General features: G+C 71.0%; 54 protein-coding genes (2 of these 54 only partly in view). 25 read left to right on the forward strand and 29 right to left on the reverse strand.

The window, feature by feature from the left end; genetic code table 11:
- On the reverse strand, positions 1–222 hold the 5' portion of the coding sequence (locus tag FHX78_RS17210) for a hypothetical protein (protein WP_145868333.1). It extends 93 nt beyond the left edge of the window; 222 of the gene's 315 nt are visible here — the first part of the coding sequence; the start codon lies at positions 220–222; its stop codon lies beyond the left edge, outside the window.
- Positions 223–536: 314 nt separating this feature from the next.
- Here FHX78_RS17210 and rpsF point away from each other — a divergent pair, with 314 nt between their 5' ends.
- From rpsF to rplI, 4 genes are all read left to right on the forward strand, one after another.
- Entirely contained in the window at positions 537–827 is a 291-nt protein-coding gene (rpsF, locus tag FHX78_RS17215; RefSeq protein WP_004985983.1) for a 30S ribosomal protein S6, read from the forward strand.
- A 78-nt stretch (positions 828–905) separates the two neighbouring features.
- Positions 906–1,505: a single-stranded DNA-binding protein gene (locus FHX78_RS17220; protein WP_145868334.1), complete on the forward strand. Its 600-nt coding sequence runs from the start codon at positions 906–908 to the stop codon at positions 1,503–1,505.
- A gap of 43 nt (positions 1,506–1,548) precedes the next feature.
- Complete coding sequence (gene rpsR, locus FHX78_RS17225) at positions 1,549–1,785, forward strand: 30S ribosomal protein S18 (RefSeq protein ID WP_003949403.1); 237 nt, start codon at positions 1,549–1,551, stop codon at positions 1,783–1,785.
- A gap of 18 nt (positions 1,786–1,803) precedes the next feature.
- On the forward strand, positions 1,804–2,250 hold the full coding sequence (rplI, locus tag FHX78_RS17230) for a 50S ribosomal protein L9 (RefSeq protein ID WP_145868335.1): 447 nt from the start codon (positions 1,804–1,806) through the stop codon (positions 2,248–2,250).
- Between the two features lie 82 nt (positions 2,251–2,332).
- Here rplI and FHX78_RS17235 read toward each other — a convergent pair whose 3' ends face one another.
- The gene (locus FHX78_RS17235; protein ID WP_145868336.1) at positions 2,333–3,670 is read right to left on the reverse strand and encodes an MATE family efflux transporter; all 1,338 of its coding nucleotides are present in this window, start codon (positions 3,668–3,670) and stop codon (positions 2,333–2,335) included.
- Between the two features lie 460 nt (positions 3,671–4,130).
- Between FHX78_RS17235 and dnaB the strand changes: the two genes are divergently transcribed.
- Both dnaB and FHX78_RS17245 read left to right on the forward strand, forming a co-directional pair.
- Positions 4,131–5,609, forward strand: coding sequence for a replicative DNA helicase (gene dnaB, locus FHX78_RS17240; protein WP_145868337.1), 1,479 nt, complete (start codon positions 4,131–4,133; stop codon positions 5,607–5,609).
- A gap of 19 nt (positions 5,610–5,628) precedes the next feature.
- On the forward strand, positions 5,629–7,014 hold the full coding sequence (locus FHX78_RS17245) for a serine hydrolase domain-containing protein (protein WP_145868338.1): 1,386 nt from the start codon (positions 5,629–5,631) through the stop codon (positions 7,012–7,014).
- Positions 7,015–7,077: 63 nt separating this feature from the next.
- On the opposite strand, the gene FHX78_RS17250 is transcribed toward FHX78_RS17245, so the two are convergent.
- Together FHX78_RS17250 and FHX78_RS17255 are read right to left on the reverse strand one after the other, a co-directional pair.
- Complete coding sequence (locus FHX78_RS17250; protein ID WP_145868339.1) at positions 7,078–7,530, reverse strand: GNAT family N-acetyltransferase; 453 nt, start codon at positions 7,528–7,530, stop codon at positions 7,078–7,080.
- Between the two features lie 62 nt (positions 7,531–7,592).
- A complete protein-coding gene (locus tag FHX78_RS17255; RefSeq protein ID WP_145868340.1) occupies positions 7,593–8,057 on the reverse strand; it encodes a MarR family winged helix-turn-helix transcriptional regulator in 465 nt (154 codons plus the stop codon).
- Between the two features lie 141 nt (positions 8,058–8,198).
- Between FHX78_RS17255 and FHX78_RS17260 the strand changes: the two genes are divergently transcribed.
- Entirely contained in the window at positions 8,199–9,407 is a 1,209-nt protein-coding gene (locus tag FHX78_RS17260; protein WP_145868341.1) for an MFS transporter, read from the forward strand.
- A 107-nt stretch (positions 9,408–9,514) separates the two neighbouring features.
- Here FHX78_RS17260 and FHX78_RS17265 read toward each other — a convergent pair whose 3' ends face one another.
- Complete coding sequence (locus tag FHX78_RS17265) at positions 9,515–10,717, reverse strand: IS110 family RNA-guided transposase (protein ID WP_145866178.1); 1,203 nt, start codon at positions 10,715–10,717, stop codon at positions 9,515–9,517.
- Between the two features lie 212 nt (positions 10,718–10,929).
- Here FHX78_RS17265 and FHX78_RS17270 point away from each other — a divergent pair, with 212 nt between their 5' ends.
- Positions 10,930–11,352 (forward strand): GlcG/HbpS family heme-binding protein, encoded by a 423-nt coding sequence (locus FHX78_RS17270; protein WP_145868342.1) that lies wholly within the window; start codon positions 10,930–10,932, stop codon positions 11,350–11,352.
- An 85-nt stretch (positions 11,353–11,437) separates the two neighbouring features.
- Here FHX78_RS17270 and FHX78_RS17275 read toward each other — a convergent pair whose 3' ends face one another.
- From FHX78_RS17275 to FHX78_RS17300, 6 genes are all read right to left on the reverse strand, one after another.
- Positions 11,438–12,304 (reverse strand): GNAT family N-acetyltransferase, encoded by an 867-nt coding sequence (locus FHX78_RS17275; protein WP_145868343.1) that lies wholly within the window; start codon positions 12,302–12,304, stop codon positions 11,438–11,440.
- A gap of 110 nt (positions 12,305–12,414) precedes the next feature.
- Positions 12,415–12,897 (reverse strand): NUDIX domain-containing protein, encoded by a 483-nt coding sequence (locus FHX78_RS17280; protein ID WP_145868344.1) that lies wholly within the window; start codon positions 12,895–12,897, stop codon positions 12,415–12,417.
- An 87-nt stretch (positions 12,898–12,984) separates the two neighbouring features.
- Entirely contained in the window at positions 12,985–13,893 is a 909-nt protein-coding gene (locus FHX78_RS17285) for a LysR family transcriptional regulator (RefSeq protein ID WP_145868345.1), read from the reverse strand.
- 226 nt (positions 13,894–14,119) lie between these two features.
- Positions 14,120–15,289, reverse strand: a complete 1,170-nt coding sequence (locus tag FHX78_RS17290; protein ID WP_145868346.1) for a cystathionine gamma-lyase — start codon at positions 15,287–15,289, stop codon at positions 14,120–14,122.
- The gene (locus FHX78_RS17295; RefSeq protein WP_145868347.1) at positions 15,286–15,777 is read right to left on the reverse strand and encodes a low molecular weight protein-tyrosine-phosphatase; all 492 of its coding nucleotides are present in this window, start codon (positions 15,775–15,777) and stop codon (positions 15,286–15,288) included. Before FHX78_RS17295 ends, FHX78_RS17290 begins: the two co-directional genes overlap by 4 nt.
- Before the next feature lie 5 nt (positions 15,778–15,782).
- Positions 15,783–16,160 (reverse strand): phage holin family protein, encoded by a 378-nt coding sequence (locus FHX78_RS17300; RefSeq protein WP_145868348.1) that lies wholly within the window; start codon positions 16,158–16,160, stop codon positions 15,783–15,785.
- A 60-nt stretch (positions 16,161–16,220) separates the two neighbouring features.
- Between FHX78_RS17300 and FHX78_RS17305 the strand changes: the two genes are divergently transcribed.
- From FHX78_RS17305 to FHX78_RS17320, 4 genes are all read left to right on the forward strand, one after another.
- The gene (locus FHX78_RS17305; protein ID WP_145868349.1) at positions 16,221–16,538 is read left to right on the forward strand and encodes a cupin domain-containing protein; all 318 of its coding nucleotides are present in this window, start codon (positions 16,221–16,223) and stop codon (positions 16,536–16,538) included.
- Positions 16,539–16,687: 149 nt separating this feature from the next.
- Positions 16,688–16,900 (forward strand): DUF5326 family protein, encoded by a 213-nt coding sequence (locus FHX78_RS17310; protein WP_031484720.1) that lies wholly within the window; start codon positions 16,688–16,690, stop codon positions 16,898–16,900.
- Positions 16,901–17,093: 193 nt separating this feature from the next.
- Positions 17,094–17,924 (forward strand): IclR family transcriptional regulator, encoded by an 831-nt coding sequence (locus FHX78_RS17315; protein ID WP_229924121.1) that lies wholly within the window; start codon positions 17,094–17,096, stop codon positions 17,922–17,924.
- 98 nt (positions 17,925–18,022) lie between these two features.
- Positions 18,023–18,457 carry an SsgA family sporulation/cell division regulator gene (locus FHX78_RS17320; RefSeq protein ID WP_145868350.1) on the forward strand — a complete coding sequence of 145 codons (435 nt, stop codon included), beginning with the start codon at positions 18,023–18,025 and terminating at the stop codon, positions 18,455–18,457.
- 66 nt (positions 18,458–18,523) lie between these two features.
- Here the strand turns inward: FHX78_RS17320 and FHX78_RS17325 are convergent, their stop codons facing one another.
- Positions 18,524–19,951: a YibE/F family protein gene (locus FHX78_RS17325; protein WP_145868351.1), complete on the reverse strand. Its 1,428-nt coding sequence runs from the start codon at positions 19,949–19,951 to the stop codon at positions 18,524–18,526.
- Positions 19,952–20,205: 254 nt separating this feature from the next.
- Between FHX78_RS17325 and thiC the strand changes: the two genes are divergently transcribed.
- Complete coding sequence (gene thiC, locus FHX78_RS17330; protein ID WP_145868352.1) at positions 20,206–22,002, forward strand: phosphomethylpyrimidine synthase ThiC; 1,797 nt, start codon at positions 20,206–20,208, stop codon at positions 22,000–22,002.
- Positions 22,003–22,108: 106 nt separating this feature from the next.
- Complete coding sequence (locus FHX78_RS17335) at positions 22,109–23,551, forward strand: VWA domain-containing protein (protein ID WP_145868353.1); 1,443 nt, start codon at positions 22,109–22,111, stop codon at positions 23,549–23,551.
- 102 nt (positions 23,552–23,653) lie between these two features.
- Here the strand turns inward: FHX78_RS17335 and FHX78_RS17340 are convergent, their stop codons facing one another.
- The 3 genes from FHX78_RS17340 to FHX78_RS17350 all read right to left on the reverse strand — a co-directional run bounded on the left by FHX78_RS17340 (position 23,654) and on the right by FHX78_RS17350 (position 27,328).
- Positions 23,654–24,526 (reverse strand): hypothetical protein, encoded by an 873-nt coding sequence (locus tag FHX78_RS17340; protein ID WP_145868354.1) that lies wholly within the window; start codon positions 24,524–24,526, stop codon positions 23,654–23,656.
- A gap of 183 nt (positions 24,527–24,709) precedes the next feature.
- Entirely contained in the window at positions 24,710–25,801 is a 1,092-nt protein-coding gene (locus FHX78_RS17345; protein ID WP_145868355.1) for a metallophosphoesterase, read from the reverse strand.
- 414 nt (positions 25,802–26,215) lie between these two features.
- On the reverse strand, positions 26,216–27,328 hold the full coding sequence (locus FHX78_RS17350; protein WP_145868356.1) for a LacI family DNA-binding transcriptional regulator: 1,113 nt from the start codon (positions 27,326–27,328) through the stop codon (positions 26,216–26,218).
- A 439-nt stretch (positions 27,329–27,767) separates the two neighbouring features.
- Here FHX78_RS17350 and hisC point away from each other — a divergent pair, with 439 nt between their 5' ends.
- The 5 genes from hisC (at position 27,768) to FHX78_RS17375 (ending at position 36,339) form a co-directional block, all read left to right on the forward strand.
- Complete coding sequence (gene hisC / locus FHX78_RS17355; protein ID WP_145868357.1) at positions 27,768–28,847, forward strand: histidinol-phosphate transaminase; 1,080 nt, start codon at positions 27,768–27,770, stop codon at positions 28,845–28,847.
- Between the two features lie 239 nt (positions 28,848–29,086).
- Entirely contained in the window at positions 29,087–30,592 is a 1,506-nt protein-coding gene (locus FHX78_RS17360) for a cytochrome ubiquinol oxidase subunit I (protein ID WP_145868358.1), read from the forward strand.
- A gap of 20 nt (positions 30,593–30,612) precedes the next feature.
- Positions 30,613–31,617, forward strand: coding sequence for a cytochrome d ubiquinol oxidase subunit II (gene cydB / locus FHX78_RS17365; protein WP_145868359.1), 1,005 nt, complete (start codon positions 30,613–30,615; stop codon positions 31,615–31,617).
- A 13-nt stretch (positions 31,618–31,630) separates the two neighbouring features.
- On the forward strand, positions 31,631–35,152 hold the full coding sequence (cydD, locus tag FHX78_RS17370; protein ID WP_145868360.1) for a thiol reductant ABC exporter subunit CydD: 3,522 nt from the start codon (positions 31,631–31,633) through the stop codon (positions 35,150–35,152).
- A gap of 128 nt (positions 35,153–35,280) precedes the next feature.
- Positions 35,281–36,339, forward strand: a complete 1,059-nt coding sequence (locus FHX78_RS17375) for a M23 family metallopeptidase (protein ID WP_145868361.1) — start codon at positions 35,281–35,283, stop codon at positions 36,337–36,339.
- A 58-nt stretch (positions 36,340–36,397) separates the two neighbouring features.
- On the opposite strand, the gene FHX78_RS17380 is transcribed toward FHX78_RS17375, so the two are convergent.
- The 4 genes from FHX78_RS17380 to FHX78_RS17395 all read right to left on the reverse strand — a co-directional run bounded on the left by FHX78_RS17380 (position 36,398) and on the right by FHX78_RS17395 (position 40,827).
- A complete protein-coding gene (locus tag FHX78_RS17380) occupies positions 36,398–37,285 on the reverse strand; it encodes an HAD-IIB family hydrolase (protein ID WP_167531783.1) in 888 nt (295 codons plus the stop codon).
- Positions 37,286–37,384: 99 nt separating this feature from the next.
- The gene (locus FHX78_RS17385) at positions 37,385–38,287 is read right to left on the reverse strand and encodes an LLM class flavin-dependent oxidoreductase (RefSeq protein ID WP_145868363.1); all 903 of its coding nucleotides are present in this window, start codon (positions 38,285–38,287) and stop codon (positions 37,385–37,387) included.
- Positions 38,288–38,390: 103 nt separating this feature from the next.
- Complete coding sequence (locus FHX78_RS17390) at positions 38,391–38,939, reverse strand: RNA 2'-phosphotransferase (RefSeq protein ID WP_145868364.1); 549 nt, start codon at positions 38,937–38,939, stop codon at positions 38,391–38,393.
- A gap of 130 nt (positions 38,940–39,069) precedes the next feature.
- Positions 39,070–40,827, reverse strand: a complete 1,758-nt coding sequence (locus tag FHX78_RS17395; protein WP_145868365.1) for an SDR family oxidoreductase — start codon at positions 40,825–40,827, stop codon at positions 39,070–39,072.
- A 125-nt stretch (positions 40,828–40,952) separates the two neighbouring features.
- Between FHX78_RS17395 and FHX78_RS17400 the strand changes: the two genes are divergently transcribed.
- From FHX78_RS17400 to FHX78_RS17420, 5 genes are all read left to right on the forward strand, one after another.
- Complete coding sequence (locus FHX78_RS17400) at positions 40,953–41,978, forward strand: ABC transporter ATP-binding protein (protein WP_145872036.1); 1,026 nt, start codon at positions 40,953–40,955, stop codon at positions 41,976–41,978.
- Positions 41,968–42,882 (forward strand): ABC-2 transporter permease, encoded by a 915-nt coding sequence (locus FHX78_RS17405; RefSeq protein WP_145868366.1) that lies wholly within the window; start codon positions 41,968–41,970, stop codon positions 42,880–42,882. Before FHX78_RS17400 ends, FHX78_RS17405 begins: the two co-directional genes overlap by 11 nt.
- A 49-nt stretch (positions 42,883–42,931) precedes the next feature.
- Positions 42,932–43,843, forward strand: a complete 912-nt coding sequence (locus tag FHX78_RS17410; RefSeq protein ID WP_145868367.1) for an ABC transporter ATP-binding protein — start codon at positions 42,932–42,934, stop codon at positions 43,841–43,843.
- Between the two features lie 10 nt (positions 43,844–43,853).
- Complete coding sequence (locus tag FHX78_RS17415) at positions 43,854–44,573, forward strand: ABC transporter permease subunit (protein WP_145868368.1); 720 nt, start codon at positions 43,854–43,856, stop codon at positions 44,571–44,573.
- 116 nt (positions 44,574–44,689) lie between these two features.
- Positions 44,690–44,926 (forward strand): SGM_3592 family protein, encoded by a 237-nt coding sequence (locus FHX78_RS17420; protein WP_145872037.1) that lies wholly within the window; start codon positions 44,690–44,692, stop codon positions 44,924–44,926.
- 325 nt (positions 44,927–45,251) lie between these two features.
- On the opposite strand, the gene FHX78_RS17425 is transcribed toward FHX78_RS17420, so the two are convergent.
- The 9 genes from FHX78_RS17425 to FHX78_RS17465 all read right to left on the reverse strand — a co-directional run bounded on the left by FHX78_RS17425 (position 45,252) and on the right by FHX78_RS17465 (position 55,274).
- Entirely contained in the window at positions 45,252–46,064 is an 813-nt protein-coding gene (locus FHX78_RS17425; protein ID WP_145868369.1) for an HAD family hydrolase, read from the reverse strand.
- Positions 46,061–47,338, reverse strand: coding sequence for a serine--tRNA ligase (gene serS / locus FHX78_RS17430; RefSeq protein ID WP_145868370.1), 1,278 nt, complete (start codon positions 47,336–47,338; stop codon positions 46,061–46,063). Before serS ends, FHX78_RS17425 begins: the two co-directional genes overlap by 4 nt.
- Positions 47,339–47,891: 553 nt before the next feature.
- The gene (gene pheA, locus FHX78_RS17435) at positions 47,892–48,824 is read right to left on the reverse strand and encodes a prephenate dehydratase (protein WP_145868371.1); all 933 of its coding nucleotides are present in this window, start codon (positions 48,822–48,824) and stop codon (positions 47,892–47,894) included.
- 71 nt (positions 48,825–48,895) lie between these two features.
- A complete protein-coding gene (gene efeB, locus FHX78_RS17440) occupies positions 48,896–50,182 on the reverse strand; it encodes an iron uptake transporter deferrochelatase/peroxidase subunit (RefSeq protein ID WP_145868372.1) in 1,287 nt (428 codons plus the stop codon).
- A 6-nt stretch (positions 50,183–50,188) separates the two neighbouring features.
- Positions 50,189–52,285: a copper resistance CopC/CopD family protein gene (locus tag FHX78_RS17445; RefSeq protein ID WP_145868373.1), complete on the reverse strand. Its 2,097-nt coding sequence runs from the start codon at positions 52,283–52,285 to the stop codon at positions 50,189–50,191.
- A 13-nt stretch (positions 52,286–52,298) separates the two neighbouring features.
- Positions 52,299–52,757: a copper chaperone PCu(A)C gene (locus tag FHX78_RS17450; RefSeq protein ID WP_145868374.1), complete on the reverse strand. Its 459-nt coding sequence runs from the start codon at positions 52,755–52,757 to the stop codon at positions 52,299–52,301.
- The gene (locus tag FHX78_RS17455) at positions 52,754–53,410 is read right to left on the reverse strand and encodes an SCO family protein (protein ID WP_145868375.1); all 657 of its coding nucleotides are present in this window, start codon (positions 53,408–53,410) and stop codon (positions 52,754–52,756) included. The genes FHX78_RS17450 and FHX78_RS17455 overlap by 4 nt, the downstream gene beginning before the upstream one ends.
- A gap of 93 nt (positions 53,411–53,503) precedes the next feature.
- Entirely contained in the window at positions 53,504–54,256 is a 753-nt protein-coding gene (locus tag FHX78_RS17460) for a YcnI family copper-binding membrane protein (protein WP_145868376.1), read from the reverse strand.
- Between the two features lie 208 nt (positions 54,257–54,464).
- Positions 54,465–55,274: a hypothetical protein gene (locus FHX78_RS17465; RefSeq protein WP_145868377.1), complete on the reverse strand. Its 810-nt coding sequence runs from the start codon at positions 55,272–55,274 to the stop codon at positions 54,465–54,467.
- Between the two features lie 220 nt (positions 55,275–55,494).
- On the opposite strand from FHX78_RS17465, the gene FHX78_RS17470 reads away from it, so the two are divergent.
- Positions 55,495–55,959, forward strand: coding sequence for an ATP-binding protein (locus tag FHX78_RS17470; protein WP_145868378.1), 465 nt, complete (start codon positions 55,495–55,497; stop codon positions 55,957–55,959).
- Between the two features lie 45 nt (positions 55,960–56,004).
- Here the strand turns inward: FHX78_RS17470 and FHX78_RS17475 are convergent, their stop codons facing one another.
- Positions 56,005–56,282: the 3' end of an aminopeptidase P family protein gene (locus FHX78_RS17475; RefSeq protein WP_145868379.1), read on the reverse strand. 1,195 nt of this gene lie beyond the right edge of the window; only the last 278 of its 1,473 coding nucleotides appear in the window; its start codon lies off the right edge, out of view — the gene reads right to left on this strand; it ends in the stop codon at positions 56,005–56,007.

Genomic DNA, 56,282 nt, shown 5'->3' on the forward strand with positions numbered 1-56,282 from the left:
CTCGCGCGTCGTCTCCGAGATCCACTGGCCGTAGGCGCCGGTGATGATGCCCACCAGGCCGGTCCAGGAGCTGAGCAGGTGCAGATGGTGGAACATCGCCGTGATGAAGGACGTGACGCCCAGCACCAGGGTCACCGCGAGAAGGGCGTCCTGGCGGGGATGGGGCTTGCCGTCCGTGGCGAAAAGGCCTCCGGCGGTGTTGGGTCGCAATGCCTGTGCCATGGGGCACCTCCTGCGAAAGGCGGCTGATCGTAGCGCCGTACACACCCGATGTGTACAGATTGAGGGTCCCTCCGGCCGGATTTCAACCGGAAGCCGCTGTGCGGGTACTCTGTAGCGTCTGCACCGGTGTCTGTCCGGACAGAGCCAGGCAGGGGAAGGGCCCACGGGTCAGCCCCGGTCGGCCTGGAGAACCGCCGCCCGGCCTCGATTGTCAGTGGCGGCTGTTTTACTGACAGGCATCGTTGCGCAACGCATCACGACCCTCCTGCCACGGAACGACCGTGGCCGCTGAGTCCAAAGGAGGTGGGTTCCACATGCGTCACTACGAGGTGATGGTCATCCTCGACCCCGATCTCGAGGAGCGTGCTGTCTCCCCGCTGATCGAGAACTTCCTTTCTGTCGTCCGTGACGGCGGCGGAAAGGTCGAGAAGGTCGACACCTGGGGCCGTCGTCGTCTCTCGTACGAGATCAAGAAGAAGCCCGAGGGCATCTACTCGGTCATCGACCTGCAGGCCGAGCCTGCGGTCGTCAAGGAGCTCGACCGCCAGATGAACCTGAACGAGTCGGTCCTCCGGACCAAGGTCCTCCGCCCCGAGACCCACTGAGCTCTTCCGCTCAGCTGATCTCGGGACTCGAGTAGCAGCACCCAGCAGCCAGCAGCAAACCCGCCGAGAGGTTCCCCCATGGCAGGCGAGACCGTCATCACGGTCGTCGGCAATCTTGTCGATGACCCCGAGCTGCGCTTCACCCCGTCCGGTGCGGCCGTCGCGAAGTTCCGTGTCGCGTCGACTCCCCGCACCTTCGACCGCCAGACGAACGAGTGGAAGGACGGCGAGAGCCTGTTCCTGACCTGCTCGGTCTGGCGTCAGGCGGCGGAGAACGTCGCCGAGTCGCTCCAGCGAGGCATGCGCGTCATTGTGCAGGGCCGGCTGAAGCAGCGGTCCTACGAGGACCGTGAGGGCGTCAAGCGCACGGTCTACGAGCTGGACGTCGAGGAAGTCGGCGCCAGCCTGCGCAACGCCACGGCCAAGGTCACCAAGACCACCGGCCGCGGTGGCCAGGGCGGCTACGGCGGCGGTGGCGGCGGCGGCCAGCAGGGTGGCGGCGGCTGGGGCGGTGGCCCCGGTGGCGGCCAGCAGGGTGGCGGCGCTCCCGCCGACGACCCGTGGGCGACCGGCGCTCCCGCCGGTGGCCAGCAGGGCGGCGGTGGCGGTGGCTGGGGCGGTGGCTCCGGCTCCGGTTCCGGCAGCGGCGGCGGCTACTCGGACGAGCCCCCCTTCTAGGGCGGGCCGTACCCACACTTCTTGATCACACAGGAGAAATCACATGGCGAAGCCGCCTGTGCGCAAGCCGAAGAAGAAGGTCTGCGCATTCTGCAAGGACAAGGTCACGTACGTGGACTACAAGGACACGAACATGCTGCGGAAGTTCATTTCCGACCGCGGCAAGATCCGTGCCCGCCGCGTGACCGGCAACTGCACGCAGCACCAGCGTGACGTCGCCACGGCCGTCAAGAACAGCCGTGAGATGGCGCTGCTGCCCTACACCTCCACCGCGCGATAAGGGAAGGGTGACCGACACATGAAGATCATCCTCACCCACGAGGTCTCCGGCCTCGGTGCCGCGGGCGACGTCGTCGACGTCAAGGACGGCTACGCTCGCAACTACCTGGTTCCGCGGAAGCTCGCGATCCGTTGGACCAAGGGTGGCGAGAAGGACGTCGAGCAGATCCGTCGTGCTCGCAAGATCCACGAGATCCAGACCATCGAGCAGGCCAACCAGGTGAAGGCCCAGCTCGAGGGCGTCAAGGTCCGTCTGGCCGTTCGCTCCGGCGACGCCGGTCGTCTCTTCGGTTCCGTCACCCCGGCCGACATCGCTTCGGCGATCAAGGCCGCCGGTGGCCCCGATGTCGACAAGCGCCGCATCGAGATGGGCTCGCCGATCAAGACGCTGGGCGCCCACGAGACGTCGGTGCGTCTGCACCCCGAGGTTGCCGCCAAGGTCAACATCGAGGTCGTCGCTGCCTGAGTGCAGTGCTTGCTGAAGCAGTGAGCATGGGGGCCGCACCCTTCGGGGTGCGGCCCCCATCGCCATGTTTCACGTGAAACGGTCAGCGCGCCGCGCCCGTGACGATCCAGCGACCGGATCGGGTACGGACCCACAGGGTCAGCATGCGTACGGTCATCATGAGCGTCATCGTGGCCCAGAGCGCGGTGAGCCCGCCCCCGAGCGCGGGAACCAGCAGGGCGACGGGAGTGAACACCGCGAGGGTCAGCAGCATGGCCCATGCGAGGTACGGTCCGTCGCCCGCGCCCATGAGGACTCCGTCCAGGACGAAGACGATGCCGCAGATCGGCTGGGAGAGTGCGACAAGCACCAGCGCCGGCAGCGCCGAGTCCTTGACCGTGGCGTCGCTGGTGAAGAGGGGCAGGAACACCGGCCGGGCCAGCACCACCAGCACACCGAGGACGACCCCGACAGCGATACCCCACTCGACCATGCGGCGGCACGCCTCACGAGCTCCCTGGGCATCCCCGGCGCCGAGATAGCGCCCGATGATGGCCTGTCCGGCGATGGCGATGGCGTCCAGCGCGAAGGCGAGCAGGCTCCACAGGGAGAGGATGATCTGGTGGGCCGCGATGTCCGAGTCACCGAGGCGCGCGGCGACGGCCGTAGCGATCATGAGAATGGCGCGGAGCGAGAGGGTGCGCACCAGCAGGGGAACACCCGCCTGTGCCGAGGCCCTGATCCCGGCGGCGTCGGGACGCAGCGAGGCTCCGTGTCTGCGCGCACCGCGCAGAACCACTGTCAGGTAGACGGCGGCCATGCCCCACTGTGCGATGACGGTGCCCCAGGCGGAGCCCGCGATGCCGAGGTCGGCGCCGTAGACCAGCACGACATTGAGTACGCCGTTGGCGACGAAGCCGGCGATGGCGACGTACAGGGGCGTCTTGGTGTTCTGGAGCCCGCGCAGGACACCGGTCGCGGCGAGCACGATCAGCATGGCCGGTATGCCGAGCGTGGAGATCCTCAGATACGTGGTCGCATAGGGGGCTGCCGTGTCGGAGGCGCCGAAGAGGTCCACGAGGGCCGGTGCCGTGGGCAGGACGACGGCCATGACGGAGGCGCCGAGGAAGAGGGCCAGCCAGATTCCGTCCATGCCCTGGCGGATGGCCGACGAGAGGTCGCCGGCCCCTACCCGGCGGGCGACGGCGGCCGTGGTGGCGTAGGCCAGGAAGACGAACACGCTGACGGCGGTCATCAGCAGCGCGGAGGCGACACCCAGTCCCGCGAGCTGTGCCGTGCCGAGATGGCCGACGATGGCGCTGTCGGCCATGACGAAGAGCGGCTCGGCGACGAGGGCGCCGAAGGCCGGGACGGCCAGCATGACGATCTCTCGGTCATGCTTCCGTCGAGCGGCTCCGGTGCGTGCGGGGGCCTGTGTCATGTGCACCAATGTAATCATCCACAGGTAAGAGATGCAAAGCTTTTCCGACCCTTACTTCGTGGCTCTGGGTGTGGGCTTGCGTACACCTCATGAAGCGATCTTGATCCGAGTGGGGAAGTTTTTCTTCTGCACAGCCGGTGGACGGCAAACATGCAGGTCAGGGCGGTTGTCGTCGGGGATTGGCGAGCTTGTTCACAGGGCTGTCCACCGGCTCGTGCACAGGTTTCGCGGAGTTCTCCACAGTATTGGGGCCGTCGTCCACATGGCCTGTGGATAACCAGATTGGCTGACGGTGCCGACGGGCCTACGGTGGTCCGGCGCCCGCTCCGTCCGCCGTTTGCACAAACACCACAAATCCGGCGTGTGACAAACGGAGTTGAGGGGGCTTATTTGTCAGTGCCGTGCCGTAGAACTGAGAGGCACGGCGAGGTCCGCTCGGCGGACGGGAGGAGGTGGCTCGGTGAGCATTTCCGAGCCCTTGGACGACCCGTGGGCCGACAGCGGTCCCAGTGATCGTCTGCCCGCCTCCCGCCGCCGTGACGACCGGGGCAGAGGCCGTGACGAGCAGCACGACCGCGGCCGGGACAGCGGCGAGTGGGACGGTGGGGGCTCCGCGTTCGAGCGGGTGCCGCCCCAGGACCTCGAGGCGGAGCAGTCCGTGCTGGGCGGCATGCTGCTGTCCAAGGACGCCATCGCCGACGTCGTCGAGATCCTCAAGGGCCACGACTTCTACAAGCCGGCCCACGAGACCATCTACACGGCCATCCTCGACGTCTACGCCAAGGGTGAGCCGGCCGACCCCATCACGATCGCGGCGGAGCTGACCAAGCGCGGCGAGATCAACAAGGTCGGCGGGGCCTCGTATCTGCACACCCTCGTGCAGATGGTGCCCACGGCGGCCAACGCGGCGTACTACGCGGAGATCGTCCATGAGCGGGCCGTGCTGCGCCGCCTGGTCGAGGCCGGCACGCGCATCACGCAGATGGGTTACGCGGCCGACGACGACGTCGACGAGATCGTCAACCGGGCGCAGGCGGAGATCTACGCGGTCACCGAGCAGCGCACCAGCGAGGACTACCTGCCGCTCGGCGACATCATGGAGGGCGCCCTCGACGAGATCGAGGCGATCGGCTCGCGCAGTGGCGAGATGACCGGGGTGCCCACCGGGTTCACCGACTTCGACTCGCTCACCAACGGCCTGCACCCGGGACAGATGATCGTCATCGCCGCGCGTCCCGCGATGGGCAAGTCCACGCTCGCGCTGGACTTCGCGCGGGCCGCGTCCATCAAGAACAACCTGCCCAGCGTCATCTTCTCGCTGGAGATGGGGCGCAACGAGATCGCGATGCGTCTGCTGTCCGCCGAGGCCCGGGTCGCGCTGCACCACATGCGGTCGGGCACGATGACCGACGAGGACTGGACGCGCCTGGCGCGCCGGATGCCGGACGTCTCGGCGGCGCCGCTCTACATCGACGACTCGCCGAACCTGTCGATGATGGAGATCCGTGCCAAGTGCCGTCGTCTGAAGCAGCGCAATGATCTGAAGCTGGTCGTCATCGACTACCTCCAGCTGATGCAGTCCGGTGGTTCCAAGCGGGCCGAGAGCCGTCAGCAGGAGGTCTCGGACATGTCCCGAAACCTCAAGCTGCTCGCCAAGGAACTGGAGATCCCGGTCATCGCGCTCTCCCAGCTGAACCGTGGCCCCGAGCAGCGCACCGACAAGAAGCCGATGGTCTCCGACCTGCGTGAATCCGGCTCCATCGAGCAGGACGCCGACATGGTCATCCTGCTGCACCGCGAGGACGCCTATGAGAAGGAGTCCCCGCGCGCCGGTGAGGCGGACCTGATCGTGGCCAAGCACCGAAACGGCCCGACGGCGACGATCACGGTCGCCTTCCAGGGCCACTACTCCCGCTTCGTGGACATGGCGCAGACCTGATCCGTGCTGGACTGAGGGCATGACGACACCTCAGGAAGAACTGCTGCCCGGGACGCGGCGCGCGCTGCTGCACCGGATCGCCGTCGCCCAGTCCGAGGGGCGTGCGCCGTCGCTGGTGGCGTCCGTGGTGCGGGGCGGGCAGGCCGTCTGGACGGGGGCGCGGACCTCGGTGGAAGGACATGCCCCGGACGAGGACGTGCAGTACCGGATCGGGTCGATCACCAAGACGTTCACCGCCGTACTGGTACTTCGGCTGCGCGACGAGGGGCTGCTGGATCTCTCGGACCCGTTGGAGAAGCACCTGCCGGGTACGGGAGTGGGCGAGGCGACGATCGTCGAACTGCTCGCCCACAGCGGTGGGCTGGCCGCCGAGACGCCCGCCCCGTGGTGGGAGCGGACCTCTGGAGCCCTGCGGCCCGGCCTCGCGGACGTGCTGGGCGAGCGGCCGCTGGTCCACCCCGTGGGCCGGAGGTTCCACTACTCGAACCCTGGTTACGCGTTGTTGGGAGCCCTGGTCGAGAAGCTGCGCGACGGCCGGTGGGAGGACGTGCTTCGGCGAGAAGTGCTCGAACCCCTTGGCCTGCATCGCACGAGCGTTCACCCGCGGACGCCGCATGCGGGTGGCTGGGCCGTGCATCCGTGGGCGGATGTGATGCTGCCCGAGCCCCTGGAGGACCTCGGGCTGATGGCGCCGGCCGGGCAACTGTGGTCCACCGCAGGTGACCTGGCGCGCTTCGCGGCCTTCTTGCTCAAGGGGGACGACCAGGTGCTGAGCGCCGAGTCGGTGCGGGAGATGAGGACGCCGGCAGCAGCGGTCGAGGCGGCGGACGTGGCGAGCGGTTATGCGTACGGTCTGGGCCTGGAACTCCGTCATCAGCACGGCCGTGCCCTTGTCGGGCACACCGGCTCCCTTCCGGGCTTTCTCGCCTGCCTCACGATCGACGAGGCGGACGACGTGAGCGCGGTGGTCCTGGCCAACTGCACGTCCGGCCCGGCGCCGTTCACGGTCGCGGCCGACCTCGTACGGATCGTCGCCGAGGCGGAACCGTGCATCCCCGCTCCCTGGCAGCCTCTGCGGGAGGCCGACCCGGCGCCGCTGGAGCTGGTGGGGCAGTGGTACTGGGGGACGTACGCCTTCGCGCTGCGGCTGTCGGCCGATGGCCTGCTCGCGCTGGAGCCGCTGTCCGGCAACGGCCGGGCTTCGCGGTTCCGCTCGCAGGGGGACGGCACCTGGGTGGGGCTGGAGGGCTATTACGCCGGAGAGCGACTGAAGCCCGTACGTCGGCCGGACGGATCGGTGAGCCACCTCGACCTGGGCTCGTTTGTGTTCACGCGCCAGCCGTATGAGGAGGGGGCTCCGGTGCCGGGCGGGGTGGATCCCGAGGGGTGGCGTGGCATCGGGTAGTCGCCGGGCGGTCCGGTGCCTGTGGGGCCCTGTTTCACGTGAAACAGGGCCCCGGCTCGTGGTTTACAGCGTGAGCTTGAAGCCGACGTGGGAGGCCGTGAAGCCGAGTCGCTCGTAGAAGCGGTGGGCGTCCGTGCGGGAGGCGTCGGAGGTCAGCTGGACCAGTTGGCAGCCTTCACGGCGGGACATGTCGATGGCCCACTCGATGAGCCGGCTCCCGAGGCCGCTGCCGCGTTCCTCGGCATGGATGCGGACTCCCTCGATGATCGACCGGGTGGAGCCGCGACGGGACAGCCCCGGAACGATCGTGAGCTGCAGCGTGCCGACCACGCGGCCTTCACGGACGGCGACGACGAGGTGCTGGTGGGGGTCGGCGCTGAGTCGCTCCAGCGCAGTCCGGTAGGGGGCGAGGTCGTCAGGTGACTCGCGCTGCGCGCCCAGGGGATCGTCCGCGAGCATCGCGACGATCGCGGGGAGGTCGTCGGCGACTGCGGTGCGTACGTCAAGATCTCCCATGCCCGCACCCTACGCAGCGACGGCCGGAACGGGCGAGCCTCCCACGGTGTGGTCGTCCCCCGTCAGGCGGGAACGGGTGCCTTGAGCGTCTCCACGGCCCTGACCAGCGGGGCCAGGTCGGGGTTCTTCGCCGCCACGTCGAGGGCCTCGCGCAGGGCGGTGTCGTTGGTGGGCCGTGCCTCCTCCAGGAGCTTCAGACCGGCCTCGGTGACGTTGGTGTAGATCCCGCGCCGGTCGGTGGGGCACAGGTAGCGCTCCAGCAGGCCGCGGTCCTCGAGCCGGGTGACCAGGCGTGTGGTGGCGCTCTGGCTGAGGACGACGGCATCGGCCACCTGCTTCATCTGCAAATGACCCCCGTCGCCGTCGTGCTGTCGGCTCAGGACGTCGAGCAGGGAGTACTCCCGCACGCTCAGGTCGTGCCGTGCCTGAAGGGCGCGCTCGATATGGGCCTCGATCCTCCCGTGCAGCAGGGAGAGGGCACACCAGCCCTGAGCGAGGGCGGTGAGCGCGGGGTCCGTGGCGGTCATGGGCGTTTCCTCCGTCCAGGAGCTGCTGACACCAGGGTAGAGCAACGGCGCAATAGTCGGCGCTTGCAAGTATCCAGCGCTTGCAACTATTGTTTTGGCACGTAAAGCGCTCCTGCAATCCTCTGGGAAGGTCTGTCCCCCATGCCTCTCGCGCTTCTGGCCCTCGCGATCGGGGCCTTCGGGATCGGAACCACGGAGTTCGTGATCATGGGCTTGCTGCCCGAGGTCGCGGGCGACTTCGGTGTCTCGATCCCCACGGCCGGCTACCTGGTGACCGGCTACGCCCTGGGCGTCATGTTCGGTGCCCCGCTGATGACCGTGCTCGGCACCAGGATCTCCCGCAAGCGGATGCTGATGCTGCTGATGGCGCTGTTCGTCGTCGGCAACCTGCTGTCGGCGCTGGCCCCGTCCTTCGGCGTCATGCTCATCGGACGGGTGGTCGCCTCACTGGCCCACGGTGCCTTCTTCGGCATCGGCTCGGTGGTCGCGGCCGACCTGGTCGCCCCGGACAAGAAGGCCGGAGCCATCGCCCTGATGTTCACCGGACTGACCGTCGCCAACGTCGTCGGCGTCCCGCTGGGCACGCTCGTCGGGCAGTCCGTCGGCTGGCGCGTCACCTTCGGCATCGTCGCCGTCCTGGGCGTCGTCGGCCTGGCCGGCATCGCCGGGCTCGTCCCCGACCTGCCCAGGCCCGAGGGCGTACGGCTGCGCCACGAGCTGGCCGCCCTGAAGAACGTCCAAGTGCTCCTCGCCATGGCGATGACCGTCCTCGGCTTCGGCGGCGTCTTCGCGGCCATCACCTACATCGCGCCGATGATGACGCACGTCGCGGGCTTCGCCGACGGCTCCGTCACCTGGCTGCTGGTACTCTTCGGCCTCGGCATGGTCGGCGGCAACCTCATCGGCGGCCGGTACGCGGACCGCGCCCTGATGCCCCTGCTGTACGTGTCCCTGGGCGCCCTCGCCGTCGTCCTCGCACTCTTCACCCTCACCGCCCAGAACAAGGCAGCGGCCGCCGTCACCATCGTCCTCATCGGCGCACTGGGCTTCGCCACGGTGCCACCGCTGCAGAAGCGGGTGCTCGACCAGGCGCACGGCGCCCCCACCCTCGCCTCGGCCCTCAACATCGGTGCCTTCAACCTCGGCAACGCGCTGTCCGCCTGGCTCGGCGGCCTCGTGATCGCGGCCGGCCTCGGCTACACGGCACCCAACTGGGTCGGCGCCGTCCTCGCCGCGGGCGCCCTGGTGCTGGCCCTCGTCTCGGCCGCTCTCGAACGCCGTGCCGACGCACCCGGCACCGTGACCACCGGCTCGGCGCGCACCGAGCGGCCGACCGCCGTCACCCACTGACCGAGTGAGCGGGAGAAGCGAGGCCAGGGCCGTCTTCGCACCCCCCGCTCCCGCACCTCGGCACGACCGACACCACCCGTACCGCAAGGAGAATCTCAATGATCGTGTCAAGCCGCCTGCGTGACTGGCGGGACGGAGGTGAACAGCCTCTTGTCACGCAGCATCGCCCACAGCACGTTGACCCGTCGGCGGGCGAGTGCGAGCAATGCCTGCGTGTGGATCAGGCCCTCGGCGCGTTTCTTGAGGTAGTAGTCCCTCGAAGGTCCCGGTCGCATCATCGCGGACTGCGCGGACATGTAGAACAGCCAGCGCAGGCGCCGGTTGTAGCGTTTGGGCCGGTGGTAGTTGCCGGTGCGGCGGCCGGAGTCGCGAGGCACCGGCGCCAGGCCGGCGTGCGAGGCCAGGCGTCCGGCGTCGCGGTAGCCGGAGAGGTCCCCGACGATTGCGACGAACTCGGCACCCAGGATCGGGCCCATGCCGGGCAGGGACTCGATGATCTCGGCGCGGTCGTCGGTGCGGAAGGTCTCGCGGATCTCCTGGTCGTTGTCCTTGATCCGTTCGTCCAGGGCCAGGAGCTGGTGGGCCAGGTCGCGCACCAGCTTGGCGGCCCGGGCCTCGCCGGGCAGGGCGGTGGTCTGGGACTGGGCGGCCTCGACGGCCTTGGCCGCGACGGTGTCGGCACTGCGGACCTTGCGTCGTTCCAGCCAGGTGGTCAGCCGCTTGACGCCGATCCGCCGCAGGGCGGCCGGGGTCTGGTACTCGGTGAGCATGACGACCGGGCCCTTGGAGGCGGAGTAGTCGAATGCCCGCTCCAGGGCCGGGCAGATGCCGACCAGCAGGTCGCGCAGCCGGTTGATGAGCCGGACCCGGTCGGCGATCAGGTCCCGCCGGTAGCCGGTCAGCAGCTGCAGTGTGGAAACCAGCTCTGGCGGAGTCCCGATCGGGGCGAAGTCCCGGCGCATGCGGGCCTGGTCGGCGATGACCAGGGCGTCCTTGGCGTCGGTCTTGCCCTCACCGCGGTAGGCGCCGGTCATCCGGTTGACAGTGCGACCGGGCACGTAGACCACCTGCTGACCGTGCGCGATCAGCAGGGCCAGCAGCAGGGCGGAGGCACGGCCGGAGATGTCCACCGCCCACCGCACCTCGTCGGCCTTCTCCCGGGCCGTGTCGATCAGCGTCAGGATCTGGGCCTCATCGTTGAGCACCTTCGTCGAGAACAGTGTCTCACCGTCGGCGTTCACCGCCACCGCCCAGTGATGCCCCTTGCCTGCGTCGATGCCGACCCATATCCGCGCGTGAGCCCTGCTCAAGCCCGTCGCTCCGTTCCACCGTGACCAGCACTTCTGTGGCCCGGGGAACACTCCGCCGACAGGTCCTTAACCAGCGATGCCCGCAGTTCTCAATCAGCAGTCGGAGCGTCCCGGAGGACCGGGCGGCCATTCTCCGGGAGCCATCAACGGCAAACACCCCATCAGCCACACCCGGTCCTCCCGGACCGCCCAACATTCTTAAGGAGACCCCCATGAGCACCACCACCGCCGTCGCCCCGCTCAGCACCGCGGATGCCGAAGCGCTCGTCACCGCCGCACGCGAGGCCGCCGAGGCAGCCGGTGTCACCGTCAGCGTCACCGTGCTCGACGCCGGCGGGCACCTGCTCGCCTTCCGCCGTGACGACCGCGCCGTACTGATCTCCGGTGAGACCAGTACCCGCAAGGCGTACACCGCCCTCCAGCTCGACACACCCACGGCCGACCTGGTGGACGCCGTGCAGCCCGGCGGCCTCTTCCACACGCTGCCCACCGCGCTCGACCGGCCGCTGCTGTTCATCGCCGGGGGCGTGCCCGTCCGGCGCGGCGGCCGGCTGATCGGTGCCATCGGTGTCGGCGGCGGCGCGCCGGAGCAGGACCATGCCGTCGCCACGGCCGCCGTGGACGTCCTCGTCTGACGACGACGCCCGCCGGACGCGACCGGACCGCGGAGCCGGTCCCGGATCTCCGGGACCGGCTCCGCCGCGCGTCGGCGAGCGAGGGTCAGCCCGCGGCGACCGTCACCGGTGCGAACCGCCGGTTCCAGTCCCCGGGCAGCTCCGTGATCCCGTACGTCATGACCGCGTTGAAGGCGACGGACGCCAGACCGCGGTCCTTCGCCCAGCTCAGCAGCTCTTCGTGGCGCACGTCGATGTCGGTGCGCAGCGGACGGTCGGTACGGGCGGCGAGGGAAGCGAGGAGCGCCTTGGCCGTCTCGGTGTCACGGGCGATCAGCGGGCCCACGACGTGCGTGTCCATGTTGGGCCAGGCGGCCGCGTAACCGATGACCTGCCCGTCCTCCTCGGCGACGCGCAGCTGGTCGGCGAAGGCGGGAAGCCGCGTGATGACGTGCGTGCGGTCGGCCCCGAACACCTCTTCGTCGAGGCGCAGGAGGGCGGGGAGGTCCTCCGCAGTGGCGGCACGGGTGGCCACCCGCTGCTGTGCGGCTTCGGGGGCGAAGTGGCCGCGCAGCATCTCCGCCCGGCCGCTGACCTTGAAACCGAGCTCCTCGTAGAGCGGCCGGCCGAACGGGGTGGCGTGCAGGGTGAGGGGCGTGGTGTCCATCGCGGAGACGACGTGCCGCATCAGTCGGCGTCCCACACCCCGGCGCGCATGCCGTTCGGCGACCAGGACCATGCCGATGGCCGCCAGCGAGGGCTGATCCCGAAACCCGTACTCGGTGACGACGCAGGCCGCCACCAGCCCTCCATCGGGGTCGTCGATGCCGTAACCCCTCCCGGCCGCGAGAAGGAGACCCCACTTGTGTTCCTCCCGTGGCCACCCCCGGTCCTCGGACAAGTCGGCACAGGAGGTGAGATCGCGGAGCGTCAGACGGCGGATGGGCAGAGCGGCAAGGGAAGGTGTCGGCACGCAGGTCAGGCTGTCCGACAGGGGGCTGTGACGTCCACCTGTTTCCGAAGACTCATGCGAGCTTTTGGCCACGCCGCGTCCCGGGGCGGCACCCCGCGCAGGGGCGGGCGTCAGCCCAGGTCGGGGGCGTGCATGGCGAGGACCCCCTCGATGTTGCCGTCCAGGTAGTGGCGCAGCGACAGCGGTACGAGGTGGACCGAGGCGATCCCCACGCGGGTGAAGGGCACACGGACGATCTCGTACTCACCGGCGGGCTCGTCGACCTCCGGGCCGTGCCGCAGGGACGGGTCCATGGATTCCAGGCGGCATACGAAGAAGTGCTGCACCTTGACGCCGGTGGCGCCGCCGTCGTCACCGATGTGCTCCACGGTGTCGACGAAGCAGGGCACGACATCGGTGATCTTGGCGCCGAGCTCCTCGTACACCTCTCGGTGCAGGGCGTCGACGACGGTCGGGTCCTTCGGCTCGACCCCGCCGCCGGGGGTGACCCAGTAGGGGTCCACACCAGGTTTGGTGCGCTTGATCAGGATCAGGTTCTCGCCGTCCAGCAGAACGGCTCGGGCGGTGCGCTTGACCACGGGTCGGACGGTCATGGGGGAAATGTGGCCCGGTTGGTTCCACGTGAAACATCGTGCGACGGCATCGCCCGGCTTTCCCGCGGTGAGCCCTCGCCCCGGCGCTCAGCTCCAGTCGGCGGCCGCCTGCTCCAGCCACTCGTGGGCCCGGGCGATGTGCGGCATCGCCAGCGTGCCGGTGCGGACCACCAGGAAGTACGTGCGTAACGGAGGGACCGTCGGTTCGTGCAGGGCGACAACATCGCCTCGTTCCAGTGCGCCCGCACACAGATAGCGGGGCAGTACCGCCAGCCCCGCTCCGGCGGTCGCGCAGGCCAGTACCGCGCGGAGATCCGGGACGACGACGGTGCCCGGGGCGACCGGGCGGGAATCGAAGACGGCGGCCCAGTAGCGGGCGACCAGGGGCAGCGACTCGTGGACCTCGACCACCGGTATCTCTTCCAGGGCGGACGGACCGGCGCGGCGGAGTGCGCCGGTCCCTCCGATCCGCTCGGCCCAGCGCGGGGAGGCGATCAGGACGTGCTCCTCGTCGCAGAGCGCAGTCGCCGAGAGCAGCGCGCCGCGCGGCCGGACCGTGCTGATGGCCAGATCGTGATGCCCGGAAGCCAGCCCCTCCAGCGTCTCCTCGGCGGTACCGAAGGAGGCGCGCAGGGCGAACCCCTGGCCGTCCTCGCCCGTCAGCTCCGTGAGCGCGGGCAGCGCCCGCTCGGCGGTGAACTCCGGCGGGCCGGCCAGATGCAGGGTCCGTAAGGAGGAGTCCTCCTCCAGACCGGCCTCGGCTATCTCCACCAGGGCGTCGAGATGCGGCGCCGCCTTGTGGGCCAGCTCGTCCCCGATGGTCGTCGGTGTGACACCACGCGCCTGCCGAAGGAACAAGGGCCGCCCCAGCTGCCGTTCCAGCGTCCGAATCTGCGAGGTGACGGCCGGCTGGGAGAGACCCAGCAAGGCTGCGGCGCGGGTGAAGGAGCCGGCCCGGTGCACGGTCACGAAGGTTCGCAGCAAGGCCAGATCCACGGCGCGCACCCCCTAGTCAGCCCCCGCTGCCGGACCGGACGCGTTCAACTATAAATAAGTCGATAGGCCGCTGTCGCTACGGTGATTGGACACTGACACTCAGTCAACTAGCCTTGTTCGCGCGGTTCTTCGCGCGCGGAACCGAGGACGGTCCGAGCCACGAGGGGGGAGGCTCGGACCGTCCGCAGCGGTGCGCCGGGTGGTGCCTGCCCGGCTGAAGCGGCCGTCAGCCGGCCGACTCGTCCAGGGCGCGCAGCACGTCCGCCACCAGGTCCCCGGGGTCCTCGGCGCCCACGGAGAAGCGGATGAAGCCCTCCGGCACCGCGTCCCCGCCCCAGCGCCCACGCCGCTCCGCCGTGGACCGTACGCCGCCGAAGCTCGTCGCATCGTCCACGAGCCGCAGCGCGTCGAGGAACCGGTCCGCACGCTCCCGGGAGGGCAGCGTGAAGGACACCACGCAGCCGAAGCGCCGCATCTGCCGCGCGGCGACCTTGTGCGAGGGGTCCTCGGGCAGCCCCGGATAGCGCAGCCCCGTCACCTCGGACCGCTCCCGCAGCGCCTCGGCGAGCGCGAGCGCCGTCGCGCTCTGCCGGTCGACGCGCAGCTGCAGCGTGGCGATCGAGCGGTGCGCGAGCCAGGCCTCCATGGGCCCGGGAATGGCACCGACGATCTTGCGCCAGCGGCGGACACCCGCCATGGCCTCGGCGTTGTGGCCGGTGACGTACCCCAGCAGCACGTCGCCGTGTCCGGTGAGCTGCTTGGTACCGCTGGCCACCGCGAAGTCGGCGCCGAGCTCCAGCGGGCGCTGGCCGAGCGGCGTCGCGAGGGTGTTGTCGACGGCGACCAGGGCGCCGCGCGCGTGCGCCGCCTCGGCGAGCCGCCGTACGTCGCACACGTCCAGCCCCGGGTTCGAGGGCGTCTCGATCCACAGCAGCTTCGCGCCGTCGAGCACCTCGAGCTGGGCGTCGCCGCCCGTCGGAGCGGTGCGCACCTCGATGCCGTACGCCTCCAGCTGGGCGCGCACCAGGGGCAGCGCCTGATAGCCGTCGTCCGGCAGCACCACCGCGTCCCCGGAGCGCAGCTGGGAGAAGAGCACCGAGGAGATCGCGGCCATGCCCGAGGCGAACACCAGGGTCTCGGCGCCGTCCCGCCCGGGCGCCTCCAGCTCGCCGATGGCCCGCTCCAGCAGGGTCCACGTCGGGTTCTCGTCCCGGCCGTAGGTGTACGGGCCGGTGGGGTCGCCCGGCAGGTGGAAGTGGGCCGCGAACACGGGGCCGGGCAGGGTCGGCTCGTGCTTGACCGGCTCGGGCAGCCCGGCCCGTACCGCGCGGGTGCCCTCACCGGCTCCGTCCGGCAGCGCCGGCCCGTGGCCCGCGCCCGTCGTCGAATCGTTCATGCCGCCTGTCCTTCCACCTGCTCACGTACCGCGGCGAGCAGTCCGGTGCTCGCCGCCTCCACCATCTCAAGGCACTCGTCGAAACCGTCCGCGCCCCCGTAATAGGGGTCCGGCACGTCGAGGTCGTCGTCGGCCGCGGGGTCGTACGACCGCAGCAGCCGCACCTTGTCCGCGTCCCGCTCCGTGGGGGCCAGGCGGCGCAGCGCCGTGAGGTGCTCCGAGTCGAGCGCGATCACGAGATCGAGACGGGCGAACCAGGACGGATCGAACCGCCGGGCGGTGTGGGCGGTGTCGTAGCCGTTCGCCCGCAGCACGGTCTCCGTGCGGGGGTCGGCTCCCTCGCCCTCGTGCCAGCCGCCCGTACCGGCGCTGTCCACCACGACCGCCCCGTCGAGTCCGGCCTCCGCCACCCGCGCGCGGAAGACGATCTCGGCCATGGGGGAGCGGCAGATGTTGCCGGTGCACACGAAGCAGACGCGGTAGGTCATCGCGCTCAGTCCCTGTCGGGCAGGACGACGTTGAGAGCCCAGGAGACGACGGAGATGATCAGACCGCCCAGTACGGCCGTCCAGAAGCCCTCCACGTGGAAGCTCAGGTCGACCTGGTCGGCGAGCCAGGAGGTGAGCAGCAGCATCAGCGCGTTCACCACCAGGGTGAACAGGCCGAGGGTGAGGATGAGCAGGGGGAGACTCAGGAGCTTCACCAGCGGCTTGACCAGGACGTTCACCAGTCCGAAGATCAGGGCGACGAGGACCAGGGTGCCTATCTTCTTGCCGGTGCTGTCACCGGTCAGGGTGATCTTGTCGAGCAGCCATACCGCGACCGCCAGGGCGCCCGCGTTGGCGATCGTCTTGACTAGGAAATTCATCATGTGTCTGATCGTGACAGACACGATCGGGCTTGAGCAGTGAGGCAGGGGCGGGACTAGGCGATGAAGGCATTCCGGCTGGACGAACTGGAGGCGGAACGCGCCGCCAACGACGGGGCGTACCTCCAGTTCCTGCGGGAGCGGAACATGTCGGTCGGGCTCTACGCGCTGGACGCGGGTGGGCAGGACCCGCAGCAGCCGCACCAGCAGGACGAGGTGTACTTCGTCGTCAGCGGCCGGGCGGCGATCACCGTCGGCATGGAGACCACCCAGGTGGCACGCGGCAGCGTCGTGTACGTACCGGCCGGCGTGGCGCACAAGTTCCACCACATCAGCGAGGACCTGCGCGTCCTGGTGGTGTTCTCTCCCCCCGAGAGCTGAGCTGCGGTCTCGGGGTTCCCTAGGGGAACGGTCAGGGGAGGACAAGGGATCCGGGGCCTCCGCCGGACCACCTGCCGCCCTAGCATCGAGTGCGGGACATCATCGACACGACCCGGCACTCGACGGGCGGAGAGGTAGGGACGAGGGCGATGCGAGAGATCTTCGCGGGACTGCCGTGGTGGGTGAAGTGGATCGCGGTGCCGGTCATCGCCCTGGTCGTGTTCGGCGGGCTGATCGCCAACGTGGTCGGCTTCGTGATCGGACTGCTCTTCAAGGTGCTGGTCTTCGTGGCACTGGTCGGCGGACTGATCTATGTCGTACGGAAGTTCACATCGAGTTCTTCCTCGCGCAGCGACTGGTGAGCCGAGGGGGACCGGTGATGCGGTAACAGGAATCGCCGGTTCCCTCGGGCGGGGGAAGTTTCCTCGGCGGGCCGTCTGCGTGCGGTGACAGCCCGTTAGAGTCCGGAACTCGACGCGGGGACGTTCCCCGCGAGCGGCGACCTCCACCCGTGTCCCCCGCACGGGCTGCCCCCTCGCGTTTCGGGAGTGACCCTTGGCCACGACTGGCACCGCCTCCGCACATCTGACCGCGGTCCCTCCACAGCCCCACTCGCCGACGCCACCGGCCCCGGCACCCACCACCACGCTCATCGGCTCCGTACAGCGGGCCATGCGCCTGCTGGAGACCGTCGCCGGGCACGCGTACGGGGCCCCCGCCAAGCAACTGGCCCGCGAGACCGGGCTGGCGCTCCCCACCACCTATCACCTGCTGCGCACCCTGGTGCACGAGGGTTATCTGCGCCGTGACAGGGGGCTGTTCTTCCTGGGTGACGCGGCGGAGCGGCTGAGCAGCAGCGGAGCAGAGCAGAAACGTCGCAGCACGGTGGCCGACATCCTCGCCCGCTGGCGGGACGCGATCGGCGCCCCCGTGTACTACGCGGTGTACCGCGAGGGCGAGATCGAGGTCGTCTGCGTCTCCGACAGCCCCGGACACCCCGCGGTCGAGGAGTGGGCCGACTTCCGGGAGACCGGCCACGCCCACGCCGTCGGGCAGTGTCTGCTGTCCCAGCTCGACGAGGACGCCCGCCGCGATCACCTCGACCGCTATCCGGTGCGGCCCGTCACGCCGAACACCGTCGGCGACGAGCACGGCCTGCTGAGGCGCCTCGAACGGTTGCGCCGGAGCGATCTGGTGATCGAACGTCAGGAGTACGCCCTGGGCGCGGTCTGTGCGGCGATCCCGATCACCGTCGGCACCACCGCCGCGTCGATGGCCTTCTCCCTGCCTGCACATCAGGCCGACCGGCTGCTCCCGGCGGCCCAGCGACTCCAGGCCGAAATGGGACGCCTGCTCGGGTCGCTCACGCTGTCTATCAGTATCTGAAAACTCACTCCTTGTGATCTGCTGTGTACGTTCAGCAAGATTCCATCTAGTGTCAGGGTCCATGCCCGGCCAGTCCGTGGCGAATGACGGGGTAGGCGATGCGCGAATCCGTACAGGCAGAGGTCATGATGAGCTTTCTCGTGTCGGAGGAGCTGTCCTTCCGCATCCCGGTGGAGCTGCGCTACGACACCTGTGATCCCTACGCCGTACGGCTGACCTTCCACTTGCCCGGGGACGCACCCGTGACCTGGGCCTTCGGGCGGGAGCTGCTGATCGACGGCGTCGGACGGCCCTGTGGCGAGGGCGACGTCCGGGTCTCGCCGGTGGATCCCGACACGCTGGGCGAGGTGCTGATCCGGCTTCAGGTCGGCAGCGACCAGGCGCTCTTCCGTTCGTCGACCGCGCCCCTGGTGGCCTTCCTCGACCGCACCGACAAGCTGGTGCCGCTGGGCCAGGAAGGGGCGCTGGCCGACTTCGACGCCCACCTCGACGACGCCCTGGACCGCATCCTGGCGGAGCAGAGCGCCGGCTGAAGCGTTACGCCGACCGGGTGGACTCAGGCGGAACGCTTCAGCGCGTTCCGCCGCGCTCCGCCGGCATCAGCGCTTGCGCCGCCTGCCCCTGCCGCCGCGCCCCGCGGCCGGCCGGACATCCGGAGCCTGGCCGGTCGCCTGTTCCTGGTTCCCCGCCCGGCCGGGCGCCGTGGTCCGTGCCGTCGGACGGTCGGCCGAGACCACCAGGGCGGCCAGGGCCGTGGTGACCGGCACCGAGGCCACCAGGCCGATCGAGCCGATCAGGGTGCGCACGATCTCCTCCGCGACCAGTTCGCTGTTGGCGACCGTACCCACGCTGCTCTGCGCGATGGAGAACAGCAGGAGCAGCGGCAGCGCGGCGCCCGCGTAGGCCAGGACCAGCGTGTTGACCACGGACGCGATGTGGTCACGGCCGATCCGGATGCCCGCGCGGTACAGCCCGCGCCAGCCCGTCGACGGATTGGCCTCGTGCAGCTCCCACACCGCGGAGGTCTGCGTGACGGTCACGTCGTCGAGGACACCGAGCGAACCGATGATGACACCGGCGAGCAGCAGACCGCTCATGTCGATCTCCGGGTACAGCCCGTGGATCAGACCGGTGTTGTCGTCGGTGTTGCCGGTGAGCGCGGCCCAGCCGATGAACACCGAGCCCAGGATGCCGATCAGCAGCAGCGAGATCAGTGTGCCGAGCACCGCCACGGACGTACGGGCGGACAGCCCGTGACAGAGGTACAGGGCGATCAGCATGATCGCGCTCGCTCCCACCACCGCCACGACCAGGGGGTTCGATCCCTGAAGGATGGCGGGCAGGATGAAGAAGTTGAGGATCAGGAAGCTGATCGCCAGGGCGACCAGCGCCATAACGCCCCGCAGCCGCCCCACGGCCACGACGGCGAGTGCGAAGATGCCGGCGAGCAGCGCCATGGGGAAGCGTCGGTTCACATCGGTGACCGAGTACTGCAGGTCCTCGGGGGCCGAGGGCTCGTAGGCGACCACGACCTCCTGGCCCTCGCTCAGCTGCCGGGACTGGTCCGGCTGCACGATCTCGTTGAACGTACGTCCCTTGTCGTCGCCGGTGTCGACCCGGATCGTCGCCTTCTTGCAGGTGCCGTCCGCCTGCTGCTGGGCGGAGGAGCCCTCGGCGGTCGAGGTGTCGCCGGTCGGGACACCACCGGAGGCGTTCACGGACTGGCAGCTCACCTCGACCACCTTGGTGACGGTGGCGTGCTGGGTCTGCCGGTCGAAGCCCACGCCGGTGCGCTCGTGCGCCGGGGCACCGCCCGGCCAGAGCACCGCGAGCCCGATCAGCACCGCCGCGGCGAACGGAATCAAGACTGCCGCGATGACCCTGCGCAAATGCCGGGAGACAGGTGCCGCCGGGCCGTGGCTGTGACCGTGCCCGTGGGCGTGACCGTTTCCGTGGCCGTGTCCGGCGCCGCCGGATCCGTGCGGCGGTTCGGACGGTGGAAACGGAGGAGGCTGATTCGAGGTCACCGACCGATCATCGCAAGAACAAGGGGGGCCCTCTGTTCACCGCGCCAGAAATGACGCTAGCGTGGAGGCACCTTTTGTACACGCGGGAGCTCGGAGCACCGGGCTGAGAGGGCGCTGACCTCCGTCCCAGCGACGTTTCACATGAAACATCACCGAAGTCGAGTGATGTTTCCCACGGAACGTCGGCAGACGGAAACCGCTGCGTCGACCGCCGAACCTGTTACCGGGTAATGCCGGCGTAGGGAGTAGGTCTCATGACCAACAAGGACGCACGCATGCCTGCCTCCACGCAGAACCCGACGGAGACGTCGGTGAACGCGGAGGCCGGGAAGTCCATCGGCTGGCACAAGGCGTACGTCGAGGGCACCCGCCCCGACCTTCGGGTGCCGGTCCGTCAGGTGCACCTCACCAACGGGAAGTCGGTCACTCTGTACGACACATCGGGCCCGTACACCGATCCGCTCGTCGACACCGATGTGCGCAGGGGACTGTCTCCGCTGCGGGAGAACTGGATCGTCGCCCGTGGTGACACGGAGGAGTACGCGGGACGCCCGGTCCGTCCCGAGGACGACGGAATCAAGCACACTTCTCCGCGCGGGGGCCTGCGCAACCTGGACGCCGTCTTCCCCGGCCGGCCGCGTCTGCCGCGCCGGGGCCGCGCGGGCCGGGCGGTGACGCAGCTGGCGTACGCGCGGCGCGGTGAGATCACGCCCGAGATGGAGTTCGTGGCGGTCCGGGAGAACGTCGCTCCCGAAGTGGTCCGCGAGGAGATCGCGGCGGGACGGGCGGTGCTGCCCGCCAACGTCAACCACCCGGAGATCGAGCCGATGATCATCGGCAAGCGGTTCCTGGTGAAGGTCAACGCCAACATCGGCAACTCGGCGGTGACGTCCTCCATCGAGGAGGAGGTGGAGAAGATGACCTGGGCGACCCGCTGGGGCGCCGACACGGTCATGGACCTCTCCACCGGCCGCAACATCCACACCACCCGGGAGTGGGTGCTGCGCAACTCCCCCGTGCCCATCGGCACCGTGCCGCTCTACCAGGCGCTGGAGAAGGTCGACGGCCGGGCCGAGGAGCTGACCTGGGACATCTACAAGGACACGGTCATCGAACAGGCCGAACAGGGCGTGGACTACATGACGGTCCACGCCGGCGTGCGCCTCGCGTACGTACCGCTCACCGCCAACCGGAAGACCGGCATCGTCTCGCGCGGGGGCTCGATCATGGCCGCGTGGTGCCTGGCGCACCACAAGGAATCGTTCCTGTACGAGAACTTCGAGGAGCTGTGCGAGATCCTCGCCGCGTACGACGTCACCTACTCGCTCGGCGACGGACTGCGGCCCGGCTCCATCGCGGACGCCAACGACGAGGCGCAGTTCGCGGAGTTGCGCACGCTCGGGGAACTCAACACGATCGCGAAGCGTTTCCATGTTCAGACCATGATCGAGGGCCCGGGCCATGTCCCGATGCACAAGATCAAGGAGAACATCGACCTTCAGCAGGAGATCTGCGATGAAGCTCCGTTCTATACGCTCGGCCCGCTGACGACGGACGTCGCGCCCGCGTACGACCACATCACCTCGGGCATCGGCGCCGCGATGATCGCCTGGTGGGGCACGGCCATGCTGTGCTACGTGACGCCCAAGGAGCACCTGGGCCTGCCCAACCGCGACGACGTCAAGACCGGCGTCATCACCTACAAGATCGCCGCCCATGCCGCCGACCTGGCCAAGGGGCACCCGGGTGCACAGGAGTGGGACGACGCGCTGTCCGACGCCCGCTTCGAGTTCCGGTGGGAGGACCAGTTCAACCTCGCCCTCGACCCGGACACGGCACGCGAGTTCCACGACGAGACCCTGCCGGCGGAACCCGCCAAGACGGCGCACTTCTGCTCGATGTGCGGCCCCAAGTTCTGCTCGATGAAGATCTCGCAGGACATCCGCCGGGAACACGGTGGCAGCCGGGACGAGATCGAGGAGGGCATGGCGCAGAAGTCGAAGGAGTTCGCGGCGGCGGGCAACCGCGTGTACCTGCCGATCGCGGACTGACGCTCCCGGTGCTCGCGGCCGGTCGGCCGTGAGCACCGCCCGTCGCCCCGGCGGTGTGCCGGGGCCGCCCCTCCCGTTCACCGGGTCGGGTGGGCACACTGGCCCCATGACAGCGAGTTCGATGAGCAAGGGATCCAATCTTCCCGTCGATTCCCCCGTGGTGCGTGTTGAGCTCGCTTGGGCGCCCGGGCCCGGGGTGCCCGACATCGACGCCTCGGCCCTGCTCCTCACGGAGGCCGGGCGGGTGCGGGACGACGGCGACTTCGTCTTCTACAACCAGCCGCGTCACTCGTCCGACGCCGTGACGCACCTGGGGAAGCGCAGTGCTCCCGGCGCCGCGGCCGACACGGTGGAGGTGCACCTCCAGTCGGTGGAGCCGGCCGTCGAGCGGGTCGTGCTGTGCGCGTCGGCCGACGGCGGGACGTTCGGGCAGGTGCCGGGGCTGGTGCTCAGGCTGCTCGACGCCGGGACGGGGGCCGAGCTGGCCCGGTTCGACATGGACGCGGGGACCGAGACGGCGTTCATCGGCGGTGAGTTGTACCGGCGGCAGGGGAAGTGGAAGTTCCGCGCGGTGGGGCAGGGGTACGCCTCGGGCCTCGCCGGCCTGGCCACGGACTTCGGCATCACCGTGGACGACCCCGCCCCGGTCACCCCAGCGGTTCCCGCGTCCCCGGCCTCCCCGGCGGTCCCCGCACCCCCGGTCACGGCCGCGCCCCCGCCCCCGCCGGTTCCTCCCACGGCGCCGGTCGCGACCGCACCACCCGCCGGCGCCCACCCCGGCGCGCCGCGTCTCACCAAGGGCGAGGAGCGGCTGCCCGTCGACATGCGCAAGCGGTTGTCCCTGCGCAAGGAGCAGGTGGCGGTCAGTCTGCGCAAGCACGGGGCGGCCGGTGTCACCGCGCGCGTCATCCTCGTACTGGACGCTTCCGGTTCCATGTCCTTCCTGTACTCCAAGGGCGTCGTGGCCGATGTGGTCGAGCGCATGGCGGCGGTCGCCGCGCAGCTGGACGACGACGGGGAGATGCAGGCCTGGACGTTCGCCTCGAACCCGGCCCGGCTGCCGGACCTGCGGCTCGGGGAGCTTCCCGAGTGGCTGCGGCTGCATGTGCGCGTGGGGGAGATGGGCCTCTTCCGGCGGGGCCGCAAGAAGGGACTGGATCCCAGCCAGGTCGACATGCGGGACGTGGGCATCCAGAACGAGGAGCAGAAGGTCATCGCCGAGGTGCGCGCGTTCGTCCGTGCCAACCCGGCGTCCGTCCCGACCCTCGTGCTGTTCTTCTCCGACGGTGGCGTCTACCGCAACAAGGAGATCGAACGCGAGCTGCGCGAGGCGGTGGAGGAGCCGGTCTTCTGGCAGTTCGTCGGGCTGGGCCGGTCGAACTACGGCGTGCTGGAGCGGTTCGACACCCTGCCCGGACGCCGTGTCGACAACGTCGGGTTCTTCGCCGTCGACGACATCGGCACCGTTCCGGACCCGGAGCTGTACGACCGGCTGCTGTCCGAGTTCCCGCTGTGGATCAGGGCGGCGGGAGCGGCGGGCATCCTCTGACCCGTCCATCCGGCTCGCGCCCCCGGCGCGGAGACCTCCCCGAGGTCTCCGCCCGGAAGGGAGCGCAAGCCGGCGGACGGGCGCGGGTCACGGACCGTCCGGCTACTCCGGCTTGTGCTCCGGGCCCCCGAAGTCCGGACTCGAGTAGTCCGGGCTGGAGTAGCTCGGCCGGGTGCCACGGACCGGACCCTCGCCGGGGCTGGTGAAACCCGGCCGGCCGTACCCGAGGTGCGGGATACGGCTGGTCGGCGCGGGCGGCGCCGTGTGCTGCAGCGCGGTGGCCGTCGCCGGGTCGGCGAGCGCCTCCCGCAGGAACGGCAGGATCCCCCGTTCCAGCAGGGCCTCGCGCCAGGCGTCCCTGGCCAGCCGCACCTCGCCGTCGAGTTCGCCGTGGATGCCGCCGAGCATCGCGGGCTTGTTGCGCAGCGCGGTGATCAGCAGCCCCACGGCGGCGACGAGGATGGCGATCGCGGTCACCGCGCCGAACACCCAGCCGGTGGTGAGCATGGTCCGGGCGAACGCGGCGCCGGGGTCGAGCATCCGCAGGACGTAGCCGACGAGCAGGAAGATCGCGGCCGCGGTTCCGGCCAGGACCGGTGCCAGGACGGCGACGACGGCGACGGCGCCCGCCCCGGCGGTCTCGGCGACCTCTCCCATGGTGGCGGCGAGCCCCACCGTGTGCGTGTCCGGTTCGCCGGCGGAGCCGGAGTCGCGGACGGGCGGGGTGGACCGCGCCGGTGGCCGGCGCAGTTCCTCGCGGACCTTCACATAGTGCCGGTACTCGGTCGCCGCGGCCGCCGTGATGAGCGCGGTGGCGTTGAGCGCCATCGTGCGCAGCTGCTCCGAATTGAGCCGCTGTCCGACAGCGGTCAGTTCCGGGTCGTGTGGTGCGGAGCGCAGCGCCTCATCGAGAATCCGCTCGTATTCCTGGCGGTCCTCGCTCAGCAGGTGCTGCGGAACGCTGTTCATGTGCATCCCCCGATGCTCCGTAGGGCTTGGGGCTCGGCATGCTGACGAGCCGTCGGGCAGAAACGGAGGGGAGCCTGCTACGGATAAGCCGATGGTAGAGCGGTGACGGCGCGCGGTGACAGGGGGTTTACCGAAAAAGCCGCGCGCGCGGTGCGGTCCCGGGACGCCGGACTGCGGCCCGGGGAACACTCAGACGCCCAGTGGCAATTTCCTGACCAGCAGTTTTCCGGCCATCGTGACCCCGCCGTCCATCGCGATGGCGAGACCGTCGGCGTAGACATGCGGTCCGGCGACCACGGGACCGGTGTCGTCCTCGTCGTCCTCGGAGCCGACTTCGCCCAGCAGATACGGAATCGGGCTGTGGCCGTGAACGACCCGGGTGCCGCCGTACGTATCCAGCAGGGAGCGCACGGCGTCGGCGCCGCCCTCGTCGCGGAAGGAGAACCGCTTGGTGAACTTGCGGAACAGGTCCCAGACCTCGTCGGCGTCGTTGCGGGTGAGCGTTTCGCGGACGGTGTCGTTCACCTCCTCGATGGAGCGGCCGTAGTCGAGGTAGGCGGTGGTGTCGGAGTGCAGCAGCAGATGGCCGTCGACCTCCTCGACGGCGTCGAGGCGGGCCATCCACTGCAGGTGGTGGTCCTGGAGGCGGTCCATGTCGGTCTTCTGGCCGCCGTTGAGCAGCCAGGCCGCCTGGAAGGTGGCGGTGCCGGCCCCGGAGTTGACGGGGGTGTCGCCGAACCGCTTGGCGCCGAGCAGCAGCAGTTCGTGGTTGCCCATGAGGGCCTTGCAGTAGCCGCCGGCCGCGGCGGCCTCGGCGGAGAGCCGCATCACGAGGTCGATGACGCCGATGCCGTCCGGGCCGCGGTCGGTGAAGTCGCCGAGGAACCACAGCCGCGCGGTGCCGGCGCACCACTGGCCCGCCGCGTCGATGAGGCCCTGCTCCTGGAGGGCGGCCACCAGCTCGTCGAGGTAGCCGTGGACGTCGCCGACCACGTACAGCGGTCCCGGGCCGGTGACGGGCTGCGGAGCGGGTACGGACGCGGGGTCGACGGTCACCTGAACAGTGTCACCCCGATTGATGACGGGGAGGTCCCGCTGGGTCGGGGTGTATCCCTCCGGATAGGTCTCGTCCGACGGGGGGACGACGTCACCCGGGTGGGTGCTCTGGGCGTACGGACCGGTCTCGTGGACGTACGCGGGCACCCGGAAGTCGCGCAGCGTCGCCGTCCGCTCCACCTCGGGTCCCTGACCGGCCCCCTGAGTCATCGACCCCTCCACCATCGCGCCGCATCTGCACCGCGTCGGACTGCCTGGTCGCAGCGGCCCGCGGTGTCGTGGGCCCATCATAGGAATGCGGATCGCGCTGTGTGATGACCCAGGGGTGGTGAATCGGGGCAGGACCCCGGGTCGGCGCGTCTTTCGCCCCGTTTGGGCCGATGTTCGGCCGCATGGTGCCGGCCCGCACGGCCTCTCACCCGGAGGGGTGGCCGGGTGACGAGCCCCTTCCGCCCCTCCGGCCGTCCTTCCGGCAGCCCCTCCAGGCGTCCTTCGGGGCAGTCCCCCTTCGCGGAAGCAGCCGGAGTCCCTGGGAAAGTCCCTCCAGGAACCCTCCCGAAGTCCCCCGGAAGCCCTTCCGGCGTCTCCCGGGGACGCTCCACGGGCCGCCCCCCGTACGGCCCGCCCTGCCCCCCCGCGTCACGTCCCGTTCGGAGACCTCGGCGGGCTGACCGTCGTGCGGGGTGGACGGCGCTGCGAGGAGGTGCGCACGATCAGCTCGGTCGGTATGACCTGCTCCACCGGGTGGTCGGAGTCGACTCCCTCGATGGCGTCGATGAGCAGCTGGACCACCGCCGTGCCGATGCGGCGCGGTTTCAGGGAGAGCGTGGTGACGGGCGGCTCGGTGTTGGCGTAGACGGTGGACTCGCTGCAGCAGACCAGCAGCAGGTCGTCCGGGACGCGCAGGCCGTAGCGGCGGGCGGCGGCCAACAGGTCGGTGCCGTTGGGGTCGAACAGGCCGTAGACGGCGTCGGGGCGGTCCGGGCGGGCGAGCAGCCGGTCGGCGGCGACGGCGCCCGCGCACGGGTCGTGGGCCGGGTAGGCCTCGTAGACGGGTTCCTGGCCGACGCGCTCGCACCAGCGGAGGTAGGCGGTGGTCGACAGGTGGGTGTACGTGTCGGTCGTGGTGCCGGTGAGGAGGCCGATGCGGCGGGCGCCGGCGCCGGCGAGGTGGTCGAGGATGCCGAGGACCGCGGCCTCGTGGTCGTTGTCGACCCAGGCCGTGACCGGCAGTGAGCCGGCCGGGCGGCCGTCGGAGACGACGGGTAACCCCTGGCGGACCAGTTCGCTGACGACCGGGTCCTGGTCGGAGGGGTCGATCACGACCGTGCCGTCCAGGGCGACGTTGGACCACACGTCGTGGCGGGAGGTCGCGGGGAGGATGACCAGGGCGTAGCCGCGGGCGAGCGCGGCGGAGGTCGCGGCGCGCGCCATCTCGGCGAAGTACGCGAACTCGGTGAAGGTGAAAGGTTCATCCCCGTACGTGGTCACGGTCAGGCCGATCAGTCCGGACTTCCCGGTGCGGAGCGTTCGGGCGGCGGCCGAGGGGCGGTACCCCAGTCTGTCGGCCACCTCGCGGACGTGGCGCCGGGTGGCGTCCGGGAGCCGACCCTTCCCGTTGAGGGCGTCGGAGACGGTCGTGATGGAGACCCCGGCGGCGGCGGCCACGTCCCTGATGCCCGCTCTGCCCGGCCGGCTGCCTCGGCGTGAGGTTTCCGCGCGGCTCACCTGTTGCTTCCCTGCTGCTGTCATGGCGAGCCGATAGTAGGGCTCATGCGGTGGGGTAGGGCGGACGCATATGCACGCATTGACAGGCACGTTTCTGCAAGATCATAAAGACGCAATCCCCTTGGAAAACAAGGGTGTTGAACGTTCCAATGCCAGTACCTGACGTGTCGGCGCATGCGGGCCTGTCGAGGGTGCGATGTTGCGAAGAGGTCTCAACTCACCTGCACGGGGGACGCGCGCCACGGCGCGAACCACCGGCGCGTAGATATATGTGCGGCGCGCCCCTGGCCCGCACGCCCTTCGTACCCTTTCGAGGGACGTTGCCCGTGTTGCTCCTGTGATCAAGGAGGCAGGCCCGAGCCCGGGGCGCACCTATACGCAGGGAGGCCGAATCCTCATAAGGTAAGCAGTATTGGATGTCGGCGGCGGTCATGGGCCGCCGGTCTTCGCAAGGAGGACTGCGGTGAGCGAGACGAGCCCCAAGCTGCGCGCCGAGCTGGAGGGGATCCCCACGTACAAGCCGGGCAAGCCGGCGGCGGCCGGGGGACCGGTGGCGTACAAGCTGTCCTCCAACGAGAACCCCTATCCGCCGCTGCCGGGCGTGATGGAGACCGTGACGGCCGCGGCCTCCTCCTTCAACCGCTACCCGGACATGGCCTGCACCGCCCTGATGGCCGAGCTGGCCGAGCGGTTCGCCGTGCCCGTCTCCCACGTGGCCACCGGGACCGGCTCGGTCGGTGTCGCCCAGCAGCTGGTGCAGGCGACCTCGGGACCCGGCGACGAGGTCATCTACGCCTGGCGGTCCTTCGAGGCGTACCCGATCATCACGCAGGTCAGCGGTGCCGCGTCGGTCCAGGTGCCGCTGACCCCGGGCGATGTGCACGACCTGGACGCGATGGCCGACGCGGTCACCGACCGGACCCGCCTGATCTTCGTGTGCAACCCCAACAACCCGACCGGCACGGTCGTGCGCCGGGCCGAGCTGGAGCGTTTCCTCGACCGGGTGCCGGACGACGTCCTGGTGGTGCTGGACGAGGCCTACCGCGAGTTCATCCGGGACACCGAGGTGCCGGACGGGGTCGAGATCTACCGGGAGCGGCCCAACGTCTGCGTGCTGCGCACCTTCTCCAAGGCGTACGGCCTGGCGGGACTGCGCGTCGGTTTCGCCATCGCCCACGAGCCGGTGGCCGCCGCGCTGCGCAAGACGGCGGTGCCGTTCGGGGTGAGCCAGATCGCGCAGGACGCGGCGATCGCCTCCCTGCGGGCCGAGGACGAGCTGATCGGCCGGGTGGGCTCGCTGGTGTGTGAGCGCAACCGGGTGATGGACGCGCTGCGCGCCCAGGGCTGGACGGTGCCCGAGACCCAGGCGAACTTCGTGTGGCTGCGGCTGGGGGAGAGCACGGTGCCGTTCGCGCAGGCGTGCGAGCAGGCGGGTGTGGTGATCCGGCCGTTCCCCGGTGAGGGAGTGCGGGTCACGATCGGCGAGACCGAGGCGAACGACATCTTCCTCAAGGTGGCCGAGGGCTTCCGCAAGGAGCTTTGACCAGCGCGAACGTCCAGGCGGCCGACGGGTGATCCCGTCGGCCGCCGTCGTGTGCAGCCGGGAGTTCCGGCAAAGGGGTTGACGTCACACGGGACCCCCCTTCCGGGTCTGAAAAGCAGTAGGTCATAATTGCTTGTGAATGTGAACGCGTTCACAAGCGCATCCCGTTTTCCCGAGTTGTGGGGGACGTACGGGAGCAAAACAGCCGCTGCGACCACGGCGATGTAAGGAGCGACGACGTGGACCTGGCTTTGGCGCCGGAGACCCTGGCGCGATGGCAGTTCGGCATCACCACCGTCTACCACTTCCTCTTCGTTCCCCTGACGATCTCCCTCGCCGCCCTGACCGCCGGCCTGCAGACCGCCTGGGTGCGCACGGAGAAGGAGAAGTACCTCCGGGCGACCAAGTTCTGGGGCAAGCTCTTCCTGATCAACATCGCGATGGGCGTGGTCACCGGCATCGTGCAGGAGTTCCAGTTCGGCATGAACTGGTCCGACTACTCGCGGTTCGTCGGTGACGTCTTCGGTGCCCCGCTCGCCTTCGAGGCCCTGATCGCCTTCTTCTTCGAGTCCACCTTCATCGGTCTGTGGATCTTCGGCTGGGACAAGCTCCCCAAGAAGATCCACCTGGCCTGCATCTGGATGGTCTCGATCGGCACCCTGCTGTCGGCCTACTTCATCCTGGCCGCCAACTCCTGGATGCAGCACCCCGTCGGCTACCGGATCAACGAGGAGAAGGGCCGCGCCGAGCTCACCGACTTCTGGCTGGTCCTCACCCAGAACACCACCCTCAACCAGGTCTTCCACAGCTTCTCGGCGGCCTTCCTGACCGGTGGCGCCTTCATGGTCGGCATCGCCGCCTTCCACCTGATGCGCAGGAAGCACATCCCGGTGATGCGGACCTCGCTGCGGCTCGGCCTGGTCACCGTGGCGGTCGGCGGCCTGTTCACCGCCATCAGCGGCGACACGCTCGGCAAGGTGATGTACGAGCAGCAGCCGATGAAGATGGCCGCCGCCGAGGCCCTGTGGGACGGCGAGGAACCGGCACCCTTCTCCGTCTTCGCCTACGGCGACGTCGACAAGGGGCACAACAAGGTCGCCCTGGAGATACCCGGCCTGCTGTCGTTCCTCGCCCACAGCGACTTCGACTCGTACGTGCCCGGCATCAACGACACCAATGAGGCCCTTCAGGAGAAGTTCGGCCCCGGTGACTACAAGCCCATCGTCCCCGTCGCCTACTGGGGCTTCCGCTGGATGATCGGCTTCGGCATGGCCTCCTTCTCGCTCGGCCTGCTCGGCCTGTGGCTCACCCGCAAGAAGTTCCTGCTGCCGGCAGCCCACCGCACCGGGGACGACGAGGTGCCGCACCTGGTGCTGCTGAAGCAGCCGCTCGGCACCCGGCTCACCCGCCTCTACTGGCTCCTCGCCGTGTGGACCATGGCGTTCCCGCTGATCGCCAACTCCTGGGGCTGGATCTTCACCGAGATGGGCCGGCAGCCCTGGGTGGTCTATGGCGTGATGCAGACCCGCGACGCGGTCTCCCCCGGTGTCTCCACGGCCGAGGTCATCACGTCGATGTCCGTCTTCACCCTGCTCTACGCCGTCCTGGCCGTCATCGAGGTCAAGCTGCTCGCCAAGTACGTCAAGGCCGGCCCGCCCGAGCTCAGCGAGTCCGACCTCAACCCGCCCACGAAGCTCGGCGGCGACCTCCGGGACGCCGACAAGCCGATGGCCTTCTCGTACTAGGCCGAGGGAGCTGCACAGCCATGGAACTGCACGACGTCTGGTTCGTTCTGATCGCCGTCCTGTGGACCGGCTACTTCTTCCTGGAGGGGTTCGACTTCGGGGTCGGCATCCTCACCCGGCTGCTGGCCCGCGACCGGGCCGAGAAGCGGGTGCTGATCAACACCATCGGCCCCGTCTGGGACGGCAACGAGGTGTGGCTGCTCACGGCGGGCGGCGCGACCTTCGCCGCCTTCCCCGAGTGGTACGCCACCCTCTTCTCCGGCTTCTACCTGCCGCTGCTGCTCATCCTGGTCTGCCTGATCATCCGCGGTGTCGCCTTCGAGTACCGGGCGAAGCGGCCCGAGGAGAACTGGCAGCGCAACTGGGAGACGGCGATCTTTTGGACCTCGCTGCTGCCGGCCTTCCTGTGGGGCGTGGCCTTCGGCAACATCGTCCGCGGAGTGAAGATCGACGCCGACTTCGAGTACGTGGGCGGCGTCGTGGACCTGCTCAACCCGTACGCCCTGCTCGGCGGCCTGGTCACCCTGACCCTCTTCACCTTCCACGGCACCGTCTTCACGGCGCTCAAGACGGTCGGTGAGATCCGGGAGCGGGCGCGGAAGCTGGCCCTGCGCGTGGGTCTGGTGACCGCCGTCTTGGCGTCGGCCTTCCTGCTGTGGACGCAGGCCGACCGCGGTGACGGCGCCAGCCTGGTCGCGCTGGTCGTCGCGGTCGCCGCGCTGGTCGCCGCCCTGGGGGCGAACCAGGCCGGGCGTGAGGGCTGGTCGTTCGCCCTGTCCGGCGTCACCATCGTGGCCGCCGTGGCGATGCTCTTCCTGACGCTGTTCCCGAACGTCATGCCGTCGACGCTCGACCCGGACTGGAGCCTGACCGTCACCAACGCCTCCTCCAGCCCCTACACCCTGAAGATCATGACCTGGCTCGCGGTGATCGCCACGCCGGTCGTGCTGCTCTACCAGGGCTGGACGTACTGGGTGTTCCGCAAGCGGATCGGCACCCAGCACATCGCCGATCCCGTGCACTGAGGGTGTGTTTCACGTGAAACCAATCGACCCGCGTCTGCTCCGGTACGCCCGTGCCACCCGGGGCTTCCTGGTGGCGGTCGTCGTCCTGGGCGTCCTCGGTGCGGGGCTGGTCATCGCGCAGGCCATGCTGATCGCCGAAGTGGTGGTGGGCGCGTTCCAGGACGGCCTGTCCGCCGGTGCGCTCGGCACTCCCCTGCTGCTCCTGGCCGCCGTCGCGGCGGGGCGCGGGCTGGTCGGCTGGCTGACGGAGCTGGCCGCACACCGCGCCAGTGCCGCGGCCAAGTCGGAGCTGCGGGGCCGGCTGCTGGAGCGGGCGGCGGAACTGGGCCCGGGATGGCTGGACGGACAGCGCACCGGATCGCTGGTCGCCCTGGCGACCCGCGGCGTCGACGCGCTCGACGGCTACTTCTCGCGCTACCTCCCCCAGCTGGGGCTCGCCGTGGTCGTCCCGGTGGCGGTGCTGGCGCGGATCGTCACCGAGGAGTGGGTCTCGGCCGCGATCATCGTGGGCACCCTGCCGCTCATCCCGGTCTTCATGGTGCTGATCGGCTGGGCCACCCAGTCCCGGATGGACCGCCAGTGGCTGCTGCTCTCCCGGCTGTCCGGACACTTCCTGGACGTCGTCGCCGGACTGCCGACGCTGAAGGTCTTCGGGCGGGCCAAGGCACAGGCGGAGTCGATCCGGCGGATCACCGCCGAGTACCGCCGGGCGACCATGCGCACCCTGCGGATCGCCTTCATCTCCTCCTTCGCCCTGGAACTGCTGGCCACGCTCTCGGTGGCGCTGGTCGCCGTGACGATCGGCATGCGGCTGGTCCACGGCGACCTCGACCTCTTCACCGGCCTGGTCATCCTGATCCTGGCGCCCGAGGCGTATCTGCCGCTGCGGCAGGTCGGGGCGCAGTACCACGCGGCGGCGGAGGGCTTGGCGGCGGCCGAGGAGATCTTCTCGGTGCTGGAGACGCCCGTGCCGGCCCGGGGGACGGGCGTGGTGCCGACGGGTGCCCTGTCCTTCGACGGCGTGACGGTCCGCCACCCCGGGCGGTCCACGGACGCGGTCGCGGACGTGTCCTTCACCGTCGCCCCCGGCGAGACGGTCGCGCTCGTCGGACCCAGCGGGGCCGGCAAGTCGACCCTGCTCCATGTGCTGCTCGGCTTCGTCCGGCCCACCGGGGGACGGGTCCGAGTCGGGGGAGCCGACCTGGCCGGCCTCGACCTGGCCGAGTGGCACCGCCGCGTCGCCTGGGTGCCCCAGCGACCCCACCTGTACGCCGGGACGATCGCGGAGAACGTACGGCTGGCCCGGCCCGACGCGGACGACGACGCCGTACGGAGCGCCCTGCGGGACGCCGGAGCGCTGGAGTTCGTGGACGCGCTCCCCGAGGGCGCCTCGACCGTGCTCGGTGAGGACGGCGCGGGACTCTCGGCCGGGCAGCGGCAGCGGCTCGCGCTGGCGCGGGCGTTCCTCGCGGACCGGCCGGTGCTGCTGCTCGACGAGCCGACGGCCGCGCTGGACGGTGCCACCGAGGCCGGGATCGTGTCGGCGGTGCGGCGCCTCGCCGCCGGACGGACCGTGCTGCTCGTGGTGCACCGCCCGGCGCTGCTGGCCGTCGCGGACCGCATGGTCCGGCTCGCGGAACCGGCCGCCACCGCCCCCGCGGACCCCGTACGCCGGGACGCCGCCGTGGAACCGGCCGCCGAACCCGGCCCGGCGGTGGCCGACGGGCCCGAGGAGGCCGCGGCCGGGACCGCCCCCGGCGGTGTGCTCGCCCGGGTCCGCGCCCTGTCCGCCGCCCGGAGCGGGCGGCTCACGCTGGCGCTGCTGCTCGGCACCCTCGCCCTGGGCAGCGCCGTCGGGCTCATGGCGACGTCAGGGTGGCTCATCTCCCGGGCCTCGCAGCAGCCCCCCGTGCTGTACCTGATGGTGGCCGTGACGGCGACCCGGGCCTTCGGCATCGGCCGGGCCGTGTTCCGCTACGCCGAGCGGCTCGTGTCGCACGACGCGGTCCTGCGGATGCTGGCCGACACCCGGGTCGCGGTCTACCGGCGGCTGGAGCGCCTGGCGCCCGCCGGACTGCGCGGCGCCCGCAGGGGCGACCTGCTCTCCCGGCTGGTCTCCGACGTGGACGCCCTTCAGGACTACTGGCTGCGCTGGCTGCTGCCGGCCGGTGCGGCCGTCGCCGTCTCCGCCCTGTCCGTCGGCTTCACCGCCTGGCTGCTGCCGGAGGCCGGTGCCGTGCTCGCGGCCGGGCTGTTGGCGGCGGGCGCCGGTGTGCCCCTGCTGACCGGCGCCGTGGCCCGGCGCGCGGAACGCAGGCTGGCACCGGCCCGCGGCGTCCTCGCCACCCGGGTGACCGATCTGCTCACCGGCACCGCCGAGCTGACCGTCGCCGGTGCCCTGCCCGCGCGGGCCGCCGAAACACGGCGGGCCGACCGCACCCTGACCGGGATCGCCTCGCGCGCCGCCACCGCCACGGCGCTCGGCGACGGGCTCACCGCCCTGCTCTCCGGCCTGACCGTCGCGGCCGCCGCGCTCGTCGGCGTCCAGGCCGTGGCCACCGGCCGGCTGGACGGCGTGGCCCTGGCCGTCGTGGTCCTCACCCCGCTGGCCGCCTTCGAGGCGGTCCTCGGAATGCCGCTCGCCGTGCAGTACCGCCAGCGGGTCCGCCGCAGCGCGGAGCGCGTGTACGAGGTGCTGGACGCCCCCGTGCCCGTGCGCGAGCCGGAGCCGCCGCGGCAGGCTCCCGCGGCGCCCTTCCCGCTCGTGGTGAAGGGGCTGGCCGCCCGGCACGCCGGACAGGAGCGGGACGCGCTCGCCGGACTCGACCTGACGCTGGAGCGGGGCCGCCGCATCGCGGTGGTCGGCCCGTCCGGCTCCGGGAAGACGACCCTGGCGCAGGTGCTGCTGCGCTTCCTCGAGCCCGGCGCGGGCTCCTACACGCTGGCCGGCGTGGACGCCCGCGCCCTGGACGGCGACGACGTACGACGGCTGGTCGGGCTCTGCGCGCAGGACGCGCACCTCTTCAACAGCTCGATCCGGGAGAACCTGCTGCTCGCCAGGAAGGGCGCCGACGAGGAGGAACTGCGCGACGCGCTCGCCCGGGTCCGGCTCCTGGAGTGGGCCGACGGCCTGCCCGACGGGCTCGACACGCTCGTCGGTGAGCACGGGGCACGGCTGTCCGGCGGCCAGCGGCAGCGGCTGGCCCTGGCCCGTGCGCTGCTCGCGGACTTCCCCGTGCTGGTGCTGGACGAACCCGCGGAACACCTCGACCTGCCGACCGCCGACGCGCTCACCGCCGATCTGCTGGAGGCCACCGAGGGACGCACGACGCTGCTCATCACCCACCGGCTGGCCGGCCTGGACGTGGTGGACGAGGTGATCGTGCTGGACGGCGGGCGGACGGTGCAGCGCGGTCCGTACGCGGAACTCGCCGTGGTGGACGGTCCGTTGCGGTCGCTGGCAGACCGGGAGGAGGCGGCGGAACTCCTGGTGACGACACGCCGGCTGCACGGCTCACCGACACCCGCAGCGTGACGTGACGTCAAGCGGGGTCGGGCACCCCGCCGTTCGGCGGCAGCACTGCTCCGTCCGGGGGCGAGTGGTCCCCCGTGTGCACGAGGTGAACAGGACCGTGCGCCGTGGCGGGGGCCAGGATCGCAGTCATGCGCTTCATCCGCCGCCATCCGCTGCTCGCCGCCGTGCTGCTGTGCGCGCTCGCCGTGCTGGCCGCCCGGCCCGCCGACGGCGACGGCCCCCACGCCCCCGGCCACGGCTCCCCGTCCGGTGCCGGCGGACAGGTGGCGCGGCTGTACGAGGAGGCGGCGGAGGCGACCGAGCGGTACGAGGCCGGCCGGCGTGAGGCCGAGCAGCAGCGGGCCAGGGCCCAGCGGCTGGAGGAGCGGCTCGACCACGAGCGGCGGGCGATGGCCGGCCTGCACGAGGACCTGGGCCGGATCGCGAGCTCCCAGTACCGGGACGGCGGCGGGCTGCCGCTCACGGCGCACATGCTCCTGGCGGACGACCCCGAGGAGATGATGCGGGGCCAGCGCGCGGTGTGGCAGGCCGAGGTGTCGCTCGACAAGGCGATCGACCGGAGCGAGCGGGCCGAGGCCCGGCTCGCCCGGGACGAGGCGGAGGCCGCGGCCGCGTGGCAGCGACTGGAGCGGCGCAACGCGGAACTCGCCGCCCTGAAGCGGGGCATCGAACGGAAACTCGAAGCGGCGCGGTGGAAGCTCCAGGGCCAGGCCGACGCCTCGGTCGCGGCCGGCGCCTGCCGCGGCGCGGTCCGCCTCGACCAGCCCGACACGCGCTTCACCACCCGCTGGGTGGCGCCGGTGGAGACGTACGTGCTGTCCGCGTCCTACGGCAGCGGGGGCGCGCGCTGGGCGAACCGGCACACCGGGCAGGACTTCGCGGTGCCGATCGGGACGCCGGTGCGGGCGGTGGGCACCGGGGAGGTGGTGAAGGTGTCCTGCGGCGGGCCCTTCGGCATCGAGGTCGTGCTCCGGCACGCGGGCGGCTACTACACCCAGTACGCCCACCTCGCCTCCGTCGCCGTCGACCAGGGCGAGCGGGTCTCGCCCGGGCAGTGGATCGGTCAGTCCGGCACCAGCGGGAACTCCACGGGCCCGCACCTGCACTTCGAGGTGCGGGTCACGCCGGAGATGGGGTCGGCGGTGAACCCGGTGCCGTGGCTGGCCCGGCGCGGGGTGCCCCTCTGAGCGGCCGGGCCCTGTCGTGCACGGCGGCGCGCGGCAGACGGGAGTGCGAGGGCGGGGCCTAGCGCCGCTCGTCCAGCAGCCGCTCGATCACCACGGCCACCCCGTCGTCGTTGTTGGCTACCGTGCGGCCCGAGGCGGCGGCGACCACGTCCGGGTGGGCGTTGCCCATCGCGTAGGAGCGGCCGGCCCAGGTCAGCATCTCGACGTCGTTCGGCATGTCACCGAACGCGACGACCTCCTCGTGCGAGATGCCGCGCTCGGCGCAGCACAGGGCCAGGGTGCTGGCCTTGGAGACACTGGGTCCGCTGATCTCCAGCAGGGCGCTGGGGCTGGAACGGGTGACGTTGGCGCGGTCGCCGATGGCGAGCCGGGCCAGGGTGAGGAAGGCGTCGGGGTCGAGCTCGGGGTGGTAGGCGAGGATCTTGAGCACCGGTTCGCCGGCGGTGTGGGAGTCCGGGGCCAGCAGGTCCTCGGCGGGCGCGAGCGAGTCCGGGACCTCCACGTGCAGCTTGGGGTAGGCGGGCTCCTGGTTGAAGCCGAAGGTCTGCTCGACGGCGTACACCGTGCCCGGTGCGGCCTCGCGCAGCAGCCGTACGGCGTCGAGCGCGTTCTCCCGGGCCAGCTCGCGGACCTTGACGAAGCGGTGCGCGCCGGGGCCGCCGTGCAGGTCGACCACGGCGGCGCCGTTGCCGCAGATGGCGAGGCCGTGGCCGTGGACGTGGTCGCTGACGACGTCCATCCAGCGGGCCGGGCGGCCGGTGACGAAGAAGACCTCGATGCCCGCCTCCTCGGCGGCGGCCAGCGCGGCGATCGTGCGCGGGGACACCGACTTGTCGTCGCGCAGCAGGGTGCCGTCGAGGTCGGTGGCGATGAGGCGCGGTGGGGTGGTGGCTGCCGGGGTCTCGGGCTGTCGGGTCGCTGAGGTCACCCGGCCATTGTCCCGCATATGCCTGCACGGCCGTGCGGGAGTCCGCACATCTGAGTGGTAACCGCTGTCACAGTCGCCCTTCCGCGCTCCTCGGTGACGGCCGGAGAGGAGGCGCGGTCACCGGAGCTGTGCCGGGGCCTCCATGGCGATCCGTTCGAAGACCTTCTGGTCGGCGGCGAAGTCGGAGTCCGGGATGGGCCAGTGGATCACGATCTCGGTGAACCCCAGCTCCGCGTGACGGCCCGCGAAGTCGACGAAGGCGTCCAGGGACTCCAGCGGGCGGCCGCGGTCCGGAGTGAAGCCGGTGAGCAGGATCCGGTCCAGTTCCGTGACGTCCCGGCCGAGCTCGGCGCAGGCGTCGGCCAGTCGTTCCGTCTGGCCGCGCAGGGCGTGAACCGACTGTTCGGGTGTGCCGTTCTCGTACAGCTTCGGGTCGCCCGTCGTCACCCACGCCTGCCCGTGCCGTGCCGCGAGCCGCAGCCCGCGCGGCCCGGTGGCGGCCACGGCGAAGGGCAGCCGGGGGCGCTGCACACAGCCCGGAATGTTGCGCGCCTCGTGCGCGGCGTAGAAGTCGCCCTCGTACGACACCGCGTCCTCGGTGAGCAGCCGGTCCAGCAGCGGTACGAACTCGGCGAAGCGGTCGGCGCGCTCGCGCGGGGTCCACGGCTCCTGGCCGAGCGCGGTGGCGTCGAAGCCGGTGCCGCCCGCGCCGATGCCGAGCGTGACGCGCCCGCCGGAGATGTCGTCCAGGGAGATGAGCTCCTTGGCGAGCGTGACCGGATGCCGGAAGTTCGGCGAGGTCACGAGGGTGCCCAGGCGCATCCGGTCGGTGACGGCCGCCGCGGCGGTCAGGGTCGGCATCGCGCCGAACCACGGGCCGTCCCGGAAACTGCGCCACGACAGATGGTCGTAGGTGTATCCCGTGTGGAAGCCGAGTTCCTCGGCGCGCACCCATGCCGCACGGCTGCCTTCGTGCCAGCGGCGATACGGGAGGATCACGGTGCTCAGGCGCAGGCTCATACCACCGAGCCTATGCGCCGCCACGGGTTTCACGTGAAACGAGCGCCGCCCGCGCGGAGGGTGGCGACGGCGGCCTCGGGCGCTGGTCGGCGGCGTGGGGGGTTCAGCCGCTTCCCGGGAACCGCAGATACCGGCTGGGCACGGCCCGGGTCAGCCACACGCCGTTCGCACTCACGTGGAAGACATGGCCGTCCCGGTGCATGGCCGCCGCGTCCACGGACAGCACGACCGGCCGGCCCCGGCGGGCACCGACCCGGGCCGCCGTCTCGCGGTCGGCGGAGAGGTGCACGTCGTGCCGGTTCATCGGCCGCAGCCCCTCCGCACGGATGGCGTCCAGGGAGCGGGCGACGGTGCCGTGGTACAGGTACGGCGGCGGGGTGGCCGTGGGCAGTCCGAGGTCCACCTCGACACTGTGGCCCTGGCTGGCGCGGATCCGGGTGCCCTCGACGGCGAAGCGCCGCTTGTCGTTGGTGGCGACCACATGGTCCAGCTCCTCCCGGGTGAACCGGAAGCCATGCGCGGACGCCGCGGCGATCAGCGTGCCGATCTCGACCCAGCCGCCTTCGTCGAGCGTGAGCCCGATCCGCTCGGGCTGATGGCGCAGATGCTTGGCGAGGTACTTCGACACCTTCACAGTGCGTCGTTCGTCCATCCGGTCAGCCTGCCAGGAGAGACGCGTATCACGCGATCCGTTTCGCTGCGGAGGTTTGATCCACAGCCAAGTGCAGTTATCCACAGCGGAATTGGAGATTCTGTGGACAACCGCGCCTCCACGGAGGCCCTCACACCGGCGGCTTCACCCGCGCGATCCTCCGCAGCGCCCCCGGCATCCACCGCGACAGCGCGTACGCCGCCCGCGCCTCCGGAGTGACCGGCACCACCGCCTCGTCGCGCGCCACCGCCCGCAGGATCGCGGCGGCGACCTTCTCCGGGGGATAGTCGCGCAGCCCGTAGAGGCGGGCCGCACGCTTCCGCAGGCGCCGCTCCTCCTCGGCGTCCGCCCCCGCGAACCGCGCGGTAGAGGTGATGCCGGTGTTGACGAACCCGGGGCAGACCGCCGTCACGCCGATCCCCTGCCCGGCCAGCTCGGCGCGCAGGCACTCGCTCAGCATCAGTACCGCCGCCTTGGAGGTGCCGTAGGCGGGCAGCGCCCTGGACGGCTGGAACGCCGCCGCCGAGGCGACGTTGACGATGTGGCCGCCCTGTCCCCGCTCGGTCATCCGGCTCCCGAAGAGCCGGCAGCCGTGGATCACACCCCACAGGTTGACGTCGAGGACCCGCTTCCAGTCCTCCGGGGTGGTGTCGAAGAAGGAGCCGCCCAGCCCGACACCGGCGTTGTTCACCAGGACGTCCACCACGCCGTACGCGCTGGTGACCCGCTCGGCGAGCTTCTCCATGGCCTCTTCGTCGGAGACGTCCGCCGTCTCGGCCCATGCCGCCGCCGCACCGCGCCGACGGGCCTCCTCGGCCGTGCGGGCCGCGGCCTCCGCGTCCCGGTCGACCGCCAGCACCCGCGCGCCCGTCTCGGCGAAGGCGAGTGCCGTGGCCCGCCCGATGCCGCCGCCCGCCCCGGTGACCAGCACCAGCTGCCCGCCGAAGCGGTCGGCGTACTGCTTCGGAGCCGTCGGCTCCGGCTGCCCGGCCTCCACGGACGTCACGAAGTCGGCGATCCAGGTGACCAGGTGGTCCGGGCGGGTGCGCGGCACCCAGTGCTGGGCGTTCAGCGTCCGCCGGGTCAGCCGCGGAGCCCACGCCTCCAGTCCGTCGTGGAGCCGCTCCGAGAGGAACGCGTCCCCCGAGGGGACGATGAGCTGCACGGGCGCGTGCGCGTAGGCGTCCGTGCGCGGGCTGCGCAGCCGGCGCCGCACGTTGTCCCGGTAGAGCCAGGCCCCGTGGGCCGCGTCGGACGGCAGGGAGGGCGTCGGGTAGTCACCCCCGGGCACCTTCTCGACGCGCTCCAGGATCCGCGGCCAGACCCTGCCCAGCGGCCCGCGCCAGGCGAGCTCGGGCAGCACGGGCGTGTGCAGCAGGTACACGTACCAGGACTTGGCGCCCTGGCCCAGCACCTGGCCGACCCGGCGCGGGGTCGGCCGCTTCAGGCGGCTGTTGATCCAGTGCCCGAGGTGGTCGAGCGAGGGCCCCGACATCGAGGTGAAGGAGGCGATCCGCCCCGCGGCGCGGTCGACCGTGACGAACTCCCAGGACTGCACCGAGCCCCAGTCGTGGCCCACCAGGTGCACCGGCCGGTCCGGGCTGACCGCGTCCGCGACGGCCAGGAAGTCGTCGGTCAGCTTCTCCAGGGTGAACCCGCCGCGCAGCGGCCGCGGCGCCGTGGAGCGTCCGTGGCCCCGGACGTCGTAGGCCACCACGTGGAAGCGTTCGGCGAGGCGCGGCGCGACCTCGGACCACACCTCCTTGCTGTCCGGGTAGCCGTGCACCAGGACGACCGTCGGCCGCCCGGGGTCGCCCAGCTCGGCCACGCACAGCTCGACCCCGCCCGTGCGCACCCGGCGCTCCCGCGCGCCCTCGATCCCCGTCACACCGGCGAATCTCGCAGTCGTTAGAGAGTTCGTCAATAGCGCCCCACGGCGTGTGGGTAACTCTCAGGCACGGTCCCCCTACGGGCCCGTACGACTCCAGGGGGACGCCAAGACGGCTCTCCGGTCTGACGACCGCAGTGGTACGGGTCACTACCGTCGACGACGTGACTGTGATCGTGACCGAAAGCCTGAGCAAGCGGTTCCCCAGGGTGACCGCTCTTGACCGGCTCTCCGTGGACGTCGGGCCCGGTGTGACCGGACTCGTCGGAGCCAATGGAGCCGGCAAGTCCACACTGATCAAGATCCTTCTGGGTCTGTCCCCCGCCACCGAGGGCCGCGCCGAAGTGCTCGGCCTCGACGTCGCCACCAAGGGCGCCGCCATCCGCGAACGCGTCGGCTACATGCCCGAACACGACTGCCTGCCGCCGGACGTCTCGGCCACCGAGTTCGTCGTCCACATGGCACGCATGTCCGGCCTGCCGCCCACCGCCGCGCGGGAGCGCACCGCGGACACCCTGCGCCACGTCGGCCTGTACGAGGAGCGCTACCGCCCCATCGGCGGCTACTCGACCGGCATGAAGCAGCGCGTGAAGCTCGCGCAGGCCCTGGTGCACGACCCGCAGCTGGTCTTCCTGGACGAGCCGACCAACGGCCTCGACCCGGTCGGCCGCGACGAGATGCTCGGCCTGATCCGCCGCATTTACACCGACTTCGGCATCTCCGTCCTGGTCACCTCGCACCTGCTCGGCGAACTGGAGCGCACCTGCGACCACGTCGTCGTCGTCGACGGCGGCAAGCTGCTGCGCTCCAGCTCCACCACCGACTTCACCCAGACCACCACCACCCTCGCCATCGAGGTCACCGACACCGACGAGCACCCGGACGGCACCCGCGCGGTGCGCGACGCGCTGCACGCGCGCGGGGTGACCGTCCAGGACGGCAGCGGACTGCCGGGCGCCGGACACATCCTGCTGCTCACCGCACAGGGCGAGGAGACCTACGACCTGGTCCGGGACGTCATCGCGGACCTCGGCCTCGGCCTGGTCCGCATGGAACAGCGCCGGCACCACATCTCCGAGGTCTTCACGAACGACTCGGACGGCGAAGAGAACAACCAGCAGCCGAAGGAGGCGGTCGGCCATGGCAGCTGAGCAGTCCGTGCGGACACCGGTCACGGCATCGGGTGACACCCGTATCCACAACATCGGCTACCGCTCCTACGACGGCCCCCGCCTCGGCCGCGCCTACGCCAGGCTGTCGCTGTACTCGCAGTCCCTGCGCGGCTCCTACGGCCTCGGCCGCTCGGTGAAGTCCAAGGTCCTGCCCATGCTGCTGTTCGTGGTGATGTGCGTGCCCGCCGCCATCATGGTGGCCGTCGCCGTCGCGACGAAGGCCAAGGACCTGCCCGTCGACTACACCCGCTACGCGATCGTCATGCAGGCCGTCATCAGCCTGTACGTCGCCTCGCAGGCGCCCCAGTCCGTCTCGCGCGACCTGCGCTTCAAGACCGTGCCGCTGTACTTCTCGCGGCCCATCGAGACGGCCGACTACGTGCGCGCCAAGTTCGCGGCGCTCGCCTCCGCCCTGTTCATCCTCACCGCGGCGCCCCTGCTGGTGCTGTACGTCGGCGCGCTGCTGGCGAAGCTCGACTTCTCCGACCAGACCAAGGGATTCGCGCAGGGGCTGGTCTCCGTGGCACTGCTCTCGCTGCTCTTCGCCGGCGTCGGCCTGGTCATCGCGTCGGTCACCCCGCGCCGCGGCTTCGGCATCGCGGCCGTGATCGCCGTTCTGACCATCTCCTACGGCGCGGTCTCCACGCTCCAGGCGATCGCGGAGGTGCAGAACAGCGGCGACGGCATCGCCTGGATCGGCCTGTTCTCGCCGATCACCCTCATCGACGGCGTGCAGTCCGCCTTCCTGGGCGCGACCTCCGCCTTCCCGGGCGGCGTCGGCCCGAGCAACGCCGAGGGCGTCGTCTACGTCCTGTTCAGCCTCGGCCTGATCGCCGCGAGCTACGCCCTCCTGGTGCGCCGCTACAAGAAGGTGGGCCTGTGACCACGCACCCGTCCCCCGCCACCACCCTTCCAAGGAATGGGCCGCGCCCGTGAGCACTCTCTCCATCGACCACGTCTCCCGCTGGTTCGGCAACGTGGTCGCCGTCAACGACGTCACCATGACCATCGGCCCCGGCGTCACCGGCCTGCTCGGCCCCAACGGCGCCGGCAAGTCCACCCTCATCAACATGATGGGCGGCTTCCTCGCCCCCTCCACCGGCACCGTCACCCTCGACGGACAGCAGGTCTGGCGCAACGAGGCCATCTACCGGCACATCGGCATCGTCCCCGAGCGCGAGGCGATGTACGACTTCCTCACCGGCCGCGAGTTCGTCCTCGCCAACGCCGAACTGCACGGCCTCGGCGCCAAGGCCGCCCAGCAGGCCCTGGCCACGGTCGAGATGGAGTACGCGCAGGACCGCAAGATCGCCACCTACTCCAAGGGCATGCGGCAGCGCGTCAAGATGGCGTCCGCGCTGGTCCACCAGCCGACCCTGCTCCTGCTGGACGAGCCCTTCAACGGCATGGACCCGCGCCAGCGCATGCAGCTGATGGACCTGCTGCGGCGCATGGGCGACGAGGGCCGCACCGTGCTCTTCTCCTCCCACATCCTCGAAGAGGTCGAGCAGCTCGCCTGGCACATCGAGGTCGTCGTCGCCGGACGGCACGCCGCCAGCGGCGACTTCCGCAGGATCCGCCGCCTGATGACAGACCGCCCGCACCGCTACCTGGTGCGCTCCAGCGACGACCGCGCCCTCGCCGCCGCGCTCATCGCGGACCCGTCGACATCTGGCATCGAGGTCGACCACGCCGAGGGCGCGCTGCTCATCCAGGCCGTCGACTTCGGCCGCTTCACGGCCCTGCTGCCCAAGGTCGCCCGCGACCACGGCATCCGGCTGCTCACGGTCTCGCCGTCCGACGAGTCCCTCGAGTCCGTCTTCTCGTATCTCGTCGCCGCGTAGGAGGCCGAAGATGTACGACCCCACAGTCGCCCGGCTCACCTACCGGGCCCTGCTCGGCCGCCGCCGGGCCCTCATCCTGGGCGCCCTGCCCCTGCTGCTGATCGCGATCTCCCTGGCGGTACGCGCCCTCAGTGGCGCCGACGACCAGACCGCGGCCGACGTCCTCGGCGGGTTCGCGCTCGCCACCATGGTGCCGATCATCGGCGTCATCGCGGGCACCGGCGCGATCGGTCCCGAGATCGACGACGGCTCGGTGGTGTACCTGCTGTCCAAGCCGGTCAAGCGGCCCACGATCATCTTCACCAAGCTGATCGTCGCCGTCGCCGTCACCATGGTGTTCTCCGCGGTGCCCACCCTGATCGCGGGCCTCGTCCTCAACGGCAACGGCCAGCAGGTCGCCGTCGCCTACACCGTGGCCGCGCTGGTCGCCTCCATCGCGTACGCGGCGCTGTTCCTGCTGTTCGGCACGGTCTCGCGGCACGCGGTGGTGTTCGGCCTGGTCTACGCGCTGGTCTGGGAGGCGCTGTTCGGCTCCCTGGTGCCCGGCGCGCGCACGCTGAGCATCCAGCAGTGGTCGCTGGCGGTGGCGCAGAAGGTCTCCGGCGGCGACCTGGTCACCTCGGACGTCGGCCTGACGACGGCGACGGTCCTGCTGGCGGCGGTCACCGTCCTGGCCACCTGGTACGCGGGCCAGAGGCTGCGCACGCTGACGCTCGCCGGGGAGGAGTGACAACGGCGGGCTCTTGACGGGGACTTCACGTCGGCCGCGGCCCACTGGGCGAACGGGGACGGACCTCGCGATCCGACGGGAGGGCGTCGATGGCGGACTCCCACGGGAGGGCGTCGATGGCGGCCGAGGAAGACGGCCGACGCGGTACGGACGACGGCGAGGGCGGGGACGGGCCGGTCCTGGACGAGGACGTCAGCCGCGCGGCCGAGACCGCCGAACCGTCCGCCCGGGCCCGCATGCCGGCCGAGCGCCGGCGCCGCGAGGGACCGGAGCCGCAGCCCCGGCGCTCGGACGAACCTCCCGTCGGCTGGTTCTTCGGCACCTCCCGCCGACGCGGATGGCGGCGCCGCTGATCACGGCGCCGCCCGCCGGTTTTATTCGGTGGCGGCCGGTCCGTCCGGCGGGCAGAGTGGTTCTGTCCGCATCGCCGGGAACGTCCGGCGTTCACAGACCGGGAGAGGAGCGGGACGACGCCCCTGCACGGCAGGACGTCCAGCTCCCTTCAGGGCAGCCCGCGGCGGACTCCGGGGTGATTCCTGCTCCGTGGAGTCCGCCCCGCACGGGGAGCTGCCCGGGGCGGCCGCTTCGAGCACGCGCGGTGAGGCGCGTGGGCCGCCCTCCCCCGCTTCCGCCTCTCCGGGGGCGGTGCGGCGCGTCGGCGCCGGCCGGAGCGCGCGGCTACGACAGCCGCGTCAGCAACCGCTCCAGCACGACCGCGATCCCGTCCTCCTCGTTGGAGGAGGTCACCTCGTCGGCCACCGCCCGCAGTTCCCGGTGGGCGTTGGCCATGGCGACGCCGTGCGCGGCCCAGGCGAACATCGGGAGGTCGTTGGGCATGTCGCCGAAGGCGATCGTCTCCGCCGCCTTCACACCCAGCCGCCGCGCCGCCAGCGACAGCCCCGTCGCCTTGGACAGACCGAGGGGGAGCAGCTCGACGATGCCCTCGCCCGCCATGGTGACCGTGACGAAACCGCCCGCCGTGCGGGTGGCCGCCTCGGCGAGCTCGTCGGAGGCCAGGGTCGGGTGCTGGATGTACAGCTTGTTCAGGGGCGCCGTCCACAGGTCCGACGCGTCCGTGAACGGGGTCGCGGGCAGCCCGCCCACGACCTCGTAGCCGGGACCGACCATCACCTCGCCGTCCAGCCCGTCGCGGCTCGCCGCCAGGAGCAGCGGACCGACCTCGGCCTCGATCTTGGCGAGCGCCACCCCGGCCAGCTGCCGGTCCAGCGTCACCGAGGTGAGCAGACGGTGCGCCCCCGCGTCGTACACCTGGGCGCCCTGGCCGCAGACGGCGAGGCCGTGGTAGCCGAGGTCGTCGAGGATCGGGCGGGTCCAGGGCACCGCGCGGCCGGTGACGACGATGTGCGCGGCGCCCGCCGCGGTGGCCGCGGCGAGCGCGTCACGGGTGCGCGCGGAGACCGAGTGGTCGTCCCGCAGCAGCGTGCCGTCGAGGTCGGTGGCGATGAGCCGGTAGGGGAAGGCCGCGCTCACTTGGCGACCGGTTCCAGGAGCTCCCGGCCGCCCAGGTACGGACGCAGCACCTCCGGCACGCGCACCGAGCCGTCGGCCTGCTGGTGGTTCTCCAGGATCGCGACGATCGTGCGCGGTACGGCGCACAGGGTGCCGTTGAGCGTGGCCAGCGGGCGCACCTGCTTGCCCTCACGGACGCGGATCGACAGCCGGCGCGACTGGAACTCGGTGCAGTCCGAGGTCGAGGTCAGCTCGCGGTACTTGCCCTGGGTGGGGATCCACGCCTCGCAGTCGTACTTGCGCGCGGCGGAGGAACCGAGGTCGCCCGAGGCGACGTCGATCACCCGGAACGGCAGCTCCAGCGAGGTCAGCCACTGCTTCTCCCACTCCAGCAGCCGCTGGTGCTCCGCCTGCGAGTCCTCCGGCGCGACGTACGAGAACATCTCGACCTTGTCGAACTGGTGCACGCGGAAGATGCCGCGGGTGTCCTTGCCGTGCGAGCCGGCCTCGCGGCGGAAGCAGGGGGAGAAGCCCGCGTAGCGCAGCGGCAGCCGGTCGGCGTCGAGGATCTCGTCCATGTGGTACGCGGCGAGCGCCACCTCGGACGTGCCGACCAGGTAGAGGTCGTCCTTGTCGAGGTGGTAGACGTCCTGGGCCGCCTGGCCGAGGAAGCCGGTGCCCGCCATCGACTGCGGGCGCACCAGCGCGGGGGTCAGCATCGGCGTGAAGCCGGCGGCCGTGGCCTGCGCCATCGCGGCGTTCACCAGGGCGAGCTCGAGCAGCGCGCCGACGCCGGTCAGGAAGTAGAAGCGGGAACCGGAGACCTTGGCGCCGCGCTCGACGTCGATGGCGCCGAGGCGCTGGCCGAGCTCCAGGTGGTCCCGCGGGGCGAAGCCCTCCGCGTCGAAGTCGCGGATGCTGCCGTGCGTCTCCAGGGTGACGAAGTCCTCCTCGCCGCCGACGGGCACGTCGGGGTGGACGAGGTTGCTCAGCCTGAGCAGCAGGTCCTGGGTCTCGTCGGCGGCGGCGTCGCGGTCGGCGTCGGCCGCCTTGACGTCGGCGGCGAGCCGGCCGGCCTTCTCGAGCAGCTCGGCCTTCTCGTCGCCGGCCGCCTTGGGGATGAGCTTGCCGAGCGCCTTCTGCTCGGCGCGCAGCTCGTCGAAGCGGACGCCGGACGACCTGCGCCGCTCGTCGGCAGACAGGAGGGCGTCGACGAGGGCGACGTCCTCTCCACGGGCGCGCTGCGAAGCGCGCACTCGGTCGGGGTCCTCACGAAGCAGGCGAAGGTCAATCACGCGGTCAAGGCTACCGGTGCGGGGTGACGGCCCACGACTCACTATTGCGCGGGGTCGGCTCACGTTCCGTTATGGGTGCATTGCGGCTTGTGTTCAGTGAGGTCAATACATGAGACGGTGTTCCTTGAAAGGGTCAGTTCACGGGCTGAGGGTTGACTCGAGTCCCTTGCGCGGAGCGGGACTTGGGGTTCGGTTGTCCACAGGTATCCACACCCCCGGGGAAGTTATCCACAGGGTGTGGGGGAGAACTGTGGATGCCGGAATTGATCACTCCGAAACGCGCTCGTGGCGTCGAGGATTCCCAGCACAAATGCCCTTCATCCCTGCTTTTGAGTGGAAAGGACTCACCCCAAAGGGTTGACCAAAGGAAAAGCGTGGACGAAGGGTGAGGTGCGGGGCGGTGAATGCGATCATGTCCCGTGGGGCGATTTGTCGACCGAATGAGGCTTCGGTGTCGACTTGTCCCCAGGTCGAGAAGCGGACCTGTGGATAACTCCTGTGGATAACGAAAATCAGCAGGTAGGACCGGCCCGCCCGGGCGCCACCGCTGCCGTCAGAACCGGCCGTCCTGGCACCGCGCCACCCAGTCCGCCGCCCCGGCGAACTCCTCGTCCGACGTCCCGGGGAACAGTGGCCGCACCTCTTCCGGCCGCACATCCGCCCGCGGGTACGACCCCAGGAAACGCACCTGGAGGCAGATCCGCTTCAACCCCATCAGTGCCTCGGCCATCCGGCGGTCGGAGATGTGGCCCTCGGCGTCGACGCAGAAGCAGTAGTTGCCGATGCCGGCGCCCGTCGGCCGGGACTGGAGCAGCATCAGGTTGATGCCCCGCGTGGCGAACTCACCCAGCAGGTCCCGCAGACCGCCGGGGTGGTCGTCGCGCTGCCACAGCACGACGGAGGTCTTGTCGGCGCCGGTGGGTGCCGCGGGCCGGGCCGGACGGCCCACCAGCACGAAGCGGGTCTGGGCGTTCTCCGCGTCGTGGATCTCCGTCTCCAGGGCCTCCAGCCCGTACCGGGCGGCCGCGAACTCACCGGCGAAGGCGGCGTCGTACCGGCCCTCCTGGACCAGTCGCGCGCCGTCCGCGTTCGAGGCGGCCGACTCCCAGACGGCATCCGGGAGGTGGGTCTTCAGCCAGTTGCGTACCTGCGGCTGGGCGGCCGGGTGGGCGGTGACCGTCTTGATGTCCGACAGCTTGGTGCCCGGACGGACGAGCAGCGCGAAGGTGATGGACAGCAGCACCTCGCGGTAGATCATCAGCGGGGTGCCGGCGACCAGCTCGTCGAGGGTGGTGGTGATGCCGCCCTCGACCGAGTTCTCGATGGGGACGAAAGCGGCCTCGGCCTCGCCGACGCGCACCGCGTCGAGCGCGGACTGCACGGACACGTACGGAATCAGCTCACGGGTGGCCGCCTCGGGAAGCGTGCGCAGGGCGACTTCGGTGAAGGTGCCCTCTGGGCCGAGATACGCATAGCTCGCTGGCATGACCTCACCCTAATGGGCTCTCGGTGGCGGCAGCCTCCCCGTGCGCTCGCGGGGGTGACTTGCTGCAGTTCTCATCCCTCCAGCAGTCGCTGCCCCACATACTCCCCCTCGGCGGCGCCCCCCGGGACCGCGAAGAGGCCGCTCGCCTCGTGGCGGACGAACGGGGTCAGGGCGTCGCCCCGGTCCAGCTTGCGCTGCACAGGCACGAAGCCGCGCAGGGGATCGGCCTGCCAGCAGATGAACAGCAGACCCGCGTCCGGCGCCCCGTCCGCGTCGATGCCGTCGTGGTACGAGAACGGCCGCCGGAGCATCGCCGCGCCGCCGTTCTGGTCGGGCCGGGTGATCCGCGCGTGGGCGTTGAAGGGGACGACCAGGTTGCCCCGGGAGTCCGTCTTCTCCAGGTCCATCTCGGACGTCTCGCTGCCCCCGGACAGCGGCGCCCCGTCGGACTTGCGGCGCCCGATGACGTTCTCCTGCTCCGTGACCGGCAGCTTCTCCCAGTCGTCCAGCAGCATCCGGATACGGCGTACGACGACATAGGAGCCGTTCGCCATCCAGGCGGGCTCGCCCTCCTCCGGCACGAAGATCCGCCGGTCGAAGTCGGAGTCGGCGGGCTTGGGGTTGCGGGTGCCGTCGACCTGGCCCATCAGATTGCGGGCCGTCATGGGGTGGGCGGTGGCGCCCGGTGAACGGTTGAAGCCGTTCATCTGCCAGCGCACCCGGGCCGCCGAGCCCGCGTCCTTCTGCACGGCACGCAGGGCGTGGAAGGCCACGAGGGCGTCGTCGGCGCCGATCTGCACCCACAGGTCACCGTTGCTGCGGGCCTTGTCGAGCCGGTCGGAGGAGAAGTCGGGCAGCGGGTCCAGGGCGGCCGGGCGCTGCTTCTCCAGGCCGGTGCGCCCGAAGAAACTGTGACCGAAGCCGAAGGTGAGGGTCAGTGAGGACGGGCCGGCGTCGCGGGCCACACCGGTGTCGTCCTGTGCGCTCGGCTCACCCGCCATCAGCCGCCGGGCGGTGTCCGACCAACGCCGCAGGAGTGCGGCGGCCTCCTTGCGGCCGGCGCCGGGGGCGAGGTCGAAGGCGATGAGATGACCGCGGGCGTGCAGGGGCTGGGTGATGCCGGGCTGATGTTTCACGTGAAACTCCACCCGGCCCTCGCCGACCGACGCCAGCGGAGTGGCGCCGGCGGGCGCGGAGGCGTATCCCACGGCCGCGCCCGACGCCCCGAGGACGAGCCCGGTGGCGCCGGCCGTGCCGAGCAGCCGTCGCCGGGAGATGCCGTTCCCGGTGGCAGGAGCGGCGGGCCCCGCCTCGGTGGCCTCCGGGGTACGGGCTCGGGAAAGGGACTGGTCAGCCATGAGGGTTCAGCCGATCTTCGCGTTCTTCGAGACGGTCACCTGGTCGATGTCCGAGGTGCGCACGGTCACCTCGACCTTCCAGTCGCCCGCCATGGGGATCTGCACTCCGCTCGCCGACCAGTGTCCGGTGGTGACGGGATCGGGGACGACGGGCAGCGGCCCGATGTCCTGGGCGGAGAGGGTGAGGGCGACCTTCACCTCGGGGATGTCGAGGGGACGGCCGTCCGGGCCCTCCACATAGAGGTGCAGGCCGTTGTCGCCCACGCGCGCGGGGTCGAGGTCGATCGTGACGACGCCCTTGCCCTTCTCACCACCGGTGTCGAACGGCATGTTCAGGGTCACCGCTCCGGTGCCCTGGCCGGTGGAGGCGGACGCCGAGGACGAGGTGGCCGCCTTCGCCTCCTGCTCGGTACGTCCCGGCTCGGTCTGCGTCAGCACGGTGGTGACGGCGAGCAGGATCACGGCGATGCCCGCCTCGGCGAGCACGGAGCGGCGCAGACCGAAGCGGTTGGGGTCGGCGTCCCGCAGCCGCTTCTGCCGGGCGGTCTCCACCGCGGCCCGCTGCCGGGCCAGCTGAGCGGCCCGCGCGGCGTCCGCGCCCACGGCCTTCCCGGCCGTTCCCGTCCCGGTCCCGGGGTGCGCGGTTCCGCCGTCCCCGTCCGCAGCACCCGCACCCGTGCCGACAGCGGCCCCGGCGGCTCGGTCCGTCGCGTCCGGCGCCGTACCGGTCCCGGCCGCCGCGCTCCGCTCCGCACCGGATGCCTGGGCCGCCGCGGCCCCCGCCGGCTGCTTCTCCTCGGTGCGCGCCGTCGGCTCCGCCGCCTCCGCCAGCCGGGACGTCCACCGGCGCGAGACGGAGGCGATCCCGACCAGCACCACCATGAGCCCGATCTTGACGAGCAGCAGCTGTCCGTACCAGGTGTCGGTGAACGCCGACCAGGAGCCGAGCTGCCGCCAGCTCTGGTAGACGCCGGTGACCACGAGCGTCACCACACTGCCGAAGGCGAGCCGCGAGAAGCGCCGGACGGCGTCCCGGTCCACCGGGGTGTCGGCGGGCGCCCGGTAGAGCGCGACGAGCAGGGTGGTGAGCCCGCCGAGCCAGGCGGCGACGGCCAGCAGGTGCACCACGTCCACCGGCATCGCGATGCCCGGCTGGAGTCCCTGGGAGGCGTGCTCGGACATCGCCCAGCTCGCGGCGAGCCCGGCCGCCACGACCGTGCCGCCGATCGCCAGCCCGAAGGTCAGGTCCCGCTTCTCCTCGTCCTCCCCAGGGTCGATCGCTTCCTGTGGAGCGCCGTCGTCCAGGGCGGTCGTGGCCGACGGGCGGGCGTACGCCCCGAACAGCACGGCGATGAACAATGCCGCCGCGGCGAGCAGCAGCAGCCGGGACACCAGCGCCGCCCCCGTCTTGGTCTGCAGCACCTCGCCGAGCAGCGTCAGGTCGAAGACGTCGCCGATCTCCCCGGAACGGGTGTAGGAACCGCGCAGCATCAGCAGCGCGAGCGTGGCCGAGGTGAGCGCCAGCCATCCCGAGACGACGAGCCGCTGCACCGCCCGCACCCCGGCGCCGCGCCGCCAGCAGGCGAGCACGAAGGCGGCCCCGCCGACCATGACGACGAAGCCCGCGTACGACACGTACCGCCCGAGGCCGTACAGCCGGCCGACCAGGCCGTCGTCGGAGGTCTGCGCGGAGACCGAGACGGACGTCTCGGAGGGCGCGCCGATGGAGAAGGTGAAGGCACCGGCGACGGGATGGCTGTCCGCCGACACCACCTGGTAGGCCACGGTGTACGTGCCGTCGGGCAGCCCGCTGAGCAGCCGCACGCTGTACGTCGTGCCGCTCGGGTTGGCCGGGTCGCCCTTGTCGACCCGCTTGCCCTTGGGATCGAGCACCCGCACCGCGTCGTCGCTCACCGCGATCTGCTCGGAGAAGGTGAGTGAGACCTGGGTGGGGGCCCGGTCGACCACCGCCCCCTGCCCGGGGTCGCTGCCGGTCAGCGCGGCGTGCGCGGAGACGGGAGCGGCCCCGGCGAGGAGCGCGCCGGTGACGGCCAGGAACAGCAGCACCAGGGTCCGCACGCGGGGGGCGATGGTCTGGGTCACAGGGGTGTCTCCCTCAGTGTCCGGTCTTCGGGACGTACGTGGCCGATTTCACCGGAATCTCGACCGTGACGGGGTCGGAGTCGGCGAAGCGCAGTTCGACGGAGACCTTCTGACCCTCCTCGGGCCTCCGCTTCAGCTGCTCGAACATCAGATGGTTGCCGCCGCTCTCCAGCACCAGGCTGCCGTGGGCCGGGATGTCGAGGGACTCGACCTCCCGCATGGACCCGTCGACGGTCTCGTGCACGGTGACCTGTCCGGCGACGTCACTGCTGACCGAGGTCAGCCGGTCGGCGGCGTCGCCCTCGTTGGTGATGGTGAGGAAGCCGGCGGCCATGTCCGACACCGGCTGCGGTATGTACGCGGAGCCGACGGACAGTTCCGCCCCGCCGGAGCCCGATCCGCCGGAACCGCCGCACCCGGCCAGCGTCAGTGCGCCGGCGGCCAGCACGGCCGCGGCCGTCAGACGCTTCACGGGTTCTCACCCTTGATCAGCTTGGGGAGGTCCTTGGTGTAGTCGTCCACGGTGGCGTCCTCGCCGTAGAGGACGTAACCGCCGTCCGTCTTCGGGGAAAAGGCGATCACCTGGGTGCCGTGGTCGGAGACGGTCTTGCCGGTGTCGTCCTTGCGCGGCGGCTCGATCGAGATGCCGAGGGTGCGGGCGCCGGCCTGGATGGTGTCGAAGTCGCCGGTCAGGCCGACGACCTGGGAGTCGATGCCCTTGAGCCACTTGCCGAGCGCGGCGGCGGTGTCCCGCTCGGGGTCGGTGGTGACGAACACGACCCGCAGCTCGTCCTGCTGGTCCTGGGGCAGCTGCTTCTTGGCGACGGCGATGTTGTTCATCGTCAGCGGGCAGACGTCGGGGCAGTGCGTGTAGCCGAAGTAGATCAGCGTGGGCCGGCCCGCGGTCTCCTTGCGGAGGTCGTACTTCTTGCCGCTGGTGTCGGTGAGGACGAGATCCGGCTTCTCGAAGGGGGAGTCGAGGACGGTGGCCGCCTTGTCGGAGCCGGCCTCCTCGGACACCACGGCGACGGGCTCACCGCCGTCGCCGTTGCCGCTGCCGCAGGCGGAGAGGGTCAGGGAGGCGACGGCGATCAGGGCCGCCGCCGCGAAGGTCTTGGTGCGCATGAATGATCCTGAAGGTGAGTGCTCCGGCGCGCACCGGGAGGCCACGGGGCCGTGGACGGCCCGGTGCGCGCCGGAGAAAGAAAGGGGGGTGGGTCAGACGGTGGTGCGACGGCGCCCGGCGAGCACGCCGTAGGCGACGCCCGCGGCACCGACCACGATGCCGACCACGCCCAGCACGCGGGCGGTGGTGTCCGTACCGCCGGAGTCGCCCTCGTCGGACGCCGCGGAGGTCTCGGCGGCGGCGTTCTCGGCCTCGGCGGCGTCGTCGGCCCGGTCGTCGTCGGAGGTACCGTGGGAGTGACCGTCGTCGGAGGCCTCGGACAGGGCGAGCACGGGCGCCGGGTTGTCGGGCTCCTCCTGGCCTTCCTGCGGCACCTCGATCCAGCGGACGACCTCCTTGTTGGAGTACGTCTGCAGCGCCTTGAAGACGAGTTCGTCGGCGTCCTCGGGCAGCGAGCCGACGGACACCGGGAACTTCTGGAAGAAGCCAGGCTCGATGCCGTCGCCCTTGGCCGTCCAGGTGACCTTGGAGACCGCCTCGTTGATCTTCTCGCCGTGCATCTCGAGCGGCTTGTCCAGCTTGGCCTTGCTCACCTCGATGTCCCAGCCCTCGACCGGCTGCGGCATCACGGACGCCAGCGGGTGGTCCGTGGGGAACGTGACCTCGACCTTGGTGGTCGAGGCGTTGTCCCGCTCGTTGGGGACCTTGAAGCCGACGACCGCGTAACCGCCCTTCGCGGCCTCACCCTCCGGCTGCACGGTGACGTGCGCGAAGCAGGGGGTGGACACGGCGAGGACGGCGACACCGGCGACGGCACCGGCGGCGGCGATACGGGAAGCCTTCATGGCAGAAGCACTCCGCTTCGATTGTGGGATTCACTGACGGTGAGGTGCACGCCGCGCGCGGACCGGACGGCCTTCTCGAAGGCACGGACCCGGGCACGCACGGACTTCGGGCGCACGCGCACGCGTGCCGCCCGCCGGCGACCTCCCCGCACCCGGAGACCCGGAACCCGGAGGACCGGGCCCGTGGCGGAGCGGTGGTCGCCTCGTGTCAGGCGGCGAGGGCGAGTGCGGTGCCGACGGCCGGCGGGCCGCGGCGGATCACCGTGTGCTGGAGTGCGGTGGCGGGCGGCGCGGCCGGGACGAGCAGCGCCGTGCGCGCCACGCGCGGGGCCTCCTCGGGAGCGCCCGGAAGCCCGGCGCGCAGGGCACGCACCAGGGCGAGCGCCGCGCGGAGGGACCGTACGAGAGCGGCCTCGCCGACGCCCTGCGTCGACAGGTCGGCCAGCCGCAGCAGGGCCAGGTCGCCGCGGCGCAGCAGCCATCCCGCGGCCGTCGCCGCGAGGAGGTGGCCGAGCAGCATCGGCAGCGAGGGCAGCAGGGACACCGGGGAGCCCGCGGCGGCCGACACGGCGTCCACCGCGTGGGCGTCCGCCCCACCGGGGTGGATCCGCGCCTCGACGAGGACCTGGCGGGCCTCGGCGGGACTGATCCCCGCCGCGGTGGTCCCGCACAGCAGCCGCGCGGCCCGCTCGACCAGCGCGGCGTCGGAGAGCGCGGACGACGGGGCCGCGGCGGGTGCGCCGTGCTGCCCGAGGCCGAACAGCGTGTGCAGTGCCGTCTGCCCGAACGCCAGCAGGGCCACGATCGACGGCAGCGACCGCGCGCGTCCGGCGAGCGGCGCGGCGACCGCGACCACCCCGAGGAATCCCACGCCGAGCGTCCACAGCGGGACGGCGTCGCAGGAGGCGAGGGTGTGGCCCGCCCCGGCCAGCACGACGCAGACCGCGGCGAACACCGCGGCCCGCAGGATCCGGACCCCTCGTCCGGAGCGCACCGTGCGCGGGTGGGGGGCAGTCATGGCGGCCTCATCATCGCACCAGCCCACCGATCGCCGTACGGCAGGTCCGCAAGATGAGGTACGACCGGAACGTCACGTCTGCCACGGACCGTCCCACATACACCGGTCGGGCCCTCGACGCACCCGCCATATGGGCGGTGTCACGTCAACTTCACGCTTACCGACGACGACTCAGGGCAATACGTAACGGTATGTCGAGCCGCAGCCAGGAGGCTGGAGCATGAGCATCTGGTGGTCACTCCATCTGCGGCGCGATGCCGCCAGCGTGCCGCTCGCCCGGCGCCTGCTGCTCGGCACCATGGAGACCGCGGGCGTCGACCCCGACATCTCCTACGACCTCTCCGTCGCCCTCAGCGAGGCCTGCGCCAACGCGGTCGAGCACGGCGGGGGCACCGCGCGGGGCGGTGTCTCGGAGGCGTTCCGCGTCACCGCCTATCTCGACGGCGAGAAGTGCCGCATCGAGGTCACCGACGCGGGTCCCGGTTTCCCCGCCGCGAGCGGGAGCCGCCCCCGCCCGCCGGTCCGTCCCGCGCCGTCCGACGCCGAGCACGGGCGGGGCCTCGGCCTCATCCGGGAGCTCGCCGACCACGTGCACATCGGCAACAAGCCGGGCCGGGGCGGCGCCGTGGTCAGCTTCGACAAGATCCTCAAGTGGCGCGAGGACGCCCCGCTCGTCGCGGTGTAGCGACGGCCGGGCACGCGAGAGCGCACCCGGCCGTCCCGGCGCGGGTCAGCCCTTCAGGGCCGCCATCCACGCCTCGACCTCGTCCGAGCGCCGGGGCAGCGCGGCGGACATGTTCCGGTTGCCGTCGGCGGTGACCAGGATGTCGTCCTCGATGCGGACGCCGATGCCCCGGTACTCCTCGGGCACGGTCAGGTCGTCCGCCTGGAAGTACAGGCCCGGCTCGACCGTGAGCACCATGCCCGGCTCCAACGTGCCGTCGACGTACGTCTCGGTCCGCGCGGCGGCGCAGTCGTGGACGTCCATGCCGAGCATGTGACCGGTGC

Source organism: Streptomyces capillispiralis (assembly GCF_007829875.1).
GTDB lineage: Bacteria > Actinomycetota > Actinomycetes > Streptomycetales > Streptomycetaceae > Streptomyces > Streptomyces capillispiralis.

Excerpts from the sequence above, each read along its gene's own strand:
- FHX78_RS17335 (WP_145868353.1), top strand. The coding sequence starts at position 22,109 with ATGACAGCGAGTTCGATGAGCAAGGGATCCAATCTTCCCGTCGATTCC.
- FHX78_RS17310 (WP_031484720.1), top strand. The coding sequence starts at position 16,688 with ATGCGAGAGATCTTCGCGGGACTGCCGTGGTGGGTGAAGTGGATCGCG.
- FHX78_RS17405 (WP_145868366.1), top strand. The coding sequence starts at position 41,968 with ATGGCAGCTGAGCAGTCCGTGCGGACACCGGTCACGGCATCGGGTGAC.
- thiC (WP_145868352.1), top strand. The coding sequence starts at position 20,206 with ATGACCAACAAGGACGCACGCATGCCTGCCTCCACGCAGAACCCGACG.
- FHX78_RS17235 (WP_145868336.1), bottom strand. The coding sequence starts at position 3,670 with ATGACACAGGCCCCCGCACGCACCGGAGCCGCTCGACGGAAGCATGAC.
- FHX78_RS17415 (WP_145868368.1), top strand. The coding sequence starts at position 43,854 with ATGTACGACCCCACAGTCGCCCGGCTCACCTACCGGGCCCTGCTCGGC.
- rplI (WP_145868335.1), top strand. The coding sequence starts at position 1,804 with ATGAAGATCATCCTCACCCACGAGGTCTCCGGCCTCGGTGCCGCGGGC.
- FHX78_RS17455 (WP_145868375.1), bottom strand. The coding sequence starts at position 53,410 with ATGCGCACCAAGACCTTCGCGGCGGCGGCCCTGATCGCCGTCGCCTCC.
- FHX78_RS17420 (WP_145872037.1), top strand. The coding sequence starts at position 44,690 with ATGGCGGCCGAGGAAGACGGCCGACGCGGTACGGACGACGGCGAGGGC.
- FHX78_RS17460 (WP_145868376.1), bottom strand. The coding sequence starts at position 54,256 with ATGAAGGCTTCCCGTATCGCCGCCGCCGGTGCCGTCGCCGGTGTCGCC.
- rpsR (WP_003949403.1), top strand. The coding sequence starts at position 1,549 with ATGGCGAAGCCGCCTGTGCGCAAGCCGAAGAAGAAGGTCTGCGCATTC.
- FHX78_RS17345 (WP_145868355.1), bottom strand. The coding sequence starts at position 25,801 with ATGGTGGAGGGGTCGATGACTCAGGGGGCCGGTCAGGGACCCGAGGTG.
- FHX78_RS17255 (WP_145868340.1), bottom strand. The coding sequence starts at position 8,057 with ATGACCGCCACGGACCCCGCGCTCACCGCCCTCGCTCAGGGCTGGTGT.
- FHX78_RS17375 (WP_145868361.1), top strand. The coding sequence starts at position 35,281 with ATGCGCTTCATCCGCCGCCATCCGCTGCTCGCCGCCGTGCTGCTGTGC.
- FHX78_RS17245 (WP_145868338.1), top strand. The coding sequence starts at position 5,629 with ATGACGACACCTCAGGAAGAACTGCTGCCCGGGACGCGGCGCGCGCTG.
- FHX78_RS17390 (WP_145868364.1), bottom strand. The coding sequence starts at position 38,939 with ATGGACGAACGACGCACTGTGAAGGTGTCGAAGTACCTCGCCAAGCAT.
- FHX78_RS17305 (WP_145868349.1), top strand. The coding sequence starts at position 16,221 with ATGAAGGCATTCCGGCTGGACGAACTGGAGGCGGAACGCGCCGCCAAC.
- FHX78_RS17270 (WP_145868342.1), top strand. The coding sequence starts at position 10,930 with ATGAGCACCACCACCGCCGTCGCCCCGCTCAGCACCGCGGATGCCGAA.
- FHX78_RS17465 (WP_145868377.1), bottom strand. The coding sequence starts at position 55,274 with ATGACTGCCCCCCACCCGCGCACGGTGCGCTCCGGACGAGGGGTCCGG.
- FHX78_RS17290 (WP_145868346.1), bottom strand. The coding sequence starts at position 15,289 with ATGAACGATTCGACGACGGGCGCGGGCCACGGGCCGGCGCTGCCGGAC.
- FHX78_RS17250 (WP_145868339.1), bottom strand. The coding sequence starts at position 7,530 with ATGGGAGATCTTGACGTACGCACCGCAGTCGCCGACGACCTCCCCGCG.
- rpsF (WP_004985983.1), top strand. The coding sequence starts at position 537 with ATGCGTCACTACGAGGTGATGGTCATCCTCGACCCCGATCTCGAGGAG.
- FHX78_RS17280 (WP_145868344.1), bottom strand. The coding sequence starts at position 12,897 with ATGACCGTCCGACCCGTGGTCAAGCGCACCGCCCGAGCCGTTCTGCTG.
- cydB (WP_145868359.1), top strand. The coding sequence starts at position 30,613 with ATGGAACTGCACGACGTCTGGTTCGTTCTGATCGCCGTCCTGTGGACC.
- FHX78_RS17260 (WP_145868341.1), top strand. The coding sequence starts at position 8,199 with ATGCCTCTCGCGCTTCTGGCCCTCGCGATCGGGGCCTTCGGGATCGGA.
- FHX78_RS17470 (WP_145868378.1), top strand. The coding sequence starts at position 55,495 with ATGAGCATCTGGTGGTCACTCCATCTGCGGCGCGATGCCGCCAGCGTG.
- efeB (WP_145868372.1), bottom strand. The coding sequence starts at position 50,182 with ATGGCTGACCAGTCCCTTTCCCGAGCCCGTACCCCGGAGGCCACCGAG.
- FHX78_RS17340 (WP_145868354.1), bottom strand. The coding sequence starts at position 24,526 with ATGCACATGAACAGCGTTCCGCAGCACCTGCTGAGCGAGGACCGCCAG.
- FHX78_RS17295 (WP_145868347.1), bottom strand. The coding sequence starts at position 15,777 with ATGACCTACCGCGTCTGCTTCGTGTGCACCGGCAACATCTGCCGCTCC.
- FHX78_RS17220 (WP_145868334.1), top strand. The coding sequence starts at position 906 with ATGGCAGGCGAGACCGTCATCACGGTCGTCGGCAATCTTGTCGATGAC.
- FHX78_RS17380 (WP_167531783.1), bottom strand. The coding sequence starts at position 37,285 with ATGCGGGACAATGGCCGGGTGACCTCAGCGACCCGACAGCCCGAGACC.
- FHX78_RS17385 (WP_145868363.1), bottom strand. The coding sequence starts at position 38,287 with ATGAGCCTGCGCCTGAGCACCGTGATCCTCCCGTATCGCCGCTGGCAC.
- FHX78_RS17300 (WP_145868348.1), bottom strand. The coding sequence starts at position 16,160 with ATGATGAATTTCCTAGTCAAGACGATCGCCAACGCGGGCGCCCTGGCG.
- FHX78_RS17320 (WP_145868350.1), top strand. The coding sequence starts at position 18,023 with ATGCGCGAATCCGTACAGGCAGAGGTCATGATGAGCTTTCTCGTGTCG.
- FHX78_RS17350 (WP_145868356.1), bottom strand. The coding sequence starts at position 27,328 with ATGACAGCAGCAGGGAAGCAACAGGTGAGCCGCGCGGAAACCTCACGC.
- pheA (WP_145868371.1), bottom strand. The coding sequence starts at position 48,824 with ATGCCAGCGAGCTATGCGTATCTCGGCCCAGAGGGCACCTTCACCGAA.